The sequence below is a fragment of the Pseudomonas sp. B21-056 genome (assembly GCF_026016325.1).
GTDB lineage: Bacteria > Pseudomonadota > Gammaproteobacteria > Pseudomonadales > Pseudomonadaceae > Aquipseudomonas.
The window spans coordinates 4,297,001-4,352,680 of the sequence record NZ_CP087203.1 but is presented as its reverse complement, the minus strand read 5'-3'; the positions used below and the strand labels follow the sequence as shown (position 1 = coordinate 4,352,680).

The window sequence follows — 55,680 nt, the reverse complement described above, 5'->3', positions numbered from 1 at the left end:
ATGGTTTCGACGCGGTCGCCGAAGTGCCGGGCAAAAGCATCGGCATTGCTGACCGTGATGAACTCCAGGCGCATCGGTGGATAGGGCTTGAGGTTATGCGGGGGGAGTGGGGTCCGCACATCGTGCTCCAGCCACACCAGTCGGGTGTGGAAAAACACGTAGCGCCTGAACAGCAGTTTGAGGACGGAGCTCAGGCCTTTTTTCTGAATGCCATCACGTAATGCTTGCAGAATGCTCATGGTGCCTCCTGACGGGTGGCGGGTGGGGGGAAAGAGAGGGCGGTCCAGCCCAGGGCAAACACGGTTTCTCCTGGCAGGAGAAAACGGATCTGCCCGGCCTCGCAGTTGAACGGGGCGCTACGGCTTTGATTGTCGGGGCCGAAATACATCAGCTCCGCTTGCGGCTGGGGGCAGGACGCGCCGTCCAGGCTGACCTGTTGCGGGCGCGTGCTTTTGTTCACGCCCAGCAGGCTGCGCCTCGTGTCGGTGGCCATGGCCAGCACGTCGACTTCGAAGGCGTCGTTATCCAGGCGTAGCACCTGGTTGAGCCAATGCTGTTGGATGAACTGCTGGGCCAGACCCACCGGTTTGAGTTCGAAGCGCTGGCTGTCCAGCACCCGCACCATGCCTTTGGGGTACTCAGGTTCGTCAGCGAGCATGAACCAGTTGAGCATGTCCAGCCAGCCGTCGGCCGAGGCGTTGATGACCACGGACGTCCACCACAGGGCGGCGTAGTGGGTTTCCTGGTCGTAGGGGCTCAGGCTCGAGCCGCTGGACATGTTGGTCTGGTCCAGCAGCAGGGCCTTGCGTGGTCGTCCGTTGTTATCCAGGCCCACCAGGCGGGCGGCCTGACGCACGCTGTGGCGGTACATACGGGTGGCGAGCAGGTCGCGAATCATCCATTCATGCCAGGCCAAGGCGTCGATCTGGTCGTCGTACCTGGCCAGCAGGCGTCGCGCCCAATCGATTCCGCGTTTGTCGGCCGCGTTGTCGGCCAGGGGGCCGTTGGTGAACCGTGAGCTGGCGGGAATGGCAATGCGCACACCTGCCCGTGCGTTGGCGGGTAGGGCGCGGACCTGATTGGCCATGCTCTCGAACACTTGCTGGTAGCTGGCGAAATCGGCGTAGTTGAGGTTCGGCTCATCGGCGAAACCCAGGTAATGAATGCCTTTGCCGCCGAGGGCGCGAGTCGCCATGAGCCAGGCTTGCAAGCCGCTGTTGCTGACCCGATCGGCCCGCAGATCGGCCTTGCGTGCGCTACCGGCCAGCAGGGTGATGTCCCGGGTGATGCCGAAGCGGTCCTGGTACAGGCGCCGAAACTGATTTTCATAGTCCGGCCTGTCTGCGGTGATGTCGACCAGGCTGTAAAAGCTGGCGGCCTGGGGCTTGATGGCTTCGATCACCGGGTAGGCCGATGGCGGGGGCATGACATAGGGCAGGTAGACCCCCAGTTTCGGGGTTGTTCCCAGGACATCGCCATAGAGTTTCAGGTGCACCTGCCCCGGGTCCTGGTGCAGCGGTTGCAGATGCTCCGGGGCCTGGGCGAACAGGTTCGCCGTGCCATCCAGCCAGAATGCCGCCTTGCCGTTGCCCTGCAATTGCAGGCGCCAGGTTTGCTCGACATTGGCGACGGGCAGGGCGACTTGATCGAACTGCCCATAGGCCGGATACGGCTTGAGGTTCAACTGCACCTGTTTGCCATCGGCAACGCGCCGGGCTTGCAGGCTGCGCACGCCGCCGTGGAACTTACCCGCCAGCACGGCCTGTTCGCCGGGGGCGACCTTGAAATACAACTCATCGCCGTCGTGGGCTTCGGCATTGAAATGCACCTTGGCCGGGGCGAACAGCGCCCGGGTATGGGCGTCGTGTTCGACGGTGTAGCGGCGGAAACTGTAGCCGGGAATTTCCAGGCGATAGCTGGCGGCCCCCGGCAGCAATGGCCATTGTTGCTCGCCACGTTCCTGGGCCTTCTTGATCAAGCGCTTCCCCACCAGGCGCCCCTGGCCGTTGAGCAGGTAGAGGTATTCCGAATTGGCGTTGGCCTGCCAGGCCGGCACCCAGCGCACGGTCACCCGGTCCGGCCGGTCGGTCTGCAGGTACAGGCTGCCGTCGCGGATGCCGGTCCAGGACATGGAGGCGCCATGGGCTGGAAGTACCAGGGCCCACAGGCATGCGCTCATTATCCAGTACCGCGCCGACCCCATCGCGAGCAGGCTCGCTCCCACAGGGATCTCGCTGAACCCTGTGGGAGCGAGCCTGCTCGCGATAGGGGCGACGAAGCTCATGCCGATTTCCCCATCAGCATCTGCCGCATGGGCAGCAGGTCGCTGGGCAGGATGATCAGTGTTTGCCACAGTGCCACGCCGCTGAGGCGGCAATACATCGCCAGCAACGCCAGGGTCACGCCCAGGTAAGCGATAGAAGACGCGGCGGCAGCCCCGACGATGCCATAGCGTGGGATCAGCAGCAGGTTCAGCGCCAGGTTCAACAACGCGCCCGCGCCCATCAACAGCGATACCGTGCCGGGCCGGTTCTTGCCCAGCAGGTCCAGGCGCAGGATGCTCGCGTAGCACAACCCGAACAGCCCCGGCAGCAGCGCCAGCAAGGCAGGATAAGCCGGTTGGTAGGCAACGCCGAACAGGGTCACGATCAGCCATTCGCCGATCAGTGCCATGCCCAGGCAAGCGCCGAGCATCACCGTGGCGGTCAGGCGCAGGGCCAGGGGCGTCAGGCGCTGCATATCGCTGTCCTGTTGCAGCAGGCGCTTCATCAGCGGTGTGGTAACGGCTTCCGGCACGATCAACAGCAGCTCGGCGGCGGCGCTGGCCATGGCGTAGTGACCCAGGGCGGCGCTGCCCAGCAGGGCGCCGATGAACAGGTAGTCCGAACGCAGTATCACTTGCTGGAACAGCAGGTCCGGATGGCTGCGGGCACCGTAGCGCAGCAGCTCGCCCTGGCTGGCGCGGTTCCATTGCAGTGACACGTCGTGATCCCGCCGCAACCAGACCCAACCGGCCAGTACCACCAGGCTCAGGCCCGTCAACCAACTGATCAACGCCGCTTCCAGGGCCGCGTCTTTCCACATCCAGAACAAGGCCAAGAACAGTAACAGCGGCGCCAGGGATTCCATCAGGCGCAAGGCATTGAAGCCGCCCACGCCGCCTGAGGCATTGTGCAGCGTCAGCAGGCCGCTCTTGAGCACGGTCAACGGCACGGCGAGCAACAGCAGCCAGGCCAGCAAACCCAACTGCGTGGTGATGTCCAGATCAGCGCCGAACTCGCGTGCCAGCACCACCACCAACAGGGTCAACAACCCGGCCAACAGGCAACCGAACACCAGCACCTGGCTGAGCAGCAGCCCCATCGAACGCTGCTGCGCCGCCTGATAGCCCACGGCGGAATTCAGGCCGCCACTGGTGGCGGCGCTGATCAGGTCCGGCAAGGTGCTGAGCAAAGCAAACAACCCGCGTTCGCTGGGCCCCAGGATGCGTGCCAGCAACACGTTGCGCAGCAGGCGCAGGCCGATCATCGCCAGGCGCGTGCCCATGCTCAGCACCAGGTGTTTGAGGTAATGCGCGCGGCTCATGGACGTGTCCCTCGGCGAATGCGCCAAGCCAGCAGTTCGGGATGCTGGGCGTTGCGTTGACTGACACCGAAGCGCGGCAGGTTCCACGGATCGCCATCGTTGCGATACAGCCCGGCCTCGGTCCCCAGGGCGAACGCAAAACCGTGGGCTGCCACCTGGTGGCGGACACGCTCGTCGTTATCGCCATTGGGGTAGCAATACACCGGCAACGGTTGGGCGCAGGCGTTTTCCATGGCTATCCGGCTGCGGCTCAGTTCTTCGTGCAGGCGCTGGTCGTCGAGCCCGGTGAGGATCGCGTGGCTGGCGCCGTGGGGGCCGAAGCGCACCAGCCCCGAATCTTCAAGCATGCGCACTTGGGTCCAGTCCAGCGCCTGGGGCTGGGCGCCATGGGGGCAGGTGTCGGTGAGGTCGCTCAGGGTCTGTGGGGCGAGGGTCTTGAGGCTTTGCAGATAGTGCAGCAACGACAGGCTGCGGCGGTCGTCATCCAGGTCATCGAGCATCACCGGCAACGGCCGGCCAGCCTGTTGCAGGTGCTCGATCAGCGCCAGCCGTGCCACCTGGCCGTGACTGCCCCACAGGGTTTCGCCGATGCTTTCCCACCAGAAGTGCTGGCGGCTGCCGATGAAATCGGTGGAGAGAAAAATACTCGCCGGCACCTGATATTGGCGCAGCAAGGGGAAGGCATTCATGGCGTTGTCGCGCCAGCCGTCGTCGAAGGTCAGGGTGACCCGCGGACGGTCCGGAACGGTGGCAGGGTCGGCCAGCAGCAGGGTCATCAGCGGCACGCATTCGAAATGCCGTTGCAGCCAGATCAACAAGTGTTCGAAGGCTTCCGGCCCCACGCACAACTCGTTGCGATGGGGCAGTTCGGCGGCGCGATCGTTGCTCAGCACGCGGTGCAGCATCAGGATCACGCCGGCGCCCCGCAACGGGCCGCGGCCCAGAGCCGTGTTCAGGTACAGCCAGCCGCCGGTGAGCTTGAAGACTTGTTTGATCGACATTGGCCATGCTCCTTATCGGTTCTGCTCGGGGTTCCATTGGCTGTAGCGCCGGCCCCGCAGGAACTGCCAGAGGCCGATGCTCATGCCCGCCAGCGTCACCAGCACGAACGCCGCCAGGCGAAAGGGCCGGGGCAAGCGGTGGTGTATATCCAGCAAGCCAAGCAGCGCCATGGCGTAGCCGAGCACCTGGGCCGCCATGCTCAGGCGATAGAACCCCTGGTCGCTCCATAACCAGAGGTTGCTGAGCAACAGCGGCAGCAGCAACACCGGCGCCAGGCGACGGACCAGCTTGTGGCTGATCAGGCCGATGGCGTACAGGCCATGACGCATCGGATTGAGCAGCGCCCGGCGCTGGGCCAGGCTCTGCAGGCCACCCACGGTGACCCGCTGGCGCCGACGAAACTGCTTGTCGGCCTCGTCCACGCCCTGGTCGATCACCCGGGCCTTCGGCACATAGACGATGGATTTACCGGCGGCCGGCGCGCAGGTGCTGAGGAAGAAATCATCGTTGACCTGGGCCGGAATCGGCTCGAACAGTTCTCGGCGCAGGGCCAGCAACGCGCCGTCGGCCGAGACCATGCAGTCGGTGCGGCTCTCCACTCGCCGCAGCCAGCCTTCGTAGTGCCGATACAGGCTGTCGCCCAGGCTCAGGCCATTGCCCGGTACGGGGATTTCCATGTGGCCGGCACAGGCGCCGACCTCCGGATCACCCAGGGGGGCGAGCAAATGGCCAAGGGTGTCGTGGGCCCATTGGTTATCGGCGTCGGTAAAGACCAGGATCTCACCGCTGCTGTGGGCCACGCCGGTATTGAGCGCCGCAGCCTTGCCCTGGCGGGGCAGGTCGAGCACGCTGATGCGCGGGTCGATCACCCTGCGCGCGCAGGCTACGGTGTCGTCGCTGGAACCGTCGCTGGCGAGGATGATCTGCAGCGAGCGCGCCTGATAATCCTGGGCGAGCAAGGTGCGCAACTTGTCTTCGATGTGCCGTGCTTCGTTGTGGGCGGCGATGACAATGCTGATGTCCATCGGCAGTGCCTTGCCGTAGCGCCGGACTGGAAACAGCGGTGTCAGCAGGCTCAGCATCAGTGGGTAACCGAGGTAGGCGTACACCGGCAGCAGCAGGCAGGCCCAATAAATGAATTCAGCCACGGGCAGGTCTCCTGACGTTCCAATGACAGAGGTTGAGCAGCAACGCGGCGCCGGTGAGGTGCAGGCGCACCCCGTGCAAGGCCCACAGTTGCAAGGTCAGGCGCGGGTCACGACGGCTCTGGCGCAGGCTGAGGAACAACGGCGGCAGCGAGGTGATCAGCAACAGCATCAGCGCCAGGCGCAACTGCCCCTGGAGCAAGGCTAGAAGCGCCAGCAAGTCCAGCCCCCAGGCTGCGATGGACAGCACCGGGAAACGCAGCAGGCGCAGGCTCGGGCCGTGGCTGCGCAACAGTTGCAGATGACTGCCCTGGCGCCACAGTTCCTTGCTCATCCATTCGCGCCAACTGCCTTCGTAACCCCAATGCAGGGCCACGCTTTCGTTGACCAGCAACAGTTGCGCGTCGATCTGGCGCAGGCGCAGGGAGAAGTCCTTGTCCTCGCCGGTGCGCAGGCTTTCGTCGAAACCGCCGACCCGTTCGAACCACGACCGGCGCATCAACAGGTTGGCGCTGGGCAGCCACTGCACCCGGTGCAGGCGATGGGCGCCGGGGCGCTGGCTGCGGCGCTGCCAGGCCTCGGCAAACCACGGCGCCTGGCGGGGCGTGTCGAGGTCCAGGCCGAGCACATCGCCTTGGTGACCTTCCAGCTCCAGCAGCAGCTTGAGCCAGTTGGCCGGCATCTCGATGTCGGCGTCGATGAACGCCAGCCAGTCGCCATGGGCCACTGCCGCGCCGCGGTTGCGCAGGGCACCGATGTGCACGCCGGGCACGATCAGTACCCGCGCGCCCAGTTCATTGGCGATGCGCGGGCCATGGTCGTCGGAGCCGTTGTCCACCACGATCAGCTCGCACTCCAGCTGCGCCTGGCGGGCGGCTTCCTGTGCCGCCAGCAAGGTACGGCCGATGTGCCGGGCCTCGTTGTACATCGGGATCACGATGCTGACCCGGTTCATGGGCGCGCCTCCTGGAGGGTGGCCTGTTCGGCCTCGTGGCGCAGCACACTGGTCAGGGCGAGCATGATCCACAGCAGCTTATGGTTCGGCGCACTGAGGAACATCAGGAACAGCATCAGCGACAGGAAACTCATGCCCAGGTGCGTCAGCAGATCCGCCTGCGCCCAGTCCCGGCGTGCGAGCCAGAGCCGGCGCGCATGCAGCAGGTTGTACAGGCCCAGGCCGAGCATGCCGACGAACATCAGCCCGCCCGGAATGCCGATTTCGCTGAAGATTTCCAGGTAAGTGTTGTGGGCCCGGCGATACAGGTCCCCCAGCTTGCGATTGGCCGAGAACGCCTTGGCGTAGCCGGTGGGCGCATAGTGCAGCGGGAAGGTACCGGGGCCGGTGCCGAGCACTGGATTTTCGCGGATCATCTGACTGCCGACCACGATGTACGAAGCACGCCGGCCGAGGGATTCATCCTTGTGGGCATTGACGCCGGCACTGAGGATGCTCAATGACTGGATACGTGCGACGTAGCCGGTCGGCATTACGGCGACTGCCAGGGGAACCAGCAGCGCCAGCCCGAGCATGGCGAACCCCAGGTGCCGTGGACGGACACGCGGCAGTTGCGCGCGATAGTGATACAGCCCGATCGCCAGGCTGAGCAGGAGCACCACCAGCCCCGAACGGGATTCGGTCTTGGTCATGCCACCCAGCAGCAGAATCAGACAACCCATCCAGAACAATCGGTGCAGCAGGTTCGGCCCGCGCACCACCAGCAGCAGCGCCAGTGGCATGGTAAAGGCGATCAGCAGGGCAAAGGCGTTCGGGTCTTCCAGCAGGCCTGAGGCGCGGCCCTGATCCTGATACTTGGCGGAAAACATCGCCAGCACGCAGGTGGTGGTGACACTCAGCGTCACCAGGCGGCAAAACAGGTCCAGGTTCAATCCGCGACCGATCAGCAGGGTAATGACGAACAGAATCAACCCCACGCTCAGTTCGCGAAAATGGGTCATCGACAGCTCCAGGCTGTCCGACAGGCAAACGCTCAGGCCATACAGCAGCATGAAGCCGATCAGCGGCCGCCAGATATTGCTGCGCAGGCGCGTCCCGGGAATCTGGTGCAGGGCCAGTTGCAGCATCAGGATCAACGCCAATGCCAGGCCGAAGAACTTGCTGCCGGAAAACACGTTGTCCTTGAACAGCCCTTCGAACGGTACCAGCGCGGCGATGCCCAGCAGGCCCCAGCCGGGTTTGCGATAGAGCACCGCGACACCCACCAGGCCCAACACCGCCCCCGGTGCCAGGAATGGATAGGGGCTGGCCAGCAACGCCAGGCAGACCAGCGCCAGCAGGCTGACGATCGAGAGTGGGACAATCATGGGCGAGCCTCCCGTGCCGTGCGGATGTAGAGCTGCGACCAGCGTTCGGCCAGCGTCCGCAGGTCGTAGCGGTCCTGTTGGGTGCGGCGTGCGTTGTCGGCCAGGATCTGCGCCAGGGGCGGTTCGCTGAACAGCGTTTCGACCTGCCGGGCCAGCTCAGCGCTGTTGGCAGGCGCGGCGAGCAAACCGTTGTGACGGTCCTGTACCACATCGGGAATGCCGCCGACGCCGAATGCCACCACCGGCACCCCGGCTTGCATGGCCTCGAGCAGAATCATCGGCGTGCCTTCCGTGCGCGAACTGATCACCAGCGCATCGAGGCGACTCCACCAGGCATTCATGTCGGTCTGGTACCCCGGCAGCTCAATACGCGTGGGCAGCCCGGCATCGTTGATGCGCTTGAGCAGGGCCTGGCGTTCCGGGCCGTCGCCGAGCATTACTGCGTGCAGCGACGGATGCCGCTGGCACAGGGGGATCATGGCGTCGAGGAACAGGTCCGGGCCTTTCTCGCTGCTCAAGCGGCCGACATAGCCGACCCGCCAGCGTTGGCCGTCGTCGCGGTGCGCCACCGGAGCCGTGGGCGCCGGCAAACCGTTGGGGATCACATCGAGCTTTTCCGCCTGCACGCTGGCCTGGCGGTGCAGCACGGCAATGCTCTCGGCCACGCAGACCACGCGCTTGACCGGAGCCGTGCGACACAGTTGCAGGCTGAGCCAGGTGTAGAAGCGCTGCTTGGGGCTGCGCGGTGTGAACCCATGCTGAGTGATCACCAACGGCAGGCGCAGCAACGTGGCGGCGGCCCAGCCGAACAGCAGCCCCTTGAAGTTGTGGGTATTGAGCAGCGGTTGCTCGCTGCGCCGTTGGCGCAAGTGCTGCAACAACTCGCCCCAGCTCCCACAGCAATGGCAATCGACCCCGGCCTGGCGAAAGCGCGTGATCAAGGTCGGCGGCGCCGCGAGGAACAGCACCTGGTGCTGTCCCGGGGTTGCCAGGCAATGATCGAGCAGCATCCGCTCGGCCCCGTAGAAGCCACCGCTGTCGAGCAAATGAATGATCGGCAGGGGGCTGCTGCGGTGGGACGGGCCGAACGGCGCGTTCAATTGCGCACCCAATGGACAAGGCTGGGCAGGCTCCAGTTGCGATGCGGGTTGATCTGGTCGGGCGACTGCTCGTTGATCACCAACAGCACCGGTACATCCAGTTGCTGGCTGATCTGCGCTGGGTGCTTGAAGCGATGGTCGAAGAACTCACGCACGTAGACCAGGGCAATCGCCAACAGCAGGCCGCTGAACAGGCCGAACGGGATAATCAGCATCGGCTTGGGGAAGGCCGCGGCGGTCGGTTCGAAGGGCGGGCTGAGCACACGGGCGTTGGACAGGTCGTTGTCCAGCGAACGGACGCTGCTGGCTTCGGCGAACCGTTGGGCGTAGGTGGAGAACGCCGCATGCAGGGCGTTGATCTCGGTGTCCATCTGCTGCAGCTTGCTCTGGGTTTCCTGCAACTGGTGGATGCGCCCCTTGAACGCGGCGATGCGCTCGACCTTCTGATTGATCACCGAGCTGACAACGGCCAGGTCGGTGGTACGTTCCTGGATCCGGTTGTTCACCACCTTCAGGAATTGCTGGCGGGTGCGCACGATCTGTTCCCGGGCCAGCAGCATCGGTTCGCTGCCGGGCTGGAAGATCGCCAGGTCATTCATATAGCGGCTGACCTGGCCGGTCAGTTGCTCACCCAACTGTTTGATCTCCCTGTCTTCGAAGGCGATGTTGTCCACGGTGGTGGTGAAGGTGAAGGGGAAGGTGTAGTCGTTGAACTTCGAACTGTTCGCCGCTGCCAGACTGGTCTTGAGATAGTCGAGCCAGCGTTGGCTTTGCAGCAGGCGATCCTGGTACAGGTTCAGGGCCTGTTCTTCCGTGTTGATGGCGTTCAGGCGGAAGGTGATTTCCTCCTTGGGATCCGCCGAACCGACGCCTTCGAGCAAGGCCAGCCGAGTGCCTTCCAGACCGTCGAGGCGGTTCTGGTATTGGCTTTTCTTCTGCTCATAGAAGGTCTGCGGCAACTCGATCGATTGCAATTCCTGGCGGCTTGAGAGGTAGTTCTGCAGCAGTTGCGCCACGAACCGGGTGCCTTGCTGCGGATCACCGAAGCTGTAGACGATGGAGATGACGTTGGAGCCGGGCAGGGTCTCGATCTTGAGGTTCTCGACGGCTTCATCGGTCAGTGTATCGAGCACGGTGTCGCGCACCGGATCGACCTCCAGCCCCAGGTTATCGCGCAACGGATTGATCACGTACTCGCGCAGCGGCGTGGTGACGTAGCGCTTGAACGGTTCGCTCACCCATTTGTTGAAGATGCCAGGGCTGGGGTTGTACTCGCCCTGGTCGCGCAGGGTGCTGATGGTCTGCCGGATCAGCGCTGGCGAGCGCAGGATATTGCTCTCGGTTTCCATGTCCGCCAGGGACGGTGGAATGAAGGTGGCGTTTTCCTGGTTCAGCGACGTGGTCGCGTCGCCTTGGGAGAGTTTTTTCGACTGTACGATCACCTGGGCGGTGATATCGAAGCTCTGTTTGAGCATCAATGGCAGCGCCAGGGCAATCACGGCGAAGATCAGGAAGATGCGTTTCACCCACTGCTTGTTGGCGAAGAAGATCCTGAAGAACTCATGAAGATAGTTTTCCTTGGGATTCATGATCGATCACCCGGCTCAGTTGCTGTTGCTGCTTTTGTTGTCGAGGCGGTAGCCGAAGCTGACCCCCACGCCCTGGAACAGCACCACGTCAGCCAGTTGCCTGGCGAGTTCGCCGGCGCTGGCAAGCTTGGTCTTGGGCACGAAGAGCATGTCTTCCGGCTGCAGGTAGGCAATTTGCGAGGCATCGCCATTCAGGGCTTTTTCCACGTCGTAGTGACGGGCTTCGACCTGATTGCCGTTGCGACGCATGATCACCACCGAGTCGAGCCTTGCCTTGACGTTCGTGCCCCGGGCCAGGGTCAGTGCCTCAAGCACCGAGATCGGCCGGCGGATCGGGTAGGAACCGGGCTGGGCCACTTCACCGAGGACATAGATTTCATTACCGGCGGTGGACTTGAGCAGCACGTCCACGGTCATGTGGCCGGGCAACTGGGCGTAGCGCTCGTTGAGGAAGGTCTCCAACTGGGTGACGGTCATCCCTTGCAACGGCACCGAGCCGATTTCCGGGAAGCTGGCGTAGCCATCCCGACCCACGATGATTTCCCGGCTCATGCCGGTGGCCGGGTGGGCCAGGGTGTTGCGCAGGTTCGTCTCGCCGGACAGCGGGCTGGTCACCAGCACCGTCAACTGGTTGCGATTGGGCTGGAACAGCATTTTCTGGTCGTAGGCCCGTTGTACCGCCAGGCGCGCTTCGTCGGTGGTCATGCCGGCGACTTTCACCGACGTATTGGCCCCCGGCAGTTCGATGCTGCCGTCGGGCATGACCAGTTGCGTGCCGTTGAGTTGGCTGGCGGCGGTGAAGTTCAGGGCCACCTGGTCGCCCGGCTGCACGCGATAAGCCTGGGGACTGGTGGTGCCGATGTGAAAGATCACATCGAGCACATCCTGGGGCCGCAGGGTCTGTTCGACCTTGGGCATGTCGGTGGCCTGGGCGTTGGCCGGCGTGGCCGTGAGGATCTGCACCGGCATCGAGCGGGTATCGCTGGTGCTGGAGCAGCCGGCAAGCGGCAGCAACAGCAGGACAAGCATCTTGGCGTTCATCTCGTCATCCTTCTGCACGCTTACAGGTTGTTGTAGAGCCATTTGGGCATGTAGTACTTGCGCCGGTTGAACACGCTGCCCACCACTTTCGCGCCGGCCTGGGCCAGGCGCTGGCGGGTGGCCTGGGCCACTTCCCAGCGGGTGTCCTCGCCGCGTACCACCAGCACCACGCCATCCACCTGGGCGCTCATGACCAGAGTGTCGGAGGCCGTATACACGGCGTCGGCGTCGATCACCACGAAGCGGTACTGCGCGGCCAGGTGCCTGAACAGATGTCGCAGCTGTTCGGGATTGAGCCGTTCGGCATTGCGCCCCAGGCGGCCGATGGGCAGGACGTCGAAGGGCAGGCTGGAGGTTTGCACCACGCAGTCCTGCAACAGGGGCGGCGTGAGGTGGTTGAACAGCAGGTCGCTGAAGCCGCGCTCCTTGTGCAGCCCCAGTTGCTGGGTGAGGTTGCGTGGCGACTGGCTGGCATCCACCAGCAATACGCGGCCGCTGCTCATCTGCGCCAGTTGAGCGGCCAGTGCCATGGCGCTGGTGCTGGTCCCGGTGCCGGTGTTGGCGGACGTCAGAAGCAGGATCCGCAGGGAAGGGTCGAGCACGGTCGAGGTCAGGTTGGTCTCGCTCGGGCTTGCGATGCTCAGGATATTCGTTGAACCGTCCATTTAACTCGCTCCGTGGCCGCTGAAAACTTTGAAGGGGGTAATCATCAGGATCTTCAAATCCAACAACAGGCTCTGCTCGGCGATGTAGCTGAGGTCCAGTTCCACGCGCTGGTCGAAGTCGATATTGCTGCGCCCGGAGATCTGCCAAAGGCCGGTCAGGCCGGGGTAGATGCTCAGGCGCACAAGATGGTTGTCCTTGTAGCGATAGGCGTTGAACGAGGTCGGCCGTGGGCCCACCAGGCGCATGTCGCCGGTCACCACATTGATCAGGTTCGGCAGTTCGTCGAGGCTGCTGCGTCGCAGGAACCGGCCAATGGGGGTGATGCGCGGGTCGTTGTCGATCTTGAAGTCGATGGCGTCGGCGCCATGCTTGTTGAGGTGGCGCAGCGACTCCTTGAGGGCCTCGGCATCGGCGACCATGGTGCGAAACTTGTACATGCCGAAGACACGGCCGCGGTAGCCGGTGCGCTTCTGCACGAACAGCACCGGGCCGGGGCTGGAGAACTTGACCAGCACGGCCAGGCCCAGCAGCAGCGGGCAGAGCAGCATCAGAAGAGCCAAGGCGCCGAGGCAGGCGACTACCCGGTTGGTGCGCGAGACGGTCCACGGGCGACCGCCGTCGCGGCCGGTCAACCAGCCCCGGCCCTGCCGGTGGATGGCGGCGTCGAGGCGCCTGCGGTGGTCGGGGTCGACACGTTTGTCGCGTCCGGGGGCGCTGATCGGTATGCGGTGTTCATGTCGGGTCATAGACTTCTCCGCTGGGTTTCGACTGCACGTTCAGCCGCGAGCGGCGGTTGGGTTCCAGGCAGTGCGTAGTAATCGAGGAACCAGTCGACGAAGCGGCCCAGCCCTTCGTCCAGTTCGATGCGTGGCCGGAAACCGGTGGCCCGTGCCAGGTCGCTGGCATCGGCGCAGGTGTTGAGCACATCCCCCGGTTGCAGGGGCAGCAGCTCGATACGGGCGGCTTGCCCCAGGTGTTTTTCCAACAGCGCGACGTAGGTCCGCAGGGCCACCGGGTGCTGCCCGCCGATGTTGTAGATGCGCCAGGGCGCGTGGCTGGTGGACGGGTCTGATGGTTCCAGGTTCTGCGCGGGTGTGCCTTGGGGCGGACGTTCGATCAGCCGGACGATGCTTTCGACGATGTCGTCGATGTAGGTGAAATCACGCTGGTGCTCGCCATGGTTGAACAACCGCAGCACCCGGCCTTCGGCGATGGCGCGGGCGAACTGGATCGGCGACATGTCCGGCCGGCCCCAAGGGCCATACACGGTAAAAAAGCGCAGGCCGGTGCAAGGGATGCCGAACAGGTGGCTGTAGCTGTGGGCCATCAGTTCGTTGGCTTTTTTGCTGGCCGCGTACAGCGACAGTGGATGGTCGACGTTGTCCTGCTCTGAATAAGGCGTGCGCGAGTTGGCGCCATACACCGAGCTGGAAGAGGCGTAGATCAAGTGCTTGACCGGATGACGGCGGCAGCTTTCGAGGATGTTCAGGAATCCGCTGAGGTTGCTGTCGACGTAGGCCCGTGGGTTTTCCAGGGAGTAGCGCACACCGGCCTGTGCGGCGAGGTGGATCACCACGTCGGGACGCTTCGCCTGGAACAGCTCATCGATGGCGCAGGCGTCGGTCAGGTCCAGCCGTGCCAGGGGGAAATCGCCGGCCTGACCCTTCACCCAAGCGATGCGGTCATGCTTGAGCCGGGGGTCGTAGTAGTCGTTGAAATTGTCCAGCCCGCACACGCGATGACCGTCGCACAGCAGGCGCAGCACGCAGTGGGCGCCGATGAAGCCGGCCGCGCCGGTCACCAGGATATTCACGCTTGCGCTCCTGGTGCCGAGCCGTCCGGCACGGCGTGCCGAAGGCCGATGCCGCGATACAGCAGGCCGGCGGCAGCCAGGTGTTCCGGGTTGTACAGGTTACGCCCGTCAATGATGACCCGGGCGCGCAGTTTGCTGGCCAGCAGGTCGAAATCCACCACGCGGAAGTTTTTCCACTCGGTGCAGATCACCAGGGCGTCGGCGTCTTCCAGGGTGTCGTCACGGGTGGCGCACAGGTTCAGGTCCTTGCGGTAGCCGTAGAGTCGCCGGCATTCAGACATGGCTTCCGGGTCGTAGGCCTGGACCCGGGCGCCTTCGCGCCACAGGGCTTCCATCAGGTAGCGGCTGGGCGCTTCGCGCATGTCGTCGGTGTTGGGCTTGAAGGCCAGGCCCCAGACGGCAATCGATTTGCCGGCCAGGCCATCGGGAAACTGCTTGGCGAGTTTCTCGAACAGGATGTGCCGCTGGCGGTCGTTGACGTCGGTGACGCTGCGCAGCAGGCGCAGCGGCATGCCGCTCTGTTCGGCGGTGTGCAGCAGGGCCCGCAGGTCCTTGGGGAAGCACGAGCCGCCGAAGCCGCAGCCGGGATAGATGAAGTGATAACCGATGCGCGGGTCCGAGCCGATGCCCTTGCGCACTGCTTCGATGTCGGCGCCCAACCGTTCGGTGAGGTTGGCCAGTTCGTTCATGAAACTGATGCGGGTGGCGAGCATGGCGTTGGCGGCGTACTTGGTCAGTTCGGCGCTGCGGTTGTCCATGAACATCAGTTTTTCGCGGTTGCGGCAGAAGGGCGCGTAGAGCTCGCTCATCTGGTCGCGGGCGAGGGGGTCGGCGGTGCCGACGATGATCCGGTCCGGACGCATGCAATCGGCCAGGGCGCTGCCTTCCTTGAGAAATTCGGGGTTGGACACCACCCGCACATTCAGGCTTTTCAGGCCCCGCCGGGCCAGGGCCTGGCGGGCACATTCGGCGACCTTGTCGGCGGTGCCCACCGGCACGGTGGACTTGATGATCAGGGTGCGATCGCTGTCCATGAAGTCGGCGATCTGCCGGGTCACCGCCAGCACATGGCTCAGGTCTGCCGAGCCATCTTCGTCGGAGGGGGTGCCGACGGCGATGAAAATGAGTTCGCCATGGTTGACCGCATCGCTGGCCTGGGAACTGAACGACAGGCGTCCGGCCTTGATGTTGTCTTCGAGCAACCCGGAGAGCCCCGGTTCGCTGATCGGCGGGACCGCTTGCTGCAGTTGCCGGATCTTGTTCGGGTCGATGTCGATGCACAACACACGGTGCCCGACGTCGGCCAACGCTGCCGCCTGGATCAGCCCGACATACCCCGTCCCAAATACGCTCACGTCCATTCTGGCGTGCCTCGTAGATCGTTTTTATGTAACTCGGATGAAACTGTTTAGGGGGGTATAGCGCAGCCTCAGAAAAGCGTGTCAGCAAAATGACAGTTGTCACTGTTGGCAAAACTAGAAAGAGTCGGGCCTTTTGATATCAAGTTATTGACTGTCTTGGGAAAGTACCGGTTTTAAAGGCTTGAATGGGTTTTAAAGAAAGTGATGAACGGTATTGATCCATAGGTTTTTCATATTTTTTGGAGTGTTTCGTGTCATTTTTGAGCTAACTTTTTTTTGACGCGTGTTCCGCTCGTGGTCTTTCTTGCGCTTTGGAAAGTCGCTGCTAGTGTCCAGAAACAGACTCCTCTTCTACGTCGCGATCCCGTCGAGAAAGACATGGCCCGATACCTCAAGGAACTGCTGCTGGCGCTGTACTTGATCAGGGGGTATGACTACTACCTCGATCGTCTGGCGGCCCTGGGTTTTGGCTTTTCGACGGTGCTGTTCGGCGCAATGTTCGTGGCGTTGGTGGTGGCGTTGTGGATGACCGCGTACATCCGCCAGGCCCTCGTGCGGCATCTGTTTGCAGTGGCGATGTTTGCGTCGGCGGTGTTCTTCGAGGTGTACGCCCGGGTGACCGACAGTTACCTGACCTACAGCCAGTTCGTGTCGCTGGTGTACTCCGGTGGTTTTATCCAGGAGGCAGCCTGGCAGTATCGCGAGGTGATCATTCGCGCGGTGGCCGCCGGGTTGCTGCTGCTGTTGGGGATTGGCCTCAAGCCTCGCCGGCGAATGCCCGTGCCCGGCTATCTGCCCATTGCCGCGCCGCTGCTGGGTGTGCTGTTGCTCAGCGGCGTGCTCTTTGTGCGGGCAGGCGAGGGCGCCCGTGGTCTACCGGCGATGTACACGCCGTTGGCCTATCTGAACCTGTTCGTTTACGAGTCCCTGCACAACACTGTCGGGCCTCGAGAACCTGTGCGTATCGTGCGGCAAACTCCGCCGATCGGGCATGACGTCGTACTGATCATCGACGAAAGCATCTCTGGCAATTACCTGGATATCAACACGCCGTCGGGGGTGCGCAGCGGGCTCAAGACACCGCCGTCCGGGGTGGATATTTTCAATTACGGCTATGCGGCTTCCATTGCCAATTGCAGCGCCGACACCAACGTCACTCTGCGTTATGGCGGCACCCGCGCCGACTACATGCGCATCAACAGCACCCAGCCTTCGATCTGGCAATACGCCAAGGGCGCGGGCTTGCGCACTGTCTACATCGACGCCCAGCGCACGGGCGGCAATCTGCAGAACCTGATGACCGATCTGGAAAAAAAGGACATCGATGTGTTTGTCCAGTTCGACCAGACCAGCGTGCGTGACCGCGATATGGCGGCGGCGGACAAGTTGATCGAGTTGCTGGGGGATGACCAGGCGGAACTGGTGGTTATCAACAAGGTGGGGGCGCATTTTCCGGTACACGATAAATACCCCGACGATTTCATGAGCTACCGTCCGGCCTTGCCGCGAGGGCAGTATCAGGAGGTGACCGACACCGGCAGGCGTGACGGTTTCAATGGCCAGAAGGACGACTGGGTGCTGTATCGCAATGCCTACCAGAACACGGTGCTATGGAATGTCGGCGAGTTTTTCCGGCGGATCTTCAGCCAGGCGGCCCTGGGCAATGCCGTGCTGATCTACACCTCCGACCATGGCCAGGACCTGCATGAGCGTGGCAATCCGGGGCTCAATACCCACTGCGGTGGGGACCCGGTGGAGGAGGAGGGGCTGGTGCCGTTGGTGGTGATCCAGGGCAGTCAACTGCACACCCTTGATTGGAGCAAGACCTGGGCTCAGAACAAGGACCGCTCCAGCCACTACAACATCTTCCCGACCCTGTTGCAGTTGATGGGCTATGACCGCGCAGGGGTTGAAGCCCTGTATGGAAGATCCCTGGACCAACCGACCGAAGACGACTTCACCTTCAACTACCGCTTCAACGCGCGCCTGGGAGCCAAACCGGCCTGGAAACACATCGACCTGAACAGCATCGTGACCCCGCAACCGGTCCAGGCTGAAATGGCGGCGGGGCATTGACCTATGGGATAGAGGTCGATCAGGCGCCGCTAACTGCAGAAGCCTGCGCAGTCCGCAGCTCATGACGATTGCCTCTGAACAACACCAGGGTAGCAATCAGCCCTAACACCGCCGCACCACTGAGCCATATCCCTGGCGCGGCCTTGTTGCCCAGCACATGAATCAGGTAAGTACAGGCCGCCGGAGTAAACCCGCCGAAGGTTGCGGTCGCCAGGCTGTAGGCCAGGGAAAACCCGGTGGTACGCACTTCCACTGGCATGATTTCCGTCAAGGCCACCACCATCGCGCCGTTGTAGGATCCATACAGGAACGACAACCACAGTTCGACGATCAGCAAATGGCTGAAGCTGGGGTTCGCCACCAACCAGGACAGCGCCGGATAGGCCGTCAGGATTGCCAGGAGGGTCGCGGCGAGCAGCAGGGGTTTGCGTCCGACCTTGTCGGACAATGCTCCCATCACCGGCAGCCAGAAGAAATTCGACAGGCCGATGCACACCGTCACCAGCAAGGCATCCAGGTCCGACAGGTTCAACTCGGACTTACCGAACGTCGGTGTATAGGCAGTGATCAGGTAGAACGACACCGTGGTCATCACCACCAGCGCCATGCCGGCCAGGACGATGCCGAAGTTCTGACCGATGGAGCGGATGATTTCCGACAGGGTAGGGCGGTGCTTTCTTGCCTGGAACTCAGGCGTTTCCTCCAGGGAGCGACGGATCACGAAGATCGCCGGTACGATCATGCAACCGATCAGGAACGGCACACGCCAGCCCCACTCACCCATTTCCTGCGGGCTCAGCCAATGATTGAGGCCAACCCCCAGCAAACCGGCGAACACCACGGCGGCCTGCTGGCTGGCAGACTGCCAACTGACAAAGAAGCCCTTGCGTCCGGGTGTGGAGATTTCTGCCAGGTACACCGACACCCCACCGAGTTCGACCCCGGCGGAGAAGCCTTGCAGCAACCGGCCCAGCAGCACCAGCAGCGGTGCCATCACGCCCAGGGTGGCGTAGCCCGGTACACAGGCGATCAGCAGGGTGCCGGCGGCCATCATCGCCAGGGTAATGATCAGGCCTTTGCGGCGACCATGGCGGTCGATGTAGGCGCCGAGAAAGATCGCCCCCAGCGGGCGCATCAGGAACCCGGCGCCGAACGTGGCCAGGGACAGCATCAGCGAGGCGAAAGCACTGTCGGTGGGGAAGAACGTCTTGGCGATGGCCGTGGCGTAGAAGCCATAGACCATGAAGTCGAACATCTCCAGGAAGTTGCCGCTGACGACGCGAAAAATCGCCTTGCCGTTGCTCGTGTTGGAAGACATGTGTAGGTACTCACTCTGGTAAATCTTGTTGGAAACGCAGTACCTGTGGGAGCGAGCCTGCTCGCGATGGCGGTATATCAGCCAGCTTCAATGTGTCTGACACGCCGCCATCGCGAGCAGGCTCGCTCCCACAGGGGGTTGGGCTTTGTTCATAATGGCTGTCGCGGTTTTGAGGGGAGATGAAGATTTGTTAACTGGACGATGGGGAGTGCTTGTGGTCCTGGCGGGTGTTTTGTCCGGCTGCGACAACGGCGACACCCTGGAGCGTTTCGACGGCCCGACCATGGGCAGTCACTATTCCATTCAGTACGTCAGGCATTCGGCCTCTCCCGGTCCGAAAACGGTGCAGGCCGAAGTGGACACTATCCTCGTCGATGTGGATCGGCAGTTTTCCACCTACCGCAGCGACTCGGACATCGAGCGTTTCAACGCGCTGCCGGCCAACAGTTGCCAGGTCATGCCCGCTCCGGTGCTGGAATTGATTCGCGTGGGCGAGCAGTTGTCCTCGCAAAGCGATGGCGCCTTTGACCTGACGGTGGAGCCGCTGCTGAACCTGTGGGGCTTCGGTCCCCAGTCCCGGGAAGAAAAAGTGCCTAGCGTCGAGGCCCTGGCCCAGGTGCGACAGCGCGTCGGCCATGCCCACTTGCGCATCGAGGGTGATCGGCTATGCAAGGACGCTCCGGTGGAAGTCGATTTCAACAGTATTGCCGCAGGCTACGCCGTCGACCGGATCTCCGCCCGGCTCCAGGCCCTGGGCATCGACAGTTACCTGGCCGAAGCCACTGGTGAACTCAAGGCCGTTGGGCGCAAACCGGATGGCTCGGCGTGGCGTGTTGCCCTGGAAGAGCCACGGGATGACCGACAGGTGGCCGAGCGTGTCATCGAGGTCAACGGCTACGGGGTTTCAACATCCGGCGACTACCGCCGATACTTCGAGCAGGACGGCGCGCGTTATTCCCACACCTTCGACGCACGCACCGGTGCACCGGTCCTACACAACCTGGCGTCAGTCACGGTGATTCATCCTTCGGCGTTGATGGCCGATGGACTATCGACGCTGTTGCTGATTCTCGGGCCTGAACGGGGTTGGGACTATGCCAAAAAACATGACATTGGGGTATTTTTCGTGCTCCGGGACAATGATCGTTTCGTCACCCGTACCAACGATGCGTTTGAACGGATCAGCAGCGGGAAAACCCAATGATGACAGCTTGGTGAAAGGGTAGGTGTGGCGAAATAGCGCAGCAAAACTAGCCTCTGACGCGACCAAGGGGTAATGTGCGCGGCTTGACGTATCTATAGACGACGGTCGGGTGCCTGAACCGGCCCAAAATTGTTCCTTCATGCCGCAATCGGCGTGATTTAGCCGTCGGCGCCATACCGGGTGCCACGGCCTGTTCTGAGGAGTACGCATGGCTGTCTACAACTACGACGTGGTGGTACTGGGTTCCGGCCCGGCGGGAGAAGGCGCGGCAATGAACGCCGCCAAGGCAGGACGCAAGGTGGCGATGGTCGACAGCCGTCGCCAGGTCGGCGGCAACTGCACTCACTTGGGTACCATCCCGTCCAAGGCCTTGCGTCACTCGGTCCGGCAGATCATGCAGTTCAACACCAACCCGATGTTCCGGGCCATCGGCGAGCCGCGCTGGTTCTCCTTCCCCGACGTGCTCAAGAGCGCCGAGAAGGTGATCTCCAAGCAGGTGGCCTCGCGTACCGGCTACTACGCCCGCAATCGTGTCGACGTCTTCTTCGGCACCGGCAGCTTTGCCGACGAGCAGACCGTGGAAGTGGTCTGCGGCAATGGCGTAGTGGAAAAGCTGGTGGCCAAGCACATCATCATCGCCACCGGTTCGCGTCCTTATCGTCCTGCCGACATCGATTTCAACCACGCCCGTATCTACGATAGCGACACCATCCTCAGCCTGGGCCACACCCCGCGTAAGCTCATTGTCTACGGCGCCGGCGTGATCGGTTGCGAATATGCGTCGATCTTCAGCGGCCTGGGCGTGCTGGTGGAACTGGTGGACAACCGTGGCCAGTTGCTGAGCTTCCTGGACTCGGAAATCTCCCAGGCCCTGAGCTATCACTTCAGCAACAACAACATCACAGTGCGCCACAACGAAGATTACGACCGCGTCGAAGGCGTCGACAACGGCGTGATCCTGCACCTCAAGTCCGGCAAGAAGATCAAGGCCGACGCCTTGCTCTGGTGCAACGGCCGCACCGGCAACACCGATGCCCTGGGCCTGGAAAACATCGGCGTGAAGGTCAACAGCCGCGGCCAGATCGAAGTCGACGAGAACTACCGCACCTGTGTGCCGAACATCTATGGCGCCGGTGACGTGATTGGCTGGCCGAGCCTGGCCAGTGCCGCCCACGACCAGGGGCGTTCGGCCGCCGGCAGCATCGTCGACAACGGTAGCTGGCGCTTCGTCAACGATGTGCCGACCGGTATCTACACCATCCCGGAGATCAGCTCGATCGGCAAGAACGAACAGGAGCTGACCCAGGCCAAGGTGCCCTATGAAGTCGGCAAGGCCTTCTTCAAGAGCATGGCGCGGGCGCAGATCGCCGGTGAACCGCAAGGCATGCTGAAGATCCTGTTCCACCGCGAGACGCTGGAAGTGCTCGGCGTGCACTGCTTCGGTTACCAGGCTTCGGAGATCGTCCACATCGGCCAGGCGATCATGAACCAGCCGGGCGAGCTGAACACGCTGAAGTACTTCGTCAACACCACGTTCAACTACCCGACCATGGCCGAAGCCTATCGGGTAGCGGCCTATGACGGGCTCAACCGGCTTTTTTGAGCGGCTCCGGCCGGTGGCCTGAGCCGGCCGGGGAGACCGATTTCAGCAATTCTCGAGGGTGGCAGTGGCCAAACCGGGAAAGTCTGTAATCAGGCTGTCAGCGCCAAAGTCGGCGAGTCTGCGCATCAGTGCAGGCTCGTTGACGGTCCACACCGACACATGCAGCCCCTGACGCTGCGCCTTGATCAGGCGTTCGGGCGTGCACAAGGTCCAGTTCAACGCCAGAATCTCACAACCGTAGCTCTGGGCGACCTTCAGCGGGTCGAGCCAGGCGTACTCGGCTACCAGTCCGCGGGAGATGTCCGGGGTCAATTCCAGGGCGGCCTTGAGCACTTCCCGGGAGCTGGAGGTGATGGTGACTTTGTCCAGCAGGCCGAAGCGCTGGGCCATTTCGCGGATTCCCAGTACGGTGGCGGCCGCCCGGGTGCGTGAAGCGCTTTTGACTTCCAGTTGCCAATGCTCGAAGTCGCACTGTTCGAACAGTTCTTCCAGGCGCGGAATCGGGCAAGGCTTGATCCAGCCCGGGCCACCCTTGCGCGCATCGTAGGTCACCAGCTCGGCGGCGGAATGCTCCACCACCTTGCCCCGACGATCGGTCGTGCGCTTGAGGGTCGGGTCGTGGATCACCATCAACTCGCCGTCCATGGACAGGTGCAGGTCCAGTTCGCAACGGCGTACACCGTGCTTGAGACATTCCTGAAAACCGGTCAGGGTGTTTTCCGGTGCTTCGCCCTTGGCGCCGCGGTGGCCATAAATGAGGGTCACGGTTCTTCCTTATTGATACCTGATTCGTTCAGTTCCCGCGCCAGGCGACGTTCTTGCGCCTGTTTCTGCAGGATGTAGCGCGCCAGCAACTGGCGCTGGGCGTCGGTCGGGCGCTCGAACTCGGTGCCCACGTCGTAGCCGCCACCCTTGCGGTCGCAGTGGGTGACCCGCGCCCGCAGCAACAGCCCCAGGGCCTGGGGCATGAGCACCAGTTTGATCGACAGGTGCGTGCCGATGGCAATCGGGGTGGGGTACTGGAAGTCGATGCCGCCTTCGGAAATGATCACTGGTTGTGGTTCGCCGATTTCACCGAGCACGGTCAGGGCGACGATCTGGCTGAGCAGGTCGATACGCTTGTTCATGACCTTGAGATAGGCCGCGATGCTGCGTTCGCGCTCGCTGATCTGGCGCAGCAGGTGCTGTGACTCGAACTCGCTCAGGTGCAGTTCGCTGAGCAGATTGAACAATGGAGAAGGATCCTGCAACACTTCCTGGCCAGCAGCTTCAGGAATGGAGAGGGGCCGAATTTCCAGTGCGATCGTGTCCTCGATACGGTAGTATTCGCGGCGATCTTCTTCATCTAATGTCGACATGGCGAACCCATGGTAGCGGCGGTGGTCTGAGTGTAAAGCTGGTTTGAGACCCCCGCCACAAGGACGTTCCTTTTCCCTCCGAACAAGCCCCGACATGTTCAGACCTCTCTTCGTATTCATCGGCACGCGTTATACCCGTGCAAAACGTCGCAATCATTTCGTATCGTTCATTTCCCTGACATCCATCATCGGGCTGGCCCTTGGCGTGGTCGTGATGATTGTCGTGTTGTCGGTGATGAACGGCTTCGACCATGAAATGCGCACTCGCGTGCTGGGCATGGTGCCCCACGCCACCGTCGAATCCGGCGAAGCCATCAGCGACTGGCCGAGCCTGGCCGCCAAGGTCAAGCAGAACCCGCAGGTGCTGGCCGTTGCGCCCTTCACCCAGATGCAGGGGCTGCTGACCAACGACGGCAAGGTGTCCAAGGTCCTGCTCAACGGCATCGACCCCGGGCTCGAGCGGAAGGTGTCGATCATCGACAATTTCATGCAGCAGGGCCGGCTCGACGACCTGGCGCCGGGCAGCTTCGGCATCGTGATTGGCGACAAGGCCGCGACCAAGCTGGGCGTGACCATCGGCGACAAGCTGACCTTCGTCGCGCCGGAAGTCACCGTGACCCCGGGCGGCGTGTTCCCGCGCATGAAACGCTTTACCGTGGTCGGCATTTTCCATGTCGGCGCCGGGGAGCTGGACGGTTACCTGGGTGTTACCAACCTCCAGGACCTGGCGCGCCTGCATCGCTGGAAGCCGGATCAGGTCCAGGGCCTGCGGTTGAAGTTCGACGATCTGTTCCAGGCGCCGCGTGTCGCGTGGACCATCGCCCAGCAGCTTGGCGAAGACCGCTACTACGCCCGGGACTGGACCCGCACCCACGGCAACCTGTACCAGGCGATCCGCATGGAAAAAGCCATGATCGGCCTGCTGTTGCTGCTGATCGTCGCCGTCGCCGCGTTCAACATCATTTCCACGCTGGTGATGGTGGTGAATGACAAGAAGGGGGATATCGCCATTCTGCGGACCCTGGGCGCCACGCCGGGGCAGATCATGCGCATCTTCATGGTCCAGGGCACCGTCATCGGTGTGATCGGTACGCTGGTCGGCGCCCTGGTCGGGATGTTCGCCGCGCTGAACGTCAGCGCCGCGATTGCCGCCCTGGAAGGCCTGATCGGGCACAAATTTCTCAACGCCGACGTGTATTTCATCGACTACCTGCCGTCGCAATTGCAGGCCGATGACGTGTTGATGGTCTGTGGCGCCGCGTTGATCCTGAGTTTCCTCGCCACCCTGTATCCAGCCTGGCGTGCCGCGCGCACCCAGCCTGCGGAGGCGTTACGTTATGAGTGAGTCGGGCATGAGTGAAAAAGCGATTTTGAGCTGCCGCAACCTGGGCAAATCCTACGAGGAAGGCCCGGAGTCGGTGGTGGTGTTGTCGGGCCTGCAACTGGAGCTGCATCCCGGTGAGCGCGTGGCGATTGTCGGTACCTCCGGCTCGGGCAAAAGTACCTTGCTCAACCTGCTGGGTGGTCTCGATACGCCGACCGCCGGCAGTGTCTGGCTGGCCGGGGAAGAACTCTCGGCGCTGAACGAGAAGGGCCGTGGCCTGTTGCGCAACCGCTCCCTGGGCTTCGTCTATCAGTTCCACCATTTGCTGCCCGAGTTCACCGCCCTGGAAAACGTCTGCATGCCGCTGTTGATCGGCCGCACCGCGATTCCAGAGGCCCGCCAGCGTGCGACCGCGTTGCTGGAGCGGGTAGGGCTGGGTCATCGCCTGGAGCACAAGCCGGCCGAACTGTCCGGCGGCGAACGCCAGCGCGTGGCGATTGCCCGGGCCCTGGTCAACAAGCCAGGCCTGGTGATGCTCGACGAGCCGACCGGCAACCTCGACTCCCACACCGCCCAGGGCATCCAGGACCTGATGCTGGAACTCAGCACCTCGATGCGCACCGCGTTCCTGGTGGTGACCCACGACATGAACCTGGCCCGGCAGATGGATCGCGTCCTGCATTTGCAGGAAGGTTGCCTGACGCCCATCTGACCGCCCGCAACCCGGCGCCTGCAACCCGCGCCGGGTCTTCAATTTTTCTACGGTGCTCCGCGAATGTTCAGACCGTTATCGATCTTCATCGGCACGCGCTATACCCGCGCAAAGCGCCGCAATCGCTTTGTTTCGTTCATCTCCATGACCTCGATGATCGGCCTCGCCCTGGGTGTGCTGGCGATGATCGTGGTGCTGTCGGTGATGAACGGCTTCCAGCGCGAAATGAGCTCGCGCATCCTCGGCATGGTGCCCCATGCCACCATCGTCGGGGTCAATCCGATCGACGATTGGCAGCCGGTGGCCGCCGCCGCGCTGAAAAATCCCGAGGTGATCGCCGCCGTGCCGTTCACCGAGATGGAAGGCATGCTGAGTTACAAGGGCTCGATGCAGCCGATCCAGATCAGCGGCGTCGACCCCGCCCAGGAAGGCAAGGTGTCCATCGTCGCCCAACACATCGTCCAGGGCCGTCTCGATGCCTTGAAACCGGGTGAGTTTGGTGTGGTGATCGGTGAAATCACCGCCCGGCGCTTCCGCCTGAACGTTGGCGACAAGTTGACCCTGATCGTGCCGGAAGTCAGCACCGCGCCGGGCGGCATCACGCCGCGGATGCAACGACTGAACGTGGTCGGCGTGTTCAAGGTCGGCGCCGAGCTGGATGGCTCCATGGCCCTGATCCACCTGGCCGATGCCGCGCAGATGCAGCACTGGCAGCCGAACCAGGTGCAGAGCGTGCGCCTGGCGGTGAAGGACCTGTACGCCGCACCGAAGGTCTCCGGTGATATCGCCACGGGCCTGGGTACGGACTACAAGGCCGACGACTGGACCCACACTCAGGGCAGCCTGTTCAGTGCCATGAAAATGGAAAAGACCATGATCGGCCTGTTGTTGCTGATGATCGTCGCGGTGGCGGCGTTCAACATCATCGCCACGCTGATCATGGTGGTGAACGACAAGGGCGCGGACATCGCGATCCTGCGTACCATCGGTGCCACGCCGCGGCAGATCATGGCGATCTTCATGGTTCAGGGCACGGTGATCGGGATCGTCGGCACGGTGATCGGTGGCGTGCTGGGGGTGATTGCGGCGCTGAATGTCAGTGAGCTGGTGGGCTGGCTGGAGCGGGTCACCGGCCAGCACATTTTCAGTTCGGATGTGTACTTCGTCAGTAACCTGCCGTCGGAGCTTCAGCGCGGCGACGTGGTGCTGATCTGTTCCGCAGGTTTCATCCTGAGCTTCCTCGCCACCGTCTACCCGGCCTGGCGCGCGGCGAAGATCGAGCCGGCGCAGGCGTTGCGGTATTCCTAAAGCCCCGTGCGGTCCCCTGTGGCGAGGGGATTTATCCCCGCTGGGCTTTTGTAGGAGCTGCCGAGTGCAACGAGGCTGCGATCTTTCCGTTGGCGCTTGAGTCTCAAGCGAAAGATCGAAAGATCGCAGGCTTCGCCAGCTCCTACAAAGTCTTCGGCAACTCAATCACGAACCGCGTCCAGCCCTCGGCTGACTCACACCGGATTTCCCCGCCATGGGCGCGGATGATCGAGCGGGTGATCGCCAGGCCCAGGCCGGCATGTTCGCTGCTGCCTTCCCGGCGGGCCGGGTCGGCGCGGTAGAAACGGTCGAACAGGCGCGGCAGCAAGTCCGCCGGGATGCCTTTGCCGCTGTTCTCCACGCTCACACTCAACACCTGGGTCGTCTCGACCATTCGCACCTGCACTTCACCTCCGATGGGGGTGAAGCGCAGGGCATTGTCCAGCAGATTGGACAGGGCCCGGCGCAACATGCCGCGATCCCCTTCGATGTGACCGTTGCCCTCGCGGCTCAAGCGAACCCGGGCGTCTTCGGCCAGTGGCGCGAAAAACTCCAGCAGCACATCCACTTCTTGCGCCAACTCCAGCGGTTCGCGGCTGGGCGTCAGCAAGCCGTGGTCGGCCTTGGCCAGGTAGAGCATGTCGTTGACCAGTTGCGCCATCCATTGCAATTCTTCGAGGTTGCTGTGCAGTGTCTCGCGGTAATCCTCCAGTGAGCGCTCGCGGGTGAGGGTGACCTGGGTGTGGGTCAGCAGGTTCGACAGCGGCGTGCGCAGTTCATGGGCGATGTCGGCGGAGAACGCCGAGAGTCGTTGAAAAGCGTCATCGAGGCGTCCGAGCATGGCGTTGATGCTGTGGGCCAATTCCGCCAACTCGGCAGGCATGCGATCTTCGGGCAGGCGGGCGTTGAGTGAGCGCGCAGAAACCCCGCCAGCGATGACTCCCATGTGCCGTAACGGTTGCAAGCCACGCCGAGCGACCCAGGCGCCGAGCAGGGCGGTTGCCAGGGCGGACAGGCCGACGGTCAGCCAGATCAGGCGCTGCATGCGTTGCAGGAAATGCTGGTGGTGGGTGATGTCCAGCAGCAGCGTCAATTGCGGTGAGGCCGGGCGGTCGGGGTACAGCGCTGCGTTCAGTACGCGGTAATCGGTATCGGCGTCGCTGAGGGTGGAAAGGCCGGGGCTTTCGGGCAGTCGGGCTGGAATCCGGATCGAGCTGTCGTACCAGCGCACGCCGTCGCTGCCTTTGATGCGCAGGGCCAGGTCGGCCTGTCGGCTCAGTTCATCTTCCAGGCGGTGCTGGGTCTGTTCGGCGTCGAGATCCTGAAGGGCGCGGCGCAGGCCGATCAGCTTGCCTTCCAGCAATTGCTGGTCCAGCTCGATGAAGTGGGCCTCGCTGGCGCGGCTGAACAATACCCCGGCAAACAACGACACCACGGCGGTGCAGGCGGCGAACAGCAGTGCCAGGCGGCTGCTCAGCGACCATCGGTCCCTCACAGGCTGCGCTCTTCCAGCACATAGCCCATGCCCCGTACGGTGTGGATGAGCTTGTTGGGGAAGTCATCGTCGATCTTGAGCCGCAGCCGCCGGATCGCCACTTCGATGACGTTGGTATCACTGTCGAAGTTCATGTCCCAGACCTGGGAGGCGATCAAGGATTTGGGCAGTACCTCGCCCTGGCGGCGCAAAAGCATTTCCAGCAAGGCGAACTCCTTGGCGGTAAGGTCGATGCGCCGGCCGCTGCGTTCGACACGACGGCGGATCAGGTCCAGGCGCAGGTCAGCCAGTTGCAGGCTGGTTTCCTGGGGTGTCGAACCGCCTCGGCGCAACAGGCTGCGGACCCGTGCCAGTAATTCGGAAAAGGCGAAGGGCTTGACCAGATAATCGTCGGCACCCAGTTCCAGGCCGTGTACCCGATCCTGTACCGCGTCCCGCGCCGTCAGGAACAGCACAGGGGTGTCCAGCCCGGCCCCGCGAACCGCTTGCAGAATCTGCCAGCCGTCGCGGCCGGGCAGCATCACGTCGAGGATCAGCAAGGCGTACTCACCGTTCAGGGCCAGTTGCTGGCCGCTGATACCGTCGGTCACCAGGTCGGCGTTGAACCCGGCTTCGCCCAGGCCCTGGCGCAGGTATTGGCCGGTTTTGGTTTGGTCTTCGACGATCAGCAGTTTCATGGGCAGCTCAGAGTATGTCTCAACGTGAAGTTATACCGCGGCTGGCACGGTTGCGGCGCAAGCTGACAAAGTTGTAATCGAGCCGTCAGCCGGCAGCCACACAGGGGGTAGGTTTTGTGCTAGCTGAATCTTATCCGGTTGGCCGGGATGAAGGGTGAACTGACCGTCAGACAGTAAGCACTCAAAGGCTTGGGCAAAGGCTGATAGAATCCGCTGATTCTTCAGTCAGGTTTCCGTCATGCATCCCGCAGCCGAACACTCGCCGCTGGGCAAATCCAGCGAATACATCGCCACGTACACGCCATCACTGCTGTTCCCGATCCCACGCACGGCGAAATGGGCGGAGCTGGGCCTGACGGCCGAGACTCTGCCGTACAAGGGTGTGGATTTCTGGAACTGTTTCGAGCTGTCGTGGCTGTTGCCGTCCGGCAAGCCGGTGGTGGCGATCGGTGAGTTCGCGATCCCGGCGGATTCGCCGAACATCATTGAATCCAAGTCGTTCAAGCTGTACCTCAACTCCTTGAACCAGACCCCGTTCGCTGATACCGCGAGCCTGGAAGCGACCCTGCGCCAGGACCTCTCGGCGGCCGCGGAAAAACCGGTGCAGGTGCGGGTTCGCAGCCTCAAGGACGTGGAAAGTGAAGGCATCGTGGCGCTGCCCGGCGTCTGCATCGACGACCTGGATATCAGCGTCGATTCCTACGCGCACCCCCGTCCGGAGCTGTTGCAATGCGATGATTCGCGCATCGTCGAAGAAAGCCTGCACAGTCACTTGCTCAAATCCAACTGTCCGGTGACCAGTCAGCCGGATTGGGGCAGCGTTGTCGTGGAGTACCGCGGCGCGGCGCTGGACCCTGCCAGCCTGCTGGCCTACATCGTCAGCTTCCGCCAGCATTCGGACTTTCATGAGCAATGTGTGGAGCGCATCTTTCTCGACCTGCAGCGTTTGCTCAAGCCGGAGAAATTGACGGTGTATGCGCGGTACGTGCGGCGGGGCGGCCTGGACATCAACCCGTATCGCAGCACCGAAAGCGTGCAACTGCCGAACCAGCGCCTGGTCCGTCAGTAAATACCCTGTTCGGGCAATCCTGTGGGAGCGGCTGCTGAATGTGCGTCCACCACAATCTCTGTGGGAGCGAGCCTGCTCGCGATGGGGCCAGTAGGTCCAACATCGCTGTGACTGGGCGCTCACAAAGGACCTGTATTCGCCGTGTATTCGCCGGGGTCAGATCCCCATGTTGCCCAGCGTCAGCATGATGTTGCGCAACGTCCCGGCAACGGCGGGGTGGCTGACTTCGAAGCGTTCCACGGCCAGGTTCACGCCATCCACCAGGTTGGTGTCCTGGAGGGTGTTCTCCAGCTGGATTTCGGCTTCGATCTGAGCCATCAGTTGTTGCAGGTTTTCGCGCTCCGGCTCGGACAGGGGCGGGTTCTGGTCCAATTGCTCGCGCAGGGCATTGAGTTGTTCTTGCAGTTCGAGGCGCGCCATTGGCATAACTCCCATAATTGATAAGCACAGCCATGGACCGCGCCAGTGCGTCAAAAGTCCATGGCATGCCCTAAGAGTAATCCACCCTCACGTTCCCTGCATGATCCCGGTCAGGGCTTCTCGCCCTTGAGCCGACGCAGGCTGATGTCTGCCAGGCAGGTGTCCAGTTCGCCCAGGTGATCGATGACCGAATGCACCCCCAGGCTGAACAACTGCACAGTGGCTTTGGCGCGTTTGATTTCCCGCTGCTGTTGGCTCAGGGCCTGCCATTCGCCGGGCGTCAGGCCGCACAGCGAGCCGCAGGAGGCCAGTCCAATGGTCCATAAGCCGGCATTGAGCCCCGATTGCAGCAAGCGGGGTTCGCCGCTGACCAGTACGCATCCGTCCAATTGCTGGACGTTCAGCGCCATCAATGCCTGCCAGCAGGCGTGAGGGGCCGGCCAAGGATTATTTGTTGCAGGAAGTTGCGGCGATTTGATCCACGCCGGTAACGATGCCGCCAGACCATGACTGACGGCAGGCGGCAACTCATCGAGCCAGGCGCAGGGAATTTCTTGGAGTTGCAGGTGCCGCAGGCTTTCGAGGGCGCCGGGTGTCGGTTGCGCGTGCTCGGCCGGCGTTGACCCGGGTTGGCGAATGCGCGCCCCGAAATCCACCAGGCATCCGCTAAGGCCAAACAGCACGGCGGTGAGGCTGGGAGCGGGGAGGGGCAAGGCTTCGGCGCGGGGCATTGGGGTCATCCTTGAAATAGGCCGAGCCTAACGTGCGTCGATGACAGTCCAGTGACAGCGAAATGAAAGGGCCGGGTCGTGGAAGCGTCCTACAAACAGCTTCTTTTTCCATGCTGCCTATCGACGCGTTCCACCTTATACTACTCGCCATCTACCGCCTGGGCTCGGCGCCCTTGCCTGAATAAACCAAGGAGTTTTCCCCTATGCGCTGGAGCCATCGCCTAGCTCAGCTATTTCTTTCCGCCAGTGTGCTGCTGGTGCCGTTCGCCGCTCAGGCCGCTACGGAAGAAGATCCATGGGAAAGCATCAACCGTCCGATCTTTACCTTCAACGACACCCTTGATACCTATGCGCTCAAGCCGCTGGCCCAGGGGTATCAATACGTGACGCCGCAGTTCCTTGAGGACGGCATCCATAACATGTTCCGCAACATCGGCGACGTGGGCAACCTGGCCAACGACCTGTTGCAGGCCAAGCCGGCTGCCGCTGGGGTCGATACGGCCCGATTGATCTTCAACACCACCTTCGGCCTCCTGGGCTTCTTCGACGTAGGCACCAAGATGGGCCTGCAGCGTAGCGATGAAGATTTCGGCCAGACCCTCGGCTACTGGGGCGTGGGCAGCGGCCCTTACGTGATGCTGCCGTTGCTGGGGCCAAGCACGTTGCGCGATGCGCCGGCCAAGTTCGTCGACAACTACACCACGCCGTACCCCTACATCGACAATGTGTCGGTGCGTAACTCGATCTTCGGCCTTAACGTCGTCGACACCCGCGCCAGCCTGTTGTCGGCCGAGAAACTGGTGAGCGGCGACAAGTACGTGTTCATCCGCAATGCCTACCTGCAGAACCGCGAGTTCAAGGTCAAGGATGGCCAGGTCGAAGACGATTTCTGATTCGACCCGGAGACAACCGGAAGGCGGCCCTGATGGCCGCCTTCCTTGCTTTTGCGCCATGTCTGGCGGGTTTTATCCTTCCATTGAGTTACGCTTCGCTCGGTTCTTATAACTCTCTGTGCTTTGACAAATAAAGACGGCAAGCGGCTATCTGCCTGAGCTTGAAACGCCCCGCGGATGGGAGTACCGTCTGCGCCTTAGAAGGGCACCTCTGATGTAATCGTGTGTAGGGCAAAGGCCTGAAGCCGGTACGACAGAGAGGCTAGAAAGCGAATCCAGTAGTGCGTGCGAGGCCTGACGGCCCAGCCGGCTACGCCAACCTAATTCTGGCGCCGTTTGCCCACATGCCAAAAACCAGTGCCACGCTGCTGATAATCGATGATGACGAAGTGGTGCGAGCCAGTCTCGCAGCCTACTTGGAAGACAGTGGTTTCAGCGTCCTGCAGGCCAGCAACGGCCAACAGGGTCTTCAGGTATTCGAGCAAGACAAGCCCGACCTGGTCATCTGCGACCTGCGCATGCCGCAGATGGGCGGACTTGAGCTCATTCGCCAGGTTACCGAGATTTCGTCGCAGACCCCGGTCATCGTGGTGTCGGGCGCGGGTGTGATGAACGATGCGGTCGAGGCATTGCGCCTGGGCGCGGCGGATTACCTGATCAAGCCCCTCGAAGACCTGGCGGTACTCGAGCACTCGGTGCGCCGGGCCCTGGACCGTTCGCGCCTGTTGGTAGAGAACCAGCGCTATCGCGAAAAGCTGGAAACCGCCAACCGCGAGCTGGAAGCCAGCCTCAACCTGTTGCAGGAAGACCAGAACGCCGGGCGCCAGGTGCAGATGAACATGCTGCCGGTCAGTCCCTGGGCCGTCGACGATTTCCGTTTTGCCCACCAGATCATCCCGTCGTTGTACCTGTCGGGGGATTTCGTGGACTATTTCCGCGTCGATGAGCGACGAGTGGCGTTCTACCTGGCGGATGTTTCCGGCCATGGCGCTTCGTCGGCTTTCGTCACGGTGTTGCTGAAGTTCATGACCACGCGCCTGCTGTTCGAGTCCAAGCGCAACGGCACGCTGCCGGAATTCAAGCCTTCGGAGGTCCTTGGGCATATCAACCGGGGCCTGATCAGTTGTAAGCTGGGTAAACACGTCACCATGGTCGGTGGGGTCATCGACGAGGAGACTGGCTTGTTGACCTATAGCATCGGCGGTCACCTGCCGTTGCCTGTGCTGTATACGCCAGACAGTGTTCGGTATCTGGAAGGGCGTGGTTTGCCGGTGGGCCTGTTCAACGAGGCGACCTACGAAGACCACGTGCTGGAATTGCCATCGGTATTCAGTTTGACGCTGATGTCTGATGGCATTCTGGATCTTTTGACAGAGCCTACACTCAAAGAGAAAGAAGCGGCCTTGCCTGAACGGGTGAGTGCAGCGGGCGGCAGCCTGGAAGGCTTGCGCCAAGTGTTTGGATTAGCCACGCTAGGGGAGATGCCGGATGATATCGCCCTGTTAGTGTTGAGCAGGAACCTTTGATGAGTACTGGTAGAATCCAGTTCGCCGAGCAGGACGGCACATTTGTCCTGAAGTTTGTCGGTGAAGTGCGCTTGACCCTGTGTTCGGCGCTGGATGCGACTATTGAGCGGATCTTCACTGCGCTGAACTTCAGCGCCATCGTGATCGACCTGACCGAAACCCGCAGCATCGACAGCACCACCCTTGGCCTGCTGGCCAAATTGTCGATCCTGTCGCGGCAGAAGGTCGGCCTGCTGCCCACTGTCGTCACCACCCATAACGACATTACCCGTCTGCTGCAATCGATGGGGTTCGACCAGGTGTTCAACATCGTGGGCGACCCGGTGCCGTGCCCTGAGTGCCTGGACGACCTGCCTGACCAGGACCAGTCCGAGGAAGAGGTGCGGATCAAGGTGCTCGAAGCCCACAAGATTCTCATGGGGCTGAACGAATCCAATCGTGAAGCGTTCCATGACCTGGTGAACGCGCTGGAGCGGCCCTGATTCCGGGGATGACCTGGTGGGTCCTATCGCGAGCAGGCTCGCTCCCACAGGGATCGGGTTGTACTCAGCTCCTGTGGTCGACGCAAAACCTGTGGGAGCGAGCCTGCTCGCGATGGCGTTTACTCAGTCACTAATCTCTTAGCAAAGCCTAGTCATTCCCCAGCGCATAAAAAGGGGGCGAACCCAGCAAGGTTCGCCCCCTTTTGCATGCCTGTGAATCAGATCACAGCTTGGCTTGCAGCAACGCCTCCAGCTTCTCCTGGTCCCGGGCAAACTGACGAATGCCTTCAGCCAGTTTCTCGGTGGCCATGGCGTCCTCGTTGGACAACCAGCGGAATTGCGCTTCATTGAGGCCCAGGCGCGCTTCACCGGTTTGCCCCGGTGCCAGTTTGCGTTCCAGCTTGCCTTCGTCGGCAGCCAGTTTCTCCAGCAATTCCGGGCTGACCGTCAAGCGGTCGCAGCCGGCCAGTTGCTCGATCTGATTGAGATTCCGGAAGCTGGCGCCCATGACCACGGTCTTGTAGTCATTGGCCTTGTAGTAGTTGTAGATGCGCGTCACCGACTGGACGCCTGGATCATCGGCACCGGTGTAGTCGTTGCCATTGGCTTTCTTGTACCAGTCGTAGATACGACCCACGAACGGTGAAATCAGGAACACCCCGGCGTCGGCACAGGCTGCGGCCTGGGCGAAGGAGAACAGCAGGGTCAGGTTGCACTGGATGCCTTCACGCTCCAGCTGCTCGGCGGCGCGGATGCCTTCCCAGGTCGAAGCGATCTTGATCAGTACACGATCACGGCCAATACCAGCCTTGTCGTACAGCTCGACCAGGCGATGGGCACGCTTCAACATGGCATCGGTGTCGAACGACAGGCGCGCGTCCACTTCGGTGGAAATGCGCCCCGGAATCACCTTCAGGATTTCTCGTCCGACCGCCACACCGAAACGGTCGCTGGCCAGGCCTACATCTCCCTTGCAGTCCGCCACGCAAGCGTTCAACAGTTCGGCATAGCCGTGAATCGCCGAGGCCTTCAGCAGCAGGGAAGGGTTGGTGGTGGCATCTACCGGTTTGACGCGGGCAATGGCTTCGAAGTCGCCAGTATCGGCCACGACGGTCGTGAATTGTTTGAGTTGTTCCAGCTTGGAAGTCATGAGCGTGCTCTGTCCTATGGGTCTGTTGACATTACCCGAGGGCCGGCGGCCACTCAAGGGCGTGTGCGGGGATCGATGGCCCCGGTGGCAACAACCTGAAAACGGCTGTTTGAAAGGGCGGGGCAGGTATCGGTAGATACGATGCCAAAACCGCGCGCAGGTTCAACGGGAATGACCGTCAGCGCCCTTCCAGCAACCCCGCCGCCTGATCCAGCAGCGCCAACGGATCCTTGCTCTTGTGGATATCCACCGACAACAATTGCCGAAACCGCCGCGCTCCTGGAAAGCCGGTGCCCAGGCCCAGCACGTGACGGGTGATGTGGTGCATCGCCCCGCCGGCGGCCAGATGATTGGCGATATAGGGCCGCAACTGCGCCAGCGCCTCGGCCCGGCTGATGACCGGCGCGGTGCTGCCGAACAGTTGTTGATCCACCTCGGCCAGCAGATAGGGGTTATGGTACGCCTCGCGCCCCAGCATCACACCGTCGAAGGTCCGCAGATGCTCATGGCACGCCTCGAGCGTCTTGATCCCGCCGTTGAGCACGATTTCCAGCTCCGGAAAATCCGCCTTCAACCGCGCTGCCACGTCGTACCGCAAGGGCGGGATGTCGCGATTCTCCTTCGGCGACAACCCTTCCAGGATCGCGATCCGCGCATGCACGGTAAAACTCGTGCAACCGGCCTCGCGCACCGTGCCAACGAACTCACACAACTGCTCGTAGCTGTCCCGCCCGTTGATCCCGATCCGATGCTTGACCGTCACCGGGATCGACACCGCATCACGCATCGCCTTCACACAATCGGCCACCAACCCCGGATGCCCCATCAGACACGCGCCGATCATGTTGTTCTGCACCCGATCGCTGGGGCAGCCTACATTGAGGTTGACCTCGTCGTAGCCATGCTCCTGGGCCATCTTCGCGCACGCGGCCAGATCCGCCGGGACGCTACCGCCCAATTGAAGCGCCAGGGGATGTTCGGTTTCGTGGTGACGCAGGAAGCGTTCGTGGTCGCCGTTGAGCAGGGCGCCGGTAGTGACCATCTCGGTGTATAGGAGGGCGCTTTTGGAGAGGATGCGCAGGAAGTAGCGGCAGTGGGCGTCAGTCCAATCCATCATCGGGGCGACGGAGAAACGGCGAGACAACGAAGCTGGGGCTATGGACATTGGGAAATCTGGATCTGCGAGACGGAAGTGGCAGTTTATCAGGGATAAGAGACTGCTGTCGGGAGGGGATGTCGTCAGATTGTGGTCCAACTTTCACTCACCACCTGGAGCGCGGGTGCTGTCGTGTGTGAAATACGCCCAGAACCTGAAGACTGTCTCCGCGTACCCGGTAGGGGATTAGATAGGACCAGTTGGGTACGGCCCATTCGCGTGTATTTTTGACCCTGCCTTCGCGGTCCATGCTGGGAAACTCGGCCAATTTGTCGACGCTGGCGAAAATAGCATCGAAAAAATCGTCGGCGGCTTTGGGGTTCTCAAGGGCGATATAGCTAGCTTCGTCTTCCAGGTTTCTAAGCGCTTTTTCCAACCACTCAATCCGCATTCCGACTCCAACGTCGGGCGCGCATTGCTGCCACCTGTTCTTGGCTTGCAAATTTACCCTGGTCAGCTTCTTTGACTGCCAACTCGATTTGCGCAATCAGCGTTTTCTCATGCTCGATGTAATCGCGCAGAACGTCCATGGCCAGATAGCTTGCACTCTGACCGTTCGTCTTGGCCAGATCGGCGAGCGAGTTCGATAGGTCTTCTGGCAGGTTCAGGGATATTCCGGTCATGGCGGCCTCAAGATGTTTGCTTGACGGGCATCTTACATCCTCATACGTCAGGGTGAATGAGCAGGTCGTCGCGATATGTTTCTCAACGTAAAACACGTCATGCTGGCTCGGATCTCGTTCTGGCCGCGAGGTGCAGAATGTCATCTGAGTCGTGCCAGAGCTGTATTATTTCTTAAGCTGATAATCCTGCCCCCAAACCCGTACAGAACTGACCGCCTCATTCTGCCCCTCAAAAACAAACTTCTGCCGCACAGCCGCCTTGGGCGGAACGGTCACTTCATCCGGATTTTCCATCCCCGTGAGGCTGTTGGCGTAACCTGCCTGGTCAATGGCCAGCAGGACGCCCGTCTGCCTGAGGTTGATCAGGCGCAGTTGCTTGTCGGTACTGTTCTTGAAACCGAGGGTAACGGTCAGATGGTCATCGCTGGGTTCCAGTTTCAGGACCTCTACGCCGATCCGGTCTTTCAGTTGCTCGCCGGAGGAAATGATCGCAGCGCCATCGGTGCCCTGGGCTGATTCACGGCCATCCAGTACGCCTTCGCTTACGCCCCCCAACAGGTTCTTGCCTGCCGTGATGAACGACGAGACGGCCGCCTTGGTCGAGTCCTTGATGAGGCTGCCATCGGTTGGTTCGGCTTCGGCTAAGCACAGGGAGCTGGCCAGGAGGCTGGAGACGAAAAAGAGGGAGCGTGACGGCAAGAGAGTCATACATGAGTCCTTGAGTAAGTCTGCAACGCCGCCCATCGGAGGAGAGCGGCTTGCCATGTTTTCGAGTTTATCGCTGACCTGTCCGCGAGGCGAATAAATGCATCGACGGGATTTGCGTGTGTTGTGTGTGTTCGGGCAAGTCAGTCCTCATTCTTCTTTATCCACACGATTGCCGTCGGCGTCATAGACCAGGGACTCGTCAGGGTTGCTCGGATCCGTCACATAGTAGCGGGCTTCATTGCTGTTATCGGTGACTTTCAGGCTGGTGTAGGAACCGAGTTTCTTGACCAGTTTGTTGTTCTGGCTGATCAACACCAATCCACTGTCACCTTCCTGAACGGCAGCTGCGTAGCGGGTCTGGAACGAATTGATGCTGTTGTATTCCAGGGGGATCTGCAGGGTTCCCTTCAAGTCGATAGCTCCGTAGCTGCTATCGCGCCCGACCACCGCCATACCGTTTGAAAACGGTTCCACCTCGTCATAAGGTAATTTGATGGGCAGCAACGCCCCCTGGCGGTTGATAAAGGCAAACTTCCTGGTTCTGGCGTCTTGCACCAACAACGGCTGCTCGCCAACAAAGCGACCTATCACGTTGTAGCCCTGGAGGTTGATCCGTTTGCCTTCCAGGTCGAAAACGTCCTGACGGCCTTGATCGGCTGAGTTTGTATAGAGGTAATCGCCGCTTTGCTGAATATCGGAGAACTGCGGTGGCAGCACTTCCTTGCCGGCGAGGGTATAGGCACCGTACTGGCCCTCCGTGGCATAGGTTTTCGTGCCGAGACGGGCAATGAACAGGTTGCCGCTGACAGTGGGGTTGACGAACTTCATCGGCAATATGAAACGGTGATTCCTGGCGTCGTAGAGCCCGTAGGGTCCGTTGGTTTCACGCTCCACCAGCAGCAGGCCATTGTCCATGGTCTGCGTAATAAGTTCGAACGGCAGGTTGATGAGTTTGTTGCTGCCAGCAGGGAAGTAAGCTGTCTGGTCCACTCCTTCCAGCGTGAGCAACGAATAGATATCCGCAACCCCGCTCTCCTGTACCTGTAGCCAGCGTGGTTTGATCAACCATTGCCCGCCCTGATCGATGAAGCCATAGCGTTCGGACTTCCGGTCAAGGGCGATGTAACGCACTTGCTCCGCAAGAACGTTCTGAACCTGAGTAAAAACGGCAACATTGTCTTGCATCGGTTCAAGCACATGAATGACGATGCGTTGCGGGGTCGCTTCGAAGCGGTAATCGGCCTCGGTGTTCTTCAGCGGTCCCGCCTGGGTGGAAAGCGCTTCGGTTAGATGCTCCAGCCGCTGTTGCACCGCCTGGCTGGTCTTGAACTGGTCGAGATCAGCCTTGGTTTGCCGCAGAGCTTTGTAATAGTCACGCAACGCGTCGATATCGCTCTGCGAAGGGAAGGACCGCGTGTTGTTGCCGTTGCTGTAAAGCGCCTTGCCGTTATCCGTCAAACCCTGCACCACGAAGGTTGTAGTCTTGGGCGTACTTAGCCGCAGTGAGGCACTTGAATCACCTAGGGCGGTAAGTTGGAAGTGTTGGCCGTCGTCCAGGGTAACCTGCGGATGGTCTTTGTCCAGAACCACTTTCTTGAACGCCGGATAACTGCGATAAGCGATCTTCAGATCGAGGCTGGCCAAGGGTTTGTTGAGGGGCAGCGTTATGTAATCATCAGACAGAACGATGTCGTCCGAGTCTGCTTTGGGTTGCACCTTGATGTCGGCGAAAAGTTTCTCGCTGCCATCCCGAAAACGCAGGCGCTCCGGACGGTACTGAATGGCTGCGTGCTCATCCGGCGTGGCTGCGCGCTTCCAGAGTGGATCAAGGCTGCTGGTATCAAGCCTTATTTCGGAACCGTCGGCAAACAACCGTTGAACAAAACGCAGGTCCTGGATCGACGCCAGTGCAGTTTTCAATTGTGCACTGGTGAACGGCACAAACAGCTCTTCGTATTGCAGTTCCTGCTCGCCGGCGGGCTGGGTTCCCTCGATGGTCAGGCTGATTTCCGACTGAGTCACCAGCTCTAAAGCTTCAAGGGTTTCACTGGTGTCATGGATCAAGTAATTCAGGCGCTTTTCAGCGTCGGGCAGCGCCAGCGTACCTATGTCCTCTATGCCTCCTCCATTCATGTCCTCGGCGGCGAAGCTTTCGCTTGGCAACATACTACTTTGGCGAAACAAGTAGTAGGACGCACAGCCCACCACTAACAAGGTCACACTCAGTAGCGACAGCAATCTCAAGCGAGGCTGGGTAAAGTTCATCATGGCTTCGGCAGTTAAAAGGCGAGAAAGTGCGGGCAGCTAACCACACGGTATGGCATGTTGCCAATAGCCTGACGATTGCCAGTCATTTCAGACGGCTCAAGGCGCCGCCACTGCCGTAGCGGCGGCTTCGTTGGAAGAGGCAGATCGATCCAGATCCGCTAGCACGAGCTTTTCAAAATTCACGCTATCGATGACCACCAACGCGCCGGCGGCTTCTTTAATTGCGGCAGAGGCATCCTTTATGAATCTGTCGGGGTGTTCGAACATTTGGATGCCTTTATAGCGCGACATGACCAAGCCGATCTGGCTGGAAACCCGTGGCTTTATAAACGCCAGCTCCACCGATTGAATGTCGTTGTATTGGGTGTAGATGTCCGCAATCCTGTCCGGCGCTACATGCCAGGCGACGGATACGTCAGTTCTGAATTCATGAAGGTCTGCGGTGTAGTTATGGACGTCTGCAATACTCAAGATGCTATTTTGACTTGGGATTCGGAGCACCTTGTCAATGACGGGCAGTCGCCAGCCCAATCCGGGGCCTGCAACCGAATTGATCTTGCCGTTGCGCAGGACCAGGCCGAGCTCTCTTTCGCTGATGGTGTAAAAAGAGAGGCTTGCCAGCACACAAGCTGCGATGGTTGCTGCTAATCCTGAGCCTATAAGGCAAACGTTGCGACGCATGGTCATGTCTCTAGAAATTTATAGTGCAAGTCCGTTTGAAACCGGGGTGATCGCTATTCGATATGGATGCTTTTCATGTGCACATTTCCGATATCGATGCTCTCAATAAGGATGGGGCCATCAACCGCGGCTCTGACTGCGGATGAAAAGCCGCGGACGAACGCCTCCCGGTTTTTCAAAGCCTGCTCTGTCGTGTAATGAGAGACGGCTAGCCTGGCTTGCTCCGTTATTTTGGGGATAAGCAAGATATTTTCGATCGCTTCGAGGGTGGCGTATTCCTTATACATTTTCTGAACCTCGTTCGGCGCGACTCGCCAAACGATGGAAACTTCCAGGTCCATCACATCCAGGTCTTCAGTCCTTGCCTGAAAAACGGGCCAGTAGACCAGGTTGTTTTGCATCGAAACGGTTTTTACTTGATCCACGAAGGGGATTTTCCAACCGAGGCCAGGTGGTGCCACAGTCAGGAACTTGCCGTTGCGCAGGACCACGCCGCGATCCTGTTCATTGACAGAGTAAAAAGTCTCGGCGCAGATGAAATATACAGCCAGTGCCCCCAGGGTCAAAATGACCCAATACTTGATACAGCGATAGGTCATTTATTGTTTTCCATTCTGCGTCGGAATGCTGATGAGTTGATGTGGGGGGATTTCATCGCCGATGCACTTCTCGAACACCTGCTCCATTGGCCCGAGCGTGCAGTTGTAGGCGGCGATATTAGCGACGATCCACTCCTCTTTTTCAATGCCCCACCAACTGATTTCAAACCCGGCATTCATGATGAGGTGCTCGAAGAGGATGCGCTGGGCACGGCCATTGCCTTCGCGGAAGGGGTGGACGACGTTGATATCGGAATAGGCATCGGCAACGGCAATGATCAGTTCCGCCCGGCTCATGCCTTCGAACCATCTGGCCGTCGCCATGCTCTTGAAGATCTTGCCAGCCTCCTTCTCCATGAACTGTGGCTGGCAGAAGCGTGTGTCCTGCTTGGCCATCCCAACGGTCCGCAGTTCCCCGGCCCACTCATACAAGTCCGAAAACAGCAGCCGGTGAATGTTCTGAAGGTAAACCAGGTTGTAAGGGGGAGGGTTGAATTCGACGTTGTCCGCAGCGATGGCCGAGAGCTGTTGTTCGGCTTCGCTTAACGTGGGTTCGTCACGGATGTCGAGTTTGTTGCGAAGGACTGTGGAGCCGGCATAGCAATAGGCGTCTTCGCCGACTCCATACTTGTCTGGCATCAGGCCCGGGTCTTGGTGAAGGTCTTCAAGACTTCTTCACGCGTCGGCATTTTGCATTCGCCATCGGTAAAGGTCACTTTGAAGCCTTCCAGGCGCAGACTGGCCGCATAGTTGGATCGACGCGTCCTGGCCGCGTAGGCCTTTTTAGTTTCAAGGCTGATAGTGCCCATGGGGCTGGACCTCAAATCGCGTGGTTGAGCGGATTATAACCCATCAATGACCAATGGCGCTTGCATCGCCATGCTTCTCGAAATACTGTACGCATAACCAGTATCGAGAGCCCTTCCATGCAACTGATCGCCAAGCTCGGCATTCTCGCCGACGCTGCCAAGTATGACGCCTCCTGCGCCAGCAGTGGTGCTCCCAAGCGCAGCTCCCGCGGTCGCGATGGTCTGGGGGCTACGGATGGCATGGGCATCTGTCATAGCTACACACCGGATGGGCGCTGCGTCTCGCTGCTCAAGGTGTTGCTGACCAATTTCTGCCTCTACGACTGCCAGTATTGTGTCAACCGTCGCTCCAGCAACGTGCCGAGGGCGCGCTTCACGCCGGAGGAGGTGGTGCGGCTGACCCTGGATTTCTATCGTCGCAACTGCATCAGCGGCCTATTCCTGAGTTCCGGCATCATTCGGTCGGCGGACTACACGATGGAACAACTGGTGCGCGTGGCGCGGTTGTTGCGGGAGGTGCACCAGTTTCGGGGCTATATCCATCTCAAGACCATTCCCGACGCCGATCCGCTGCTGATCGAAGAAGCCGGACGGCTGGCCGATCGCCTCAGCGTGAACATCGAGTTGCCCAGCGAGGCGAGCCTCAAGCGCCTGGCGCCGGAGAAGCAATTGGTCACGATCCGCCAGGCCATGGGCACCATCCATCAGGGCCAGCAAGCGGTGGCCGGAGAAGCCCGGGCACCTCGCTTCGCCCCGGCCGGGCAGAGCACCCAGGTAATCGTTGGGGCCGATGCCACCGATGACCATGCGATCCTGCAGAACGCCGAGTCGCTCTACCAGGGTTATGGCCTGCGACGGGTCTACTATTCAGCGTTCAGCCCGATTCCCGACAGCCCCGCCAGCGTGCCGTTGGCAGCGCCGCCGTTGCTGCGCGAGCACAGGCTGTACCAGGCTGATTTTCTCATGCGCGGCTACGGCTACAAGGCGGGCGAGATCCTGGGCGGCGCCGGCAACCTGGACCTGGACATCGACCCCAAACTGGCTTGGGCGCTGGCGAACCGTGAAGTGTTTCCCCTTGACGTCAACCGTGCCGAACCCGCCTTGCTGGCGCGTATTCCGGGGATTGGCTTGCGCAGTGTGCAACGCCTGGTGGCGCTGCGTCGGGAGAGACGGGTTCGCTACGACGATCTGGTGCAGTTGCGCTGTGTGCTGGAGAAGGCGCGACCGTTCATTGTCACCAGCGACTACCGGCCAGTCGAGGCGCAGATGCGCAGCGGCCTGCTGCGGGCGCGCTTGCGTGAGCCCCAGGCGCCCCTGCAAATGGGGTTGTGGGGATGATCGCGCTGGATTGCGAGGACGATTTTTTGATATGGCGCGACCAGGCCCGCAAGCTGCTCGGCCACGGCATCGACCCCGCCGACGTGACCTGGACCCAAGGCCCTGTGGCCGATCTGCTGGCCGCGCCGACGCCGCTGCCGTCAGGCCCGGGTCCGTTCTCCACGCGAGTGCCGGCGGCCTTGTTGACACAGCTCGAACAGGCCGCTCGCTACCAGGGCGAACATCGCTGGAGCCTGTTGTACGAAGTGCTTTGGCGGGTCGCTCATGGTGATCGCACCGCCATGCTCGCCGGTGATCGCCTGGGCAGCGAATTACAGCGCCGGATCAAGCAGGTCAGCCGCGAGGCCCATCACCTCCATGCGTTCGTGCGCTTCGTACCTTTGCAGCAGGCGCTTGCCGAGCAGTTGCAACTGGACCTCGTGGCATTTCACGAGCCGGCCCATGACATCCTCGAAAGTGCGAGCGGCCATTTTGCCGAGCGACTGGGCCGACAACGCTGGCTGATAGCGACGCCCCGTGATGGCATCCGGTTCGATGGTCAGACCCTGGATTATCAACGCTGTTGTCCTGAGCAGTGGCAACAATGGGCGCGCCACGCTGAAGACCCTGGCGCGGAGTTATGGCGCACTTATTATCGACACACCTTCAACCCGGCGAGGGTCAACCCTCAAGCGATGCGACAGCATATGCCGGGGCGATTCTGGCAGCACTTGCCGGAGGGGGAGTTGATTCCCCGGCTGGTTGGGCTGGCGAGGCAGGGAAAGCAACGGGATGGGCAGGCGTTGGAGGTGGGGGAGAAGGTTGGGAAACGGATCGTTTTGGGGGGCAATGGTTGAAGTCGACGGTCGCCATCAGGGACTTTCAAACGGCGCGTAGGCACGCTGTCTAACTTGGCTAATTAAATCATCCGGGCAACAAAGGCAGTTACGAATAGGGCGACCGTGAAGGGCCGCCCGCTCAAACCCAGTCAGTTCATCACCCGCGACAACGCCGCCTGATGCAACCAGCGAGGCGTCGCCCACATGAAGATCACGTTGAGCTTGTTCATGATGCCCGGTACGACGCTGATGCGCCCGGCGCCCAGTGCGCGGATGCCTGCCCGTACCACGGGGGCCGGCTGCATCATGATGGCTTTCAATCCGGGGGTGATTTTCTGTTGCGCCGCGGTGGCGAAGCCGGTGTCTGTCATGCCGGGGCACAAGGTGGTGACAGTGACCCCATCAGCTTTGAATTCACGGTGCAAGGCTTCTCCTAGGCGTAGGACGTAGGCCTTGGCAGCCGAGTACACGGCAAAATTCACCACGCCTTGGTAAGCCAATACGCTGGCGATCTGTAGGATTTTTCCGCGCTGGCGCTTCCGCATGTCTTGGCCGAAAAGGTGGGTCATGGCCGTCAGGCTTGCAATGTCGAGCTGAATCATCGCCAACGCGTCGTTCAGTTGCGCGTCCAGCAAGGGACCTTGCAGCCCGTGCCCGGCGTTGTTGATCAGGGTATCGATCTGGATGCCACGTTGATTCAGACCCGCATGGAGATGGATGATCGCAGCGGTGTCAGAGAGGTCGACCTGTTCGACGAGCACTTCAATGCCGTACTGGTTGCGCAACGATTCAGCCAGGGTCTGCAGACGATCCAGCCGGCGGGCAACCAGTACCAATGGATGACCGATTGCCGCATATTGCCTGGCAAATTCCTCACCAAAACCGCTGGAGGCGCCGGTGATCAGCACCCATGAATCGCTGTTTCTGCTCATCTGATCTACCTCTATGGCTCATACTGGTCCGCGTGTGAGAGGTAGGTTACTATCAATACGAAAGCGAGTCGATATCGAAACGATATGAACGATGAATCGTTGTGTGAAAGCTCATGCCCGATCGAGCGCAGCCTCAGGTCCGTCGGCGATCAATGGAGCATCCTGATCCTCAGGGATGCGCACCGTGGCATCCGCCGTTTCGATGAGTTCAGGAAAAGCCTTGGCATCGCCCCGACCATCCTCACTAAACGCTTGGCGGCGCTGACCGAAGCGGGGCTGCTGGAGAAACATCGCTACTGCGAACGGCCGCCCCGTGATGAATACGTCCTGACAGAAGCCGGGGTCGATTTCCTGCCTGTGCTGTTCATGATCGGAGCCTGGGGGCGTAAACATCGAGCGGGAGGGGAGGTGGTGCGTTTCTTCGATGCCCAGGCGGGGACCGAGATCCAGGCGGTGGCCATCGACGAGGTGACAGGCAGCCCAATCGGGTCCAGGGAAATACGCATTGTCATGCCGGATTGAGTCGAGCCCTGAATACTAAGTCGGCGGAGGCGGCGCCCACCGGCAAATGCCTTATTTGTGCAAATTCCGAACAGGTCCTGTGCCGTTCGCGCTATGTCCAAGCTCAGTGCCTGCCCCTTAGCATTCCTTCCCTCATTAACCAGGAAGGAATTCCCATGCAACGTTTCACCCGCCGTTTCCTCGCCGCCTGTGCATTTTCCGGTATTGTCGCCAGCACCGGCGCATTCGCTGAAAACCATTCCACTATCCGCGCCATGTCCGGCGCAACGCCGATCAACCAGTTGCCTGCCGGTAAAACCGCGTTACTGGTGATCGATTTTCAGAACGAATACTTCACCGGTAAGATGCCGATTCCTGATGGCGCTGCTGCGCTGGCCAATACCCGTAAGCTGATTGCCTTTGCCGATGACCACAAGATGCCGGTTTTCCATGTCCAACACGTTGCTCCCGCTGGTTCGGCGGTGTTCGCGAAGGACGGTGAAACCGTGAAGTTTCATCCGGACATGCAGCCCAGGGCCCAGGATGTGGTGTTGCAGAAAACCACCGTCAGCGTCTTCGGCAGCACCGACCTGGACAAGCGTTTGAAGCGCGCCGGTATCCAGAACCTGATCATCTCCGGCCTCATGACCCATGCGTGCGTGGCGGGTGCCGCCCGGGATGCGGCGCCTTTGGGCTACAACGTAGTGGTCGCCTCCGATGCATCGGCAACCCGCGCGATTACCCGGGTCAACGGTGACGCGATCGACAAGGACGCCTTGCACAAGGCCGCGCTGGTCGAAGTCGAGGACACATTCGGTGATGTCATGACCACCGACCAGATCATCAAGTTGCCGGTGCGCTAAGTCGATATGAATCAGATGCTCGCCATGCGTGTGTTCCGTTGCATTGTGGAGACCCAGGGGATCTCAGCCGCAGCCGAGCGGCTGGACACCACTCATTCCTCGGTGTCGCGACACTTGCAGCAATTGGAGAGCGCGTTGGGCGTGCGTCTGATCAATCGCAATACCCGGCGCATGAGTCTGACAGCGGCCGGCGAAAGGTACTACGCGGCTTGCGTGGATATCCTGGACCGAGTCGAAGCCGCCTCCCGCGCCGCAACCCTGGAGCAGGAGCGTCCCTCCGGCCTGCTTCGCATCAGCGCACCGCTGGTGACCGGTACGCTGGAACTGGCCAACTGGTTGCCGGCTTTCCAGCAACGCTACCCGGATATCCAAGTCGATCTGTCCTGCTCCGATCCTCTTGTCGACCTGGTGGCCGATGGGTTCGATGTGGCGTTGCGGATCTGTGGGCCACTGGCCGACACCAGCCTTGTCGCCCGCTTGCTCAGCGTCTCACCGCAGGTGTTGGTGGCGGCGCCGGGCTATCTATCCAAGCACGGTCTTCCTCGCCGCGTCGTTGAACTCAATGAGCACCGGCTACTGACCTACGCATCCGCTACCCAGTGGTCCCTGGTCTGCGAAGGAGGGGAGTCAATCACGCTGGATTGCAACAGTGCCTTTCATACGGACACCATCACCGCCTTGCACGCGTGCGCCCTGTCGGGCGGGGGAATTGCTGCGTTTACCCTGGCGACAGTCCGGGACGACCTGCTGACTGGAAAGCTGATGCGGATCCTGCCGGAGTACACCCTCGGGATGAGGCACTACTATGCGCTGTATCCTCATGCCCGGAATCTACCCCTCAAGGTCAGAGTGTTTGTTGACCACATGAAGCAGTATTACGAAGGCAAGCTCTGACTGGCGGGCATGAGTGCCCATCCACTCATTGCGCGAGAAATCCGCCATCGATCACAAACTCTGCGCCGGTCGCAAATCGCGATTCGTCTGAAGCCAGGAAAAGGGCCATGTTCGCGATGTCGATCGCTTCCCCCAGGAAGCCGATAGGGTGGAGCTTGCGCAATCGCTCCAGCTCGACGGGGTCGTTGCCCACCATCGGTGTGGTGATGTATCCAGGATGAATGCTGTTGACGCGGATTCGGTAGCCCTTGCGTCCAGCGTGCAGCGCCGCGGATTTGGTGAGGTTGCGAATGGCCCCTTTGCCGGCACAGTAGGCTGCGTATTCGGGATGACCCACGATGCCTTCGATGGACGACAGGTTGATGATCGATCCGCCTCTTTCCCGTAGATACTTGAACGCCTGTTTCATGCCAAGGAAAGTGCCATGAAGGTTGACCGACAGCTCCTTGTTCCAATCATCAAAGCTCATGGTTTCCACATTGCCGGCTACAGCTATGCCGGCGCTGTTCATGACGATATCGACGCCGCCGAACTGTGCCAGCGCTGCTGTAAAAGCTGCAGCCCACTGACTTTCATCCCGCACGTCCAGACGACAGAACAGTGCTTTGCCTCCTGAGGCCCGAATCGTTTCCAGAACCGATTCGGCTTTTGTCTCGTCGATATCGCAGATAACGATCCCAGCGCCTTCATCTGCAAATCGAATGGCGCTGGCTGCGCCGATGCCTGACGCGGCGCCGGAAATCAGCGCCACTTTTCCTTCAAGTCTTTTCATTTTGCATTCCCTCAGAACTGTTGAATGGACTGAGGTAACCCTACTTGGCCGGGGTTTTGCGACCTAGCCAATATCGGCAATGGAAGGTGTCGAGGCGCGGGCGGGGAGGCGGGTTCAGCTTTTCATGGCCAGCTTGACGACCTGTTGGGCCTGGGCAGCAGACAGGGTCCCATTCTTGCTCAGTTTGTCCAGGGAGGCGCTCGCTGTCATCAGGCTGGCGGTGAGTGTCGAGAGCGTCGCTTGCAACGCGCCGACTTTTACCTGCTTGGTTTCCGGGGACATACTTTGATCGGCCATGAGCGCCTGCATTTCTGACTGCTTTTCTGCGATTTTCTGCTTCAACTCCCGAATCATCTTCAGGATTTTCTGCGCCTGGTCAGGCAGCCCGCTTTCTTCAATGTCCTTGTTGGCATTGGCGGAGCGCTCATTCGCGGCTTTTTGAAGTCCGACGCCGGACAGCGATACTTTCACCCCCTCAACCTGCGTACCGACAGACGATTTGTTCGCAGGCGTCTGCTCCACCTCAGCAGTGGGCTTTGTTTGCTCTGCGCTGAACGTGGGGAGTGTGCGGGCACTGGAGGCCTGAGTATCAAGGGTAATCATATTCAATCCTGGATGAAGTGATATCGAAAGCTATCGACGTGTTCTCTAATGTATTTAGGCCCCGACAGGGGAGAAATTGTGAAAGATTGTAATCCTCCAAACGAGGGTGCCTGAAGCGCACCCCCGATGGCAGTCAAAGGCTGACTTTCAAGGTGCCAGGCTTGGGGTGGGGGTCCAGCGTGGGTTGGTTCAAGACCATTGCACGTGCGTAATGACCTTTGCCCAGAGGCGCCAGGATCACGCGGGCCGCCAGGTAATACGCCAGACCGGAAACCGCGATCACCGGTATGGAGGCGCCGAAGTAGCGGAACGATTCACTCATCGCCACGGTTACGGGGTTGTACAGGGCGAGGTATCCCACGACGGCAACGATGCTGATCACCACGGCCACCCAGTTGATTCCACCCCAATAGGCGTAGTGACTGTTGTGGGTGGCAAACAGGCTGGGCGCATCGAGCCGTTCACGTCTCAACACGAAATAGTCCACCAGGGTAATGCCCGAGATGCCGACGAACATCACGCCGTTATAGGACAGCCAGCTCATCACGTTGGATAACAACCATTCTGTTTCGAACGCGAAGTACAGGCCCGGCAACAGTAACAGGGCGAGAAGCAACTCCCACCTCAAGCGTGCGAAGAACTTCACTTGCTGGATCGAGACGCCCGCCAGATAGATCATCACGACCATGGTGGCGATATTCGCAGTCAGCACGATGGTCATCACGATCGAGCCGAATACCGGCCCACCCACGGCGATCATCCAGATCGTCGGGTCATAGGTGCCGGCGCTGATGGCGGCGAGGGCGGCGACGGTGGAAACAACCGCAGCGCCGAGAATGCCTACGCCGATAATGGACGGCCCCATTACATGATTCTTGTGCTTGACCAGACGGGTCAGGCCGCCCATGACCGGCCACCAGGTCATGGCGTTGGAGACACCAAACTCAACGGCCAGCGCCAGGCCCTGGACGGGATCGTGGGAAAGCATCTGGTCGGCTGGCAACTGGTTGTGCCACAGGTTCTCCAGGCCGAATTTATGCACGAGGATGCCGAACATCACCACGGTGATCAGCATGTGCAAAGGTCCGATAAAACCGTTGAGGCGTTCGAACAGCTTCGGCCCCTTGCTCGCGATGATCCAGACCAGCAGCAGTGCCGCCAGCGCGACGCCAATCACCAGGTGCTCATGGGAGTCCCCTGTCACCTGGCTGCCGGTGATGGTCGCCGCTACGTTCGCGGCGCCCCTGGCGGTGAGCGCTTCGACCACATAGGACCAGCCAATCAATGTGGCCAGCAGCCCGAACAGCGGAATGACGATGCCACGGTAGCCGAATGAAGGTTTGGCGGTGTCGATGGGGTCGGTGCCGTATTTGAAACTCGGGACGCCGGAGGCCAGCGACACCAACGCCATGCCGATGATCAGGCCGATGGTGTAGCCCATCACACCCAGTCGCCAGTCCCCTACGAACGGCAGGTAGCTGCCGATCAGAAAGGCCCAGGTCGCCGCGCTGAACGCACAGCATGTCCAGAGGAACGAGCCGTAGGTTTTATAGACCCGATTGCCGGCCAGAACGGGCAAGCGACCCGCCAGGGCTTCTTGTTCGACGCTGTTTGAAGTGCTCATGCATTTGCTCCTACAGCCAGCAAGGTACCGACCCACAAGGCAGCACCGAAGAGGATCCACAGAGACGCCTCTCGAACGAGCGATGCACCACTGCTCCAGCATTCGGAGGAGGTGTGTTCGGCCTGGTTCAGGGCCTCCAGTTGTTTCAACAGATCCATGTTCAAGCTCGCGCTTGTATTCATCAGTCCCGTGCTGTGTTCAACGTCAGCTTTGCTCATGTCGTTGCTCTCTGGACGTGTTCTTGCGATGCCGTCCGCGTTGGCTGTTCTGGAAAATTATTATGGCAGCGGTGATCAATGTTTCCGGGCGCCGCCGGTAATGTTCCAGCAACGCCCTGAATTCCAGCCTACGCCGAGCCCCTGTTACCCCGTATCCATTTTTGGCAATCGATAGCCGCGACGGATAACAACCGTCAGGTGCGACGCAGGCCTGCCCGTGGGTGTGTCGTTTCTTCTCGAACCAGGAGCGCACGGCTGAGTAAAAACGCATCAAATTGGGTCGCATGACCTATTTCTTTCCAGGCTACGATGCGGTCGTTCGGGCAAAGGCGGGTTCTGTACTGCAAAGGCAGTGTTCCTGGCGATGGATCAAGGCTTGGGGTAGACGCTTGGGCTGCCATCGGGGTCGTTGCTGATGCGCAGAAGCCCCCTTTAAGTTCTCCACGCGGTATAAAGATTGCAGCGGATACAAGTGTCGACCTCACGTCACTGCGAGACCCGCGTCATGCCCATGTCACCCCGTCAACCCGACACCCAGTTCCGTTTCCTGGAGTCCCATGACGCGTTCGAACACGCGGGCGGCTTGAATGAGTGGGATGACAACCGCTATCACCAGCTGGAGAAAAGAGCCCGTTTTCATGGGGCGATAGCCAGCCATTCCATTGCCGGAAAAGTGCAGGTCACCCGTGAGACGATGGAAAATCCCTACATCGAGCAGATCTGCCATGTGCCGCTCGATTCAATCGTCATCGTTAACGTGCGATCCAGCGAAGATGTACTGCTCAATGGCCGATACGTGAACGGCAATACCTTCCATATTTCTTCCGGCCGGTCGTTTCACTCCGTATCGAAGGCGCCCATCGAGGCCCTGATGCTGACGGTGAAAAAATCAGACTTCCAGGAACAGTTCAGGACCGATGGCCACCTGAACATCGACGCGAAACCCTTCGAGCGTTTCATTCAGCCATCCGCTGAAACGCAGATCGATTTCGAAAGGAATCTGAAGTTGCACCTGAGCCACGTGCAATCGGGTTGCCCGGACGCGTCTGATCGTTCGAGCCTGGCCAACGTATTTGGCTGCGTACAGGAGATCCTGGATTTCGACACCGGCTCTTCCCGTCTCGTGGTTCCACCGTCCACGCGCACCTATATCGTCGAGAAGAGCTGCGAGTTCTTTGCCCGACACCAGCAGGATGAAAACATTGGCGTGCTGGACTTGTGCAATCACTTGCGGGTCAGCCGTAGAACCCTCCAGTACAGCTTTGAAGACGTCCTGGGCATGACGCCTCTCAATTACATCCGGTCGGTGCGATTGAACACCGCCCGCAAACTGCTCATGCAGTCGCCTTTGGAAACCATCCAGGGCGCAGCGCTCGACGCAGGTTTCGGTCATCTGGGGAGATTTTCGAAGTATTACCACGAGTTCTTCGGGGAGCTGCCCTCCCAGACAGTGGGACGCCTGGGCGCGCACCGGCATCAACACTGAGTGGCGCGGTGCCGGGAAAAGGGCTGCTGCTGCGCAGCCCTGCGGGAGCAAGCTCCCTCGTTACGGATTGTCAGGTGCGGGCGATTATTTCTTTAGGCTGGCAACCAGGTACTGGGCGTTGAAACCCAGTTCACCATGACCGGCGTCTTGGGCTACGGTCAGGTCGTCAGCCAATGCCGAAATATGGCTGGCCCGTAGTCCGCTCGCTTTCAGCGCATCCCGCCACTGGATCACTGCATCCAGATACACGTTGACCGTCGCCTGGATGGTGCCGAATTCATTCGCTTCAATTTCCTTGATGCTTTTCTGCACTTTGTAGCGCAGCAGATCCAGCATCTTGTCGGCGAACTCGGACAACTGCCCGGCACTCACCCCTTGGGTCTTGGCGTAGGCTGCCGCTTCGAGAAAGCCGGCCAGGCCGACAGCGTAGAAACTGCCGGTCATGGCGGCATCGACAATGGGCGGCACGGTCAGGTTTTCCCCGGTGTAGATCGTGCCCTGGGGCGCCATGGGTTTTACCGTTTCGGCGATTTCCTCCCACACGGCCGGTGCACAGGCGTATTGAATGGCCGTGTAGGGGCCGCCGATCAGATCCGGGTACGACGAAATCGCCGCGTTGATGAAGGTGCCGCCGTTGCCTTCGACGATGGCCCGATAGCGCTCGCCATCTTCCGGCATTGCCGTGCTGAGGTTGGCAATGAAGCGGCCGCTCAGGTCGAGTTCGGCAATGTTGTTTTCGATGAGCGCGGCACCGCCGGCAGCACTGCTGATGATCATGATGGTCAGTTCGCTGGCATGCACAGCGTCGACGAAGGAGGGGGCGAGCGTCGCGCCCTTGGCGACCAGGTGGCGCGTGGCTTCAGGACGACCGTCCCATACCGTGACCTTGCGACCTGCCGCGAGCAATGTGCTGGCCAGGCCCGAGCCCATCATGCCGGTGCCGATTACCGTTATTGTTTTAGCCATTTTCAAGTTCCTCATAGATGACGAGACGTGCCCGTTGGGTGGTCTACAAGTGAAAAACTAAGGGCATAACGCCTGGGTCAATAGCCAATTTCGGCAATGGAGCAAGGGCTGACCCAATTGCCGATTCTGGATAGGTGCGACGCAAACCCGGGGGTAGCTTGAGGCCATCGAAACCGGAAACTGCGAGGCCTGAAATGAACACGATCCAGAAACCACAAGACGCTTACGTGCAAGTCGATCAAGTCGAATGGCAGGACTTTCCCGCGCAATTCCATACCGGTGGGGTGAAGTGGAAATTGCTGCATGTGTCGCCGGAATTCGGCATCTGGACCGTGATGTTTTTCTGCCCCAATGGCTCGATCCTGATGCCGCACATCCACCACGGTCCCGCTGAAGGCTACGTGTTCGAAGGCATCCTCGAGTTGCGCGGCGGCCCGGAGAATGGCGGCGCGCTATGCGTCCAGCACGGCTTTCTCTACGAGGCGACCGGCGCCGAGCATGAGGAAACCAAAATGCTCGCGGACACCACGTTCATTCTGCAAATGGTCGGCCCTATCACCTGGCAGCTCCCGGATGGACAGGAGATCAACCAGACCTGGTCCACCGCCCAGGACTTGTGGGACCAGCAGATCGCTGCCTGACATCCACGTTTGCCGATGCCTGGAGCGTCCACGATGAGCATTCTATTTGTACTGACTTCCCACGACGCATTCGGTGATACCGGACGCGAAACCGGCCTATGGCTCGAAGAGTTCCTGGCGCCTTATTACCGCTTTATCGACGCCGGCCTGGCGGTGCGCCTGTCCTCGCCTGAAGGTGGCAAAGTCCCGGTGGACCCGGCCTCGGTGGAGGCGTTGAAGGACAGCGCGCTTTATCAGCGCTACGTCTCGGATGCGGTCCTGGCAGAGCGCATGAATTCGACCATCAAACTGTCAGCGGTAGCCGCGGGGGAGATCAGTGCACTGGTTTATCCCGGTGGGCACGGCCCGTTGTGGGACCTGCGCGACAACCCCGTTTCGGTGGCGCTGATCGAGTCGTTCTGCGCCTCGGGCAAGCCTGTCGCGACCATCTGCCACGCTGGTTGCGCATTGCTGGATGCGCGTAGAAGCGACGGGCGCCCCTTGGTCGACGGGGTTCAGGTCACCGCATTCAGTGACAGCGAAGAAGCCGCCGTCGGTTTGGAGAAGGCCGTTCCCTATCTGGTGGAAACCGACATGAAGGCGCTCGGGGCGGTGTATTCGAAGGCCGGCGATTGGGAGAGCCATGTGGTGGTGTCCGGCTCACTGGTGACCGGCCAGAACCCGGCCTCTTCGCTGGGCGTTGCCGATGCGGTGATGAAACTCCTGAAGCGCTGACACACCAGCCCTTCAATAAAAACACTGACAGGAACGACAGTCATGAGCTTTGTGAAAACGAAAGAAGAGCTTCAGGAAATCCAGAGAATTCTTGCTGAAGGTCGTTGCACGATCGAAGCGGTGTCGATTGAGTTCGAAACGACATTCGAGTTTCTGCGATCGGTGCTGCCGCCCTGTTTCGACCTGCCCGAAACGCCCACCGCCATCGCCAGTGTTTCACGTTGGCAGAGTGAACTGTGCGGCGAGTTCGACTGCGGAATCATTTCCCTCAACTGCCGATACAAGGAACTTGAAGGCACCACCATGCTGGTGCTGATCGTCAGTGGGGACATGCCCGTCACCATTGGTCGCGAGATGTGGGGGGAGGCCAAGAAAACCGGAATTGCCCAGGTCTATCGGGACGGACATCAAGGGTACGGTTTCTGTGAGCGTAACGGTACGCGTCTGATTGAGATCGAGGCCGTGTTCGGCGACGACCTGGGGCCTTCGAGCAGCGAAAGTTATGACTTCGAAATCAAGGCGGTGCCGCACTCTTCAGGCTATGGGCTGCAGCACGATCCGATCCTGAACTGCATGAAGAATCAGGAACGTCTTCGGGTGAAGCGTGAAGGCAAGGGCACCCTCAAGCTCAACGGCACGGCGTGGGATCCGCTTGACACTATTCCAGTCGTCTCGGTCGGGACCGCCTGGTACACCGAAGGCGAGTCGACCTGGACGGTCCCGCGCCTGGATGTCCTGCCCGATCGGGAGGCTTATCTGCCTTTCGTCTACGGCCAGAAATTCGACGACTTCCGTCTGTTCCGTAAGCCGGCACGGTTCCAGAACGGACAGTAAGGGTACGCTCTGTCCTTCGGTCATGAGGTCTGGAGGGCATTTTGGCGCCTGGAAGGGCGCCTTTTTTATGGTGCGTCGTGTACCGGTGAACGGTCTAGCGCCTCAAGTTTTGCTGAGCTCGCCATTCCTTAACAAGTTGCCGGCGACTTCGAGAATATCGATCATCCAGGAAGTCGGCGGTAACAATACGGTCAGTTCGAAATAGGCGGAAGTCCTCACGAAGCTCACACCACCCGGCGATGAACCGACGCGATTCGACGAAACCAAGCATGATGGGCCAGATAATTCGTTCAGACGGTGTTCCAGTCTGGTCCGTATACATGATGCGTATTTTGCGTTGCTCATTGATTGCTTGTCTGACCCGTATTAAATCGATACCAGATAGGTCCTCTCTCCTGCGAGCTATATAGAGCGCATCATCATCCAGTGCGCTCCTCATATCTGAAGACAATACCCCGCCGATCTTTGCGAGTGCGTTCTGAGCCGCAAGGGATAGGGCTCCGTCTGTTTGACGGCTAACCCATTGTGCGCCAGCAACAAGTGCTTGCAGCTCTTCGCTTGTAAAGGACAACGGAGGCAAAAGAAACCCCGGGCGTAGCATGTAGCCGACACCCGGAGCTCCCTCAATGTCTGCACCCATCGCTTGGAGTGTGGCGATATCA

The 55,680-nt window shown here is 60.7% G+C and carries 57 protein-coding genes (2 of these 57 only partly in view); 19 read left to right on the top strand and 38 right to left on the bottom strand.

Annotated elements, in window-relative coordinates; all coding sequences use genetic code 11:
* The 14 genes from LOY67_RS18540 to LOY67_RS18475 all read right to left on the bottom strand — a co-directional run.
* Positions 1–239 carry the beginning of a GNAT family N-acetyltransferase gene (locus tag LOY67_RS18540; RefSeq protein ID WP_265063874.1) on the bottom strand. The gene continues 451 nt to the left of window position 1, outside the view, so 239 of the gene's 690 nt are visible here — the first part of the coding sequence; the start codon lies at positions 237–239; its stop codon lies beyond the left edge, outside the window.
* On the bottom strand, positions 236–2,179 hold the full coding sequence (locus tag LOY67_RS18535; RefSeq protein WP_413776143.1) for a hypothetical protein: 1,944 nt from the start codon (positions 2,177–2,179) through the stop codon (positions 236–238). Before LOY67_RS18535 ends, LOY67_RS18540 begins: the two co-directional genes overlap by 4 nt.
* 101 nt (positions 2,180–2,280) lie before the next feature.
* Positions 2,281–3,585, bottom strand: coding sequence for a lipopolysaccharide biosynthesis protein (locus LOY67_RS18530; RefSeq protein ID WP_265063873.1), 1,305 nt, complete (start codon positions 3,583–3,585; stop codon positions 2,281–2,283).
* Positions 3,582–4,586 (bottom strand): polysaccharide deacetylase family protein, encoded by a 1,005-nt coding sequence (locus LOY67_RS18525; RefSeq protein WP_265063872.1) that lies wholly within the window; start codon positions 4,584–4,586, stop codon positions 3,582–3,584. The genes LOY67_RS18530 and LOY67_RS18525 overlap by 4 nt, the downstream gene beginning before the upstream one ends.
* Positions 4,587–4,598: 12 nt before the next feature.
* On the bottom strand, positions 4,599–5,735 hold the full coding sequence (locus tag LOY67_RS18520) for a glycosyltransferase family 2 protein (RefSeq protein WP_265063871.1): 1,137 nt from the start codon (positions 5,733–5,735) through the stop codon (positions 4,599–4,601).
* Positions 5,728–6,687 (bottom strand): glycosyltransferase, encoded by a 960-nt coding sequence (locus LOY67_RS18515; RefSeq protein ID WP_265063870.1) that lies wholly within the window; start codon positions 6,685–6,687, stop codon positions 5,728–5,730. Before LOY67_RS18515 ends, LOY67_RS18520 begins: the two co-directional genes overlap by 8 nt.
* Positions 6,684–8,054, bottom strand: a complete 1,371-nt coding sequence (locus tag LOY67_RS18510) for an O-antigen ligase family protein (protein WP_265063869.1) — start codon at positions 8,052–8,054, stop codon at positions 6,684–6,686. The genes LOY67_RS18515 and LOY67_RS18510 overlap by 4 nt, the downstream gene beginning before the upstream one ends.
* Positions 8,051–9,154: a glycosyltransferase family 4 protein gene (locus LOY67_RS18505; RefSeq protein ID WP_265063868.1), complete on the bottom strand. Its 1,104-nt coding sequence runs from the start codon at positions 9,152–9,154 to the stop codon at positions 8,051–8,053. The genes LOY67_RS18510 and LOY67_RS18505 overlap by 4 nt, the downstream gene beginning before the upstream one ends.
* Positions 9,151–10,743 carry a GumC family protein gene (locus LOY67_RS18500; RefSeq protein WP_265063867.1) on the bottom strand — a complete coding sequence of 531 codons (1,593 nt, stop codon included), beginning with the start codon at positions 10,741–10,743 and terminating at the stop codon, positions 9,151–9,153. The genes LOY67_RS18505 and LOY67_RS18500 overlap by 4 nt, the downstream gene beginning before the upstream one ends.
* Positions 10,744–10,758: 15 nt before the next feature.
* Positions 10,759–11,784: a polysaccharide biosynthesis/export family protein gene (locus LOY67_RS18495; protein ID WP_265063866.1), complete on the bottom strand. Its 1,026-nt coding sequence runs from the start codon at positions 11,782–11,784 to the stop codon at positions 10,759–10,761.
* A 20-nt stretch (positions 11,785–11,804) separates the two neighbouring features.
* Positions 11,805–12,449, bottom strand: a complete 645-nt coding sequence (locus tag LOY67_RS18490; protein WP_265063865.1) for a CpsD/CapB family tyrosine-protein kinase — start codon at positions 12,447–12,449, stop codon at positions 11,805–11,807.
* The gene (locus tag LOY67_RS18485; RefSeq protein ID WP_265063864.1) at positions 12,450–13,196 is read right to left on the bottom strand and encodes a sugar transferase; all 747 of its coding nucleotides are present in this window, start codon (positions 13,194–13,196) and stop codon (positions 12,450–12,452) included.
* Positions 13,193–14,263 (bottom strand): NAD-dependent epimerase, encoded by a 1,071-nt coding sequence (locus LOY67_RS18480; RefSeq protein WP_265063863.1) that lies wholly within the window; start codon positions 14,261–14,263, stop codon positions 13,193–13,195. The genes LOY67_RS18485 and LOY67_RS18480 overlap by 4 nt, the downstream gene beginning before the upstream one ends.
* Positions 14,260–15,624, bottom strand: a complete 1,365-nt coding sequence (locus tag LOY67_RS18475) for a UDP-glucose dehydrogenase family protein (RefSeq protein WP_265063862.1) — start codon at positions 15,622–15,624, stop codon at positions 14,260–14,262. The genes LOY67_RS18480 and LOY67_RS18475 overlap by 4 nt, the downstream gene beginning before the upstream one ends.
* A gap of 378 nt (positions 15,625–16,002) precedes the next feature.
* On the opposite strand from LOY67_RS18475, the gene LOY67_RS18470 reads away from it, so the two are divergent.
* On the top strand, positions 16,003–17,700 hold the full coding sequence (locus LOY67_RS18470; protein ID WP_265063861.1) for a sulfatase-like hydrolase/transferase: 1,698 nt from the start codon (positions 16,003–16,005) through the stop codon (positions 17,698–17,700).
* A gap of 19 nt (positions 17,701–17,719) precedes the next feature.
* On the opposite strand, the gene LOY67_RS18465 is transcribed toward LOY67_RS18470, so the two are convergent.
* Entirely contained in the window at positions 17,720–19,018 is a 1,299-nt protein-coding gene (locus tag LOY67_RS18465) for an MFS transporter (RefSeq protein ID WP_265063860.1), read from the bottom strand.
* 214 nt (positions 19,019–19,232) lie between these two features.
* Between LOY67_RS18465 and LOY67_RS18460 the strand changes: the two genes are divergently transcribed.
* A complete protein-coding gene (locus tag LOY67_RS18460) occupies positions 19,233–20,222 on the top strand; it encodes an FAD:protein FMN transferase (protein ID WP_265067783.1) in 990 nt (329 codons plus the stop codon).
* A gap of 208 nt (positions 20,223–20,430) precedes the next feature.
* Entirely contained in the window at positions 20,431–21,825 is a 1,395-nt protein-coding gene (gene sthA / locus LOY67_RS18455) for a Si-specific NAD(P)(+) transhydrogenase (protein ID WP_041020652.1), read from the top strand.
* A 42-nt stretch (positions 21,826–21,867) separates the two neighbouring features.
* On the opposite strand, the gene LOY67_RS18450 is transcribed toward sthA, so the two are convergent.
* The gene (locus LOY67_RS18450) at positions 21,868–22,590 is read right to left on the bottom strand and encodes a glycerophosphodiester phosphodiesterase (RefSeq protein WP_265063859.1); all 723 of its coding nucleotides are present in this window, start codon (positions 22,588–22,590) and stop codon (positions 21,868–21,870) included.
* Entirely contained in the window at positions 22,587–23,183 is a 597-nt protein-coding gene (locus tag LOY67_RS18445) for a PilZ domain-containing protein (protein ID WP_265063858.1), read from the bottom strand. Before LOY67_RS18445 ends, LOY67_RS18450 begins: the two co-directional genes overlap by 4 nt.
* 94 nt (positions 23,184–23,277) lie before the next feature.
* Between LOY67_RS18445 and LOY67_RS18440 the strand changes: the two genes are divergently transcribed.
* The 3 genes from LOY67_RS18440 (at position 23,278) to LOY67_RS18430 (ending at position 26,527) form a co-directional block, all read left to right on the top strand.
* Positions 23,278–24,528 carry a lipoprotein-releasing ABC transporter permease subunit gene (locus LOY67_RS18440; RefSeq protein ID WP_265063857.1) on the top strand — a complete coding sequence of 417 codons (1,251 nt, stop codon included), beginning with the start codon at positions 23,278–23,280 and terminating at the stop codon, positions 24,526–24,528.
* Between the two features lie 7 nt (positions 24,529–24,535).
* Positions 24,536–25,219, top strand: coding sequence for a lipoprotein-releasing ABC transporter ATP-binding protein LolD (gene lolD, locus LOY67_RS18435; RefSeq protein ID WP_162843613.1), 684 nt, complete (start codon positions 24,536–24,538; stop codon positions 25,217–25,219).
* Between the two features lie 63 nt (positions 25,220–25,282).
* Positions 25,283–26,527 carry a lipoprotein-releasing ABC transporter permease subunit gene (locus tag LOY67_RS18430; RefSeq protein WP_265063856.1) on the top strand — a complete coding sequence of 415 codons (1,245 nt, stop codon included), beginning with the start codon at positions 25,283–25,285 and terminating at the stop codon, positions 26,525–26,527.
* Between the two features lie 142 nt (positions 26,528–26,669).
* Here LOY67_RS18430 and LOY67_RS18425 read toward each other — a convergent pair whose 3' ends face one another.
* Together LOY67_RS18425 and LOY67_RS18420 are read right to left on the bottom strand one after the other, a co-directional pair.
* Positions 26,670–28,022, bottom strand: coding sequence for a heavy metal sensor histidine kinase (locus tag LOY67_RS18425; RefSeq protein ID WP_265063855.1), 1,353 nt, complete (start codon positions 28,020–28,022; stop codon positions 26,670–26,672).
* Positions 28,019–28,699, bottom strand: a complete 681-nt coding sequence (locus tag LOY67_RS18420) for a heavy metal response regulator transcription factor (protein ID WP_265063854.1) — start codon at positions 28,697–28,699, stop codon at positions 28,019–28,021. Before LOY67_RS18420 ends, LOY67_RS18425 begins: the two co-directional genes overlap by 4 nt.
* A gap of 238 nt (positions 28,700–28,937) precedes the next feature.
* Between LOY67_RS18420 and queF the strand changes: the two genes are divergently transcribed.
* Positions 28,938–29,768, top strand: coding sequence for an NADPH-dependent 7-cyano-7-deazaguanine reductase QueF (queF, locus tag LOY67_RS18415; protein ID WP_265063853.1), 831 nt, complete (start codon positions 28,938–28,940; stop codon positions 29,766–29,768).
* A 156-nt stretch (positions 29,769–29,924) separates the two neighbouring features.
* Here the strand turns inward: queF and LOY67_RS18410 are convergent, their stop codons facing one another.
* Together LOY67_RS18410 and LOY67_RS18405 are read right to left on the bottom strand one after the other, a co-directional pair.
* Entirely contained in the window at positions 29,925–30,188 is a 264-nt protein-coding gene (locus LOY67_RS18410; protein ID WP_041021911.1) for a DUF4404 family protein, read from the bottom strand.
* 110 nt (positions 30,189–30,298) lie between these two features.
* The gene (locus LOY67_RS18405; protein ID WP_265063852.1) at positions 30,299–30,919 is read right to left on the bottom strand and encodes an HAD family phosphatase; all 621 of its coding nucleotides are present in this window, start codon (positions 30,917–30,919) and stop codon (positions 30,299–30,301) included.
* Between the two features lie 203 nt (positions 30,920–31,122).
* Between LOY67_RS18405 and LOY67_RS18400 the strand changes: the two genes are divergently transcribed.
* From LOY67_RS18400 to rssC, 3 genes are all read left to right on the top strand, one after another.
* Positions 31,123–31,812, top strand: a complete 690-nt coding sequence (locus LOY67_RS18400) for a VacJ family lipoprotein (RefSeq protein ID WP_265063851.1) — start codon at positions 31,123–31,125, stop codon at positions 31,810–31,812.
* A 344-nt stretch (positions 31,813–32,156) separates the two neighbouring features.
* Positions 32,157–33,338: a two-component system response regulator RssB gene (rssB, locus tag LOY67_RS18395; RefSeq protein WP_265063850.1), complete on the top strand. Its 1,182-nt coding sequence runs from the start codon at positions 32,157–32,159 to the stop codon at positions 33,336–33,338.
* Positions 33,338–33,820: an anti-sigma factor antagonist RssC gene (rssC, locus tag LOY67_RS18390; protein WP_041021915.1), complete on the top strand. Its 483-nt coding sequence runs from the start codon at positions 33,338–33,340 to the stop codon at positions 33,818–33,820. The genes rssB and rssC overlap by 1 nt, the downstream gene beginning before the upstream one ends.
* 223 nt (positions 33,821–34,043) lie before the next feature.
* Here the strand turns inward: rssC and tal are convergent, their stop codons facing one another.
* The 10 genes from tal to LOY67_RS18340 all read right to left on the bottom strand — a co-directional run bounded on the left by tal (position 34,044) and on the right by LOY67_RS18340 (position 41,814).
* The gene (tal, locus tag LOY67_RS18385; protein ID WP_265063849.1) at positions 34,044–34,970 is read right to left on the bottom strand and encodes a transaldolase; all 927 of its coding nucleotides are present in this window, start codon (positions 34,968–34,970) and stop codon (positions 34,044–34,046) included.
* Between the two features lie 178 nt (positions 34,971–35,148).
* Complete coding sequence (gene dusA / locus LOY67_RS18380; RefSeq protein WP_265063848.1) at positions 35,149–36,135, bottom strand: tRNA dihydrouridine(20/20a) synthase DusA; 987 nt, start codon at positions 36,133–36,135, stop codon at positions 35,149–35,151.
* Between the two features lie 97 nt (positions 36,136–36,232).
* Positions 36,233–36,517: a type II toxin-antitoxin system RelE/ParE family toxin gene (locus tag LOY67_RS18375; protein WP_265063847.1), complete on the bottom strand. Its 285-nt coding sequence runs from the start codon at positions 36,515–36,517 to the stop codon at positions 36,233–36,235.
* The gene (locus tag LOY67_RS18370; RefSeq protein WP_265063846.1) at positions 36,507–36,749 is read right to left on the bottom strand and encodes a CopG family ribbon-helix-helix protein; all 243 of its coding nucleotides are present in this window, start codon (positions 36,747–36,749) and stop codon (positions 36,507–36,509) included. Before LOY67_RS18370 ends, LOY67_RS18375 begins: the two co-directional genes overlap by 11 nt.
* 165 nt (positions 36,750–36,914) lie before the next feature.
* Complete coding sequence (locus LOY67_RS18365; protein WP_265063845.1) at positions 36,915–37,457, bottom strand: hypothetical protein; 543 nt, start codon at positions 37,455–37,457, stop codon at positions 36,915–36,917.
* Positions 37,458–37,604: 147 nt separating this feature from the next.
* Positions 37,605–39,722, bottom strand: coding sequence for a WG repeat-containing protein (locus LOY67_RS18360; RefSeq protein WP_265063844.1), 2,118 nt, complete (start codon positions 39,720–39,722; stop codon positions 37,605–37,607).
* Between the two features lie 99 nt (positions 39,723–39,821).
* Positions 39,822–40,406, bottom strand: coding sequence for an SPFH domain-containing protein (locus LOY67_RS18355; RefSeq protein ID WP_265063843.1), 585 nt, complete (start codon positions 40,404–40,406; stop codon positions 39,822–39,824).
* 53 nt (positions 40,407–40,459) lie between these two features.
* Positions 40,460–41,005: an SPFH domain-containing protein gene (locus LOY67_RS18350; protein WP_265063842.1), complete on the bottom strand. Its 546-nt coding sequence runs from the start codon at positions 41,003–41,005 to the stop codon at positions 40,460–40,462.
* On the bottom strand, positions 41,006–41,644 hold the full coding sequence (locus LOY67_RS18345; RefSeq protein WP_265063841.1) for a putative adenosine monophosphate-protein transferase Fic: 639 nt from the start codon (positions 41,642–41,644) through the stop codon (positions 41,006–41,008).
* Entirely contained in the window at positions 41,644–41,814 is a 171-nt protein-coding gene (locus LOY67_RS18340) for a YhfG family protein (RefSeq protein WP_265063840.1), read from the bottom strand. The genes LOY67_RS18345 and LOY67_RS18340 overlap by 1 nt, the downstream gene beginning before the upstream one ends.
* Before the next feature lie 117 nt (positions 41,815–41,931).
* Here LOY67_RS18340 and LOY67_RS18335 point away from each other — a divergent pair, with 117 nt between their 5' ends.
* Positions 41,932–43,152, top strand: a complete 1,221-nt coding sequence (locus LOY67_RS18335) for a putative DNA modification/repair radical SAM protein (RefSeq protein ID WP_265063839.1) — start codon at positions 41,932–41,934, stop codon at positions 43,150–43,152.
* The gene (locus LOY67_RS18330) at positions 43,149–43,988 is read left to right on the top strand and encodes a TIGR03915 family putative DNA repair protein (protein WP_265063838.1); all 840 of its coding nucleotides are present in this window, start codon (positions 43,149–43,151) and stop codon (positions 43,986–43,988) included. The genes LOY67_RS18335 and LOY67_RS18330 overlap by 4 nt, the downstream gene beginning before the upstream one ends.
* A 131-nt stretch (positions 43,989–44,119) precedes the next feature.
* On the opposite strand, the gene LOY67_RS18325 is transcribed toward LOY67_RS18330, so the two are convergent.
* Entirely contained in the window at positions 44,120–44,902 is a 783-nt protein-coding gene (locus LOY67_RS18325) for an SDR family NAD(P)-dependent oxidoreductase (RefSeq protein WP_265063837.1), read from the bottom strand.
* An 84-nt stretch (positions 44,903–44,986) separates the two neighbouring features.
* On the opposite strand from LOY67_RS18325, the gene LOY67_RS18320 reads away from it, so the two are divergent.
* The 3 genes from LOY67_RS18320 (at position 44,987) to LOY67_RS18310 (ending at position 47,160) form a co-directional block, all read left to right on the top strand.
* Entirely contained in the window at positions 44,987–45,424 is a 438-nt protein-coding gene (locus LOY67_RS18320) for a winged helix-turn-helix transcriptional regulator (protein WP_265063836.1), read from the top strand.
* A 155-nt stretch (positions 45,425–45,579) separates the two neighbouring features.
* A complete protein-coding gene (locus LOY67_RS18315) occupies positions 45,580–46,266 on the top strand; it encodes a cysteine hydrolase family protein (RefSeq protein WP_265063835.1) in 687 nt (228 codons plus the stop codon).
* Between the two features lie 6 nt (positions 46,267–46,272).
* Entirely contained in the window at positions 46,273–47,160 is an 888-nt protein-coding gene (locus tag LOY67_RS18310) for a LysR family transcriptional regulator (protein ID WP_265063834.1), read from the top strand.
* 25 nt (positions 47,161–47,185) lie between these two features.
* Here LOY67_RS18310 and LOY67_RS18305 read toward each other — a convergent pair whose 3' ends face one another.
* The 4 genes from LOY67_RS18305 to LOY67_RS18290 all read right to left on the bottom strand — a co-directional run bounded on the left by LOY67_RS18305 (position 47,186) and on the right by LOY67_RS18290 (position 50,377).
* Positions 47,186–47,932 carry an SDR family oxidoreductase gene (locus LOY67_RS18305; RefSeq protein ID WP_265063833.1) on the bottom strand — a complete coding sequence of 249 codons (747 nt, stop codon included), beginning with the start codon at positions 47,930–47,932 and terminating at the stop codon, positions 47,186–47,188.
* A gap of 114 nt (positions 47,933–48,046) precedes the next feature.
* Positions 48,047–48,535: a hypothetical protein gene (locus tag LOY67_RS18300; protein ID WP_265063832.1), complete on the bottom strand. Its 489-nt coding sequence runs from the start codon at positions 48,533–48,535 to the stop codon at positions 48,047–48,049.
* A 133-nt stretch (positions 48,536–48,668) separates the two neighbouring features.
* Positions 48,669–50,159 (bottom strand): cytosine permease, encoded by a 1,491-nt coding sequence (locus tag LOY67_RS18295; RefSeq protein ID WP_265063831.1) that lies wholly within the window; start codon positions 50,157–50,159, stop codon positions 48,669–48,671.
* Positions 50,156–50,377: a hypothetical protein gene (locus LOY67_RS18290; protein ID WP_265063830.1), complete on the bottom strand. Its 222-nt coding sequence runs from the start codon at positions 50,375–50,377 to the stop codon at positions 50,156–50,158. Before LOY67_RS18290 ends, LOY67_RS18295 begins: the two co-directional genes overlap by 4 nt.
* A 505-nt stretch (positions 50,378–50,882) precedes the next feature.
* Here LOY67_RS18290 and LOY67_RS18285 point away from each other — a divergent pair.
* A complete protein-coding gene (locus tag LOY67_RS18285; protein WP_265063829.1) occupies positions 50,883–51,863 on the top strand; it encodes a helix-turn-helix domain-containing protein in 981 nt (326 codons plus the stop codon).
* Between the two features lie 84 nt (positions 51,864–51,947).
* On the opposite strand, the gene LOY67_RS18280 is transcribed toward LOY67_RS18285, so the two are convergent.
* Positions 51,948–52,829, bottom strand: a complete 882-nt coding sequence (locus tag LOY67_RS18280; RefSeq protein ID WP_265063828.1) for an NAD(P)-binding domain-containing protein — start codon at positions 52,827–52,829, stop codon at positions 51,948–51,950.
* A 194-nt stretch (positions 52,830–53,023) separates the two neighbouring features.
* Here LOY67_RS18280 and LOY67_RS18275 point away from each other — a divergent pair, with 194 nt between their 5' ends.
* The 3 genes from LOY67_RS18275 to LOY67_RS18265 are packed head-to-tail and all read left to right on the top strand — an operon-like array spanning position 53,024 to position 55,018.
* Positions 53,024–53,470, top strand: a complete 447-nt coding sequence (locus LOY67_RS18275; RefSeq protein ID WP_260960924.1) for a cupin domain-containing protein — start codon at positions 53,024–53,026, stop codon at positions 53,468–53,470.
* Between the two features lie 33 nt (positions 53,471–53,503).
* On the top strand, positions 53,504–54,184 hold the full coding sequence (locus LOY67_RS18270) for a type 1 glutamine amidotransferase domain-containing protein (RefSeq protein ID WP_265063827.1): 681 nt from the start codon (positions 53,504–53,506) through the stop codon (positions 54,182–54,184).
* Between the two features lie 42 nt (positions 54,185–54,226).
* Positions 54,227–55,018 carry an acetoacetate decarboxylase family protein gene (locus LOY67_RS18265; RefSeq protein ID WP_265063826.1) on the top strand — a complete coding sequence of 264 codons (792 nt, stop codon included), beginning with the start codon at positions 54,227–54,229 and terminating at the stop codon, positions 55,016–55,018.
* A 94-nt stretch (positions 55,019–55,112) separates the two neighbouring features.
* On the opposite strand, the gene LOY67_RS18260 is transcribed toward LOY67_RS18265, so the two are convergent.
* Positions 55,113–55,680, bottom strand: partial view of a helix-turn-helix transcriptional regulator gene (locus LOY67_RS18260; protein ID WP_265063825.1) — the 3' portion only. It continues 116 nt past the right edge of the window; only the last 568 of its 684 coding nucleotides appear in the window; its start codon lies beyond the right edge, outside the window — the gene reads right to left on this strand; it ends in the stop codon at positions 55,113–55,115.

Bases quoted from the DNA above. Each gene is read 5' to 3' on its own strand.
- LOY67_RS18535 (WP_413776143.1), bottom strand. From the start codon at position 2,179: ATGAGCGCATGCCTGTGGGCCCTGGTACTTCCAGCCCATGGCGCCTCC.
- LOY67_RS18530 (WP_265063873.1), bottom strand. From the start codon at position 3,585: ATGAGCCGCGCGCATTACCTCAAACACCTGGTGCTGAGCATGGGCACG.
- LOY67_RS18525 (WP_265063872.1), bottom strand. From the start codon at position 4,586: ATGTCGATCAAACAAGTCTTCAAGCTCACCGGCGGCTGGCTGTACCTG.
- LOY67_RS18515 (WP_265063870.1), bottom strand. From the start codon at position 6,687: ATGAACCGGGTCAGCATCGTGATCCCGATGTACAACGAGGCCCGGCAC.
- LOY67_RS18510 (WP_265063869.1), bottom strand. From the start codon at position 8,054: ATGATTGTCCCACTCTCGATCGTCAGCCTGCTGGCGCTGGTCTGCCTG.
- LOY67_RS18500 (WP_265063867.1), bottom strand. From the start codon at position 10,743: ATGAATCCCAAGGAAAACTATCTTCATGAGTTCTTCAGGATCTTCTTC.
- LOY67_RS18495 (WP_265063866.1), bottom strand. From the start codon at position 11,784: ATGAACGCCAAGATGCTTGTCCTGCTGTTGCTGCCGCTTGCCGGCTGC.
- LOY67_RS18490 (WP_265063865.1), bottom strand. From the start codon at position 12,449: ATGGACGGTTCAACGAATATCCTGAGCATCGCAAGCCCGAGCGAGACC.
- LOY67_RS18485 (WP_265063864.1), bottom strand. From the start codon at position 13,196: ATGACCCGACATGAACACCGCATACCGATCAGCGCCCCCGGACGCGAC.
- LOY67_RS18475 (WP_265063862.1), bottom strand. From the start codon at position 15,624: ATGGACGTGAGCGTATTTGGGACGGGGTATGTCGGGCTGATCCAGGCG.
- LOY67_RS18470 (WP_265063861.1), top strand. From the start codon at position 16,003: ATGGCCCGATACCTCAAGGAACTGCTGCTGGCGCTGTACTTGATCAGG.
- LOY67_RS18465 (WP_265063860.1), bottom strand. From the start codon at position 19,018: ATGTCTTCCAACACGAGCAACGGCAAGGCGATTTTTCGCGTCGTCAGC.
- sthA (WP_041020652.1), top strand. From the start codon at position 20,431: ATGGCTGTCTACAACTACGACGTGGTGGTACTGGGTTCCGGCCCGGCG.
- LOY67_RS18445 (WP_265063858.1), bottom strand. From the start codon at position 23,183: ATGTCGACATTAGATGAAGAAGATCGCCGCGAATACTACCGTATCGAG.
- LOY67_RS18440 (WP_265063857.1), top strand. From the start codon at position 23,278: ATGTTCAGACCTCTCTTCGTATTCATCGGCACGCGTTATACCCGTGCA.
- lolD (WP_162843613.1), top strand. From the start codon at position 24,536: ATGAGTGAAAAAGCGATTTTGAGCTGCCGCAACCTGGGCAAATCCTAC.
- LOY67_RS18430 (WP_265063856.1), top strand. From the start codon at position 25,283: ATGTTCAGACCGTTATCGATCTTCATCGGCACGCGCTATACCCGCGCA.
- LOY67_RS18420 (WP_265063854.1), bottom strand. From the start codon at position 28,699: ATGAAACTGCTGATCGTCGAAGACCAAACCAAAACCGGCCAATACCTG.
- queF (WP_265063853.1), top strand. From the start codon at position 28,938: ATGCATCCCGCAGCCGAACACTCGCCGCTGGGCAAATCCAGCGAATAC.
- LOY67_RS18410 (WP_041021911.1), bottom strand. From the start codon at position 30,188: ATGGCGCGCCTCGAACTGCAAGAACAACTCAATGCCCTGCGCGAGCAA.
- LOY67_RS18405 (WP_265063852.1), bottom strand. From the start codon at position 30,919: ATGCCCCGCGCCGAAGCCTTGCCCCTCCCCGCTCCCAGCCTCACCGCC.
- LOY67_RS18400 (WP_265063851.1), top strand. From the start codon at position 31,123: ATGCGCTGGAGCCATCGCCTAGCTCAGCTATTTCTTTCCGCCAGTGTG.
- rssB (WP_265063850.1), top strand. From the start codon at position 32,157: ATGCCAAAAACCAGTGCCACGCTGCTGATAATCGATGATGACGAAGTG.
- rssC (WP_041021915.1), top strand. From the start codon at position 33,338: ATGAGTACTGGTAGAATCCAGTTCGCCGAGCAGGACGGCACATTTGTC.
- tal (WP_265063849.1), bottom strand. From the start codon at position 34,970: ATGACTTCCAAGCTGGAACAACTCAAACAATTCACGACCGTCGTGGCC.
- dusA (WP_265063848.1), bottom strand. From the start codon at position 36,135: ATGTCCATAGCCCCAGCTTCGTTGTCTCGCCGTTTCTCCGTCGCCCCG.
- LOY67_RS18375 (WP_265063847.1), bottom strand. From the start codon at position 36,517: ATGCGGATTGAGTGGTTGGAAAAAGCGCTTAGAAACCTGGAAGACGAA.
- LOY67_RS18370 (WP_265063846.1), bottom strand. From the start codon at position 36,749: ATGACCGGAATATCCCTGAACCTGCCAGAAGACCTATCGAACTCGCTC.
- LOY67_RS18365 (WP_265063845.1), bottom strand. From the start codon at position 37,457: ATGACTCTCTTGCCGTCACGCTCCCTCTTTTTCGTCTCCAGCCTCCTG.
- LOY67_RS18360 (WP_265063844.1), bottom strand. From the start codon at position 39,722: ATGAACTTTACCCAGCCTCGCTTGAGATTGCTGTCGCTACTGAGTGTG.
- LOY67_RS18355 (WP_265063843.1), bottom strand. From the start codon at position 40,406: ATGCGTCGCAACGTTTGCCTTATAGGCTCAGGATTAGCAGCAACCATC.
- LOY67_RS18350 (WP_265063842.1), bottom strand. From the start codon at position 41,005: ATGACCTATCGCTGTATCAAGTATTGGGTCATTTTGACCCTGGGGGCA.
- LOY67_RS18345 (WP_265063841.1), bottom strand. From the start codon at position 41,644: ATGCCAGACAAGTATGGAGTCGGCGAAGACGCCTATTGCTATGCCGGC.
- LOY67_RS18340 (WP_265063840.1), bottom strand. From the start codon at position 41,814: ATGGGCACTATCAGCCTTGAAACTAAAAAGGCCTACGCGGCCAGGACG.
- LOY67_RS18335 (WP_265063839.1), top strand. From the start codon at position 41,932: ATGCAACTGATCGCCAAGCTCGGCATTCTCGCCGACGCTGCCAAGTAT.
- LOY67_RS18330 (WP_265063838.1), top strand. From the start codon at position 43,149: ATGATCGCGCTGGATTGCGAGGACGATTTTTTGATATGGCGCGACCAG.
- LOY67_RS18325 (WP_265063837.1), bottom strand. From the start codon at position 44,902: ATGAGCAGAAACAGCGATTCATGGGTGCTGATCACCGGCGCCTCCAGC.
- LOY67_RS18320 (WP_265063836.1), top strand. From the start codon at position 44,987: ATGAACGATGAATCGTTGTGTGAAAGCTCATGCCCGATCGAGCGCAGC.
- LOY67_RS18315 (WP_265063835.1), top strand. From the start codon at position 45,580: ATGCAACGTTTCACCCGCCGTTTCCTCGCCGCCTGTGCATTTTCCGGT.
- LOY67_RS18310 (WP_265063834.1), top strand. From the start codon at position 46,273: ATGAATCAGATGCTCGCCATGCGTGTGTTCCGTTGCATTGTGGAGACC.
- LOY67_RS18305 (WP_265063833.1), bottom strand. From the start codon at position 47,932: ATGAAAAGACTTGAAGGAAAAGTGGCGCTGATTTCCGGCGCCGCGTCA.
- LOY67_RS18300 (WP_265063832.1), bottom strand. From the start codon at position 48,535: ATGATTACCCTTGATACTCAGGCCTCCAGTGCCCGCACACTCCCCACG.
- LOY67_RS18295 (WP_265063831.1), bottom strand. From the start codon at position 50,159: ATGAGCACTTCAAACAGCGTCGAACAAGAAGCCCTGGCGGGTCGCTTG.
- LOY67_RS18290 (WP_265063830.1), bottom strand. From the start codon at position 50,377: ATGAGCAAAGCTGACGTTGAACACAGCACGGGACTGATGAATACAAGC.
- LOY67_RS18285 (WP_265063829.1), top strand. From the start codon at position 50,883: ATGCCCATGTCACCCCGTCAACCCGACACCCAGTTCCGTTTCCTGGAG.
- LOY67_RS18280 (WP_265063828.1), bottom strand. From the start codon at position 52,829: ATGGCTAAAACAATAACGGTAATCGGCACCGGCATGATGGGCTCGGGC.
- LOY67_RS18275 (WP_260960924.1), top strand. From the start codon at position 53,024: ATGAACACGATCCAGAAACCACAAGACGCTTACGTGCAAGTCGATCAA.
- LOY67_RS18270 (WP_265063827.1), top strand. From the start codon at position 53,504: ATGAGCATTCTATTTGTACTGACTTCCCACGACGCATTCGGTGATACC.
- LOY67_RS18265 (WP_265063826.1), top strand. From the start codon at position 54,227: ATGAGCTTTGTGAAAACGAAAGAAGAGCTTCAGGAAATCCAGAGAATT.